This window comes from Leptospira noguchii serovar Panama str. CZ214 (assembly GCF_000306255.2).
In the GTDB taxonomy this organism is placed as follows: Bacteria; Spirochaetota; Leptospiria; order Leptospirales; family Leptospiraceae; genus Leptospira; species Leptospira noguchii.
The window spans coordinates 65,001-109,223 of record NZ_AKWY02000015.1; the positions used below are offsets into that span (position 1 = coordinate 65,001).

Annotated in this window: 36 protein-coding genes, 2 tRNA genes and 5 pseudogenes (1 of these 43 cut by a window edge); 31 read left to right on the plus strand and 12 right to left on the minus strand. The window is 35.0% G+C overall.

Annotated elements, in window-relative coordinates; genetic code table 11:
* On the plus strand, nucleotides 1-114 hold the 3' end of the coding sequence (gene rpsG, locus LEP1GSC059_RS05985) for a 30S ribosomal protein S7 (RefSeq protein WP_002150375.1). 360 nt of this gene lie to the left of the window's left edge; 114 of the gene's 474 nt are visible here — the last part of the coding sequence; its start codon lies off the left edge, out of view; its stop codon occupies nucleotides 112-114.
* A 570-nt stretch (nucleotides 115-684) separates the two neighbouring features.
* Here rpsG and thiL read toward each other — a convergent pair.
* Nucleotides 685-1,608, minus strand: a complete 924-nt coding sequence (gene thiL, locus LEP1GSC059_RS05990; RefSeq protein ID WP_002176332.1) for a thiamine-phosphate kinase — start codon at nucleotides 1,606-1,608, stop codon at nucleotides 685-687.
* Nucleotides 1,609-1,649: 41 nt separating this feature from the next.
* Here thiL and LEP1GSC059_RS05995 point away from each other — a divergent pair, with 41 nt between their 5' ends.
* The gene (locus LEP1GSC059_RS05995) at nucleotides 1,650-2,276 is read left to right on the plus strand and encodes a YceI family protein (protein ID WP_020980462.1); all 627 of its coding nucleotides are present in this window, start codon (nucleotides 1,650-1,652) and stop codon (nucleotides 2,274-2,276) included.
* A gap of 635 nt (nucleotides 2,277-2,911) precedes the next feature.
* Here the strand turns inward: LEP1GSC059_RS05995 and lp30 are convergent.
* Nucleotides 2,912-3,751: a plasminogen-binding receptor Lp30 gene (gene lp30, locus LEP1GSC059_RS06000; RefSeq protein ID WP_017214126.1), complete on the minus strand. Its 840-nt coding sequence runs from the start codon at nucleotides 3,749-3,751 to the stop codon at nucleotides 2,912-2,914.
* Nucleotides 3,752-3,803: 52 nt separating this feature from the next.
* On the opposite strand from lp30, the gene LEP1GSC059_RS06005 reads away from it, so the two are divergent.
* Together LEP1GSC059_RS06005 and LEP1GSC059_RS06010 are read left to right on the plus strand one after the other, a co-directional pair.
* Nucleotides 3,804-4,484 carry a hypothetical protein gene (locus LEP1GSC059_RS06005; protein WP_020980453.1) on the plus strand — a complete coding sequence of 227 codons (681 nt, stop codon included), beginning with the start codon at nucleotides 3,804-3,806 and terminating at the stop codon, nucleotides 4,482-4,484.
* A gap of 115 nt (nucleotides 4,485-4,599) precedes the next feature.
* Nucleotides 4,600-5,034, plus strand: coding sequence for an Imm7 family immunity protein (locus LEP1GSC059_RS06010; protein ID WP_017214127.1), 435 nt, complete (start codon nucleotides 4,600-4,602; stop codon nucleotides 5,032-5,034).
* 80 nt (nucleotides 5,035-5,114) lie between these two features.
* On the opposite strand, the gene LEP1GSC059_RS22865 is transcribed toward LEP1GSC059_RS06010, so the two are convergent.
* Nucleotides 5,115-5,890, minus strand: a protein-coding gene (locus LEP1GSC059_RS22865) for an IS5 family transposase (RefSeq protein WP_238323700.1) whose coding sequence is annotated in 2 segments (ribosomal slippage) — nucleotides 5,115-5,566 and nucleotides 5,566-5,890 — 777 coding nt in all. Because the reading frame shifts where the segments join, the coding sequence is not laid out codon by codon here.
* A 915-nt stretch (nucleotides 5,891-6,805) separates the two neighbouring features.
* Here LEP1GSC059_RS22865 and rplM point away from each other — a divergent pair.
* The 6 genes from rplM to mpl17 all read left to right on the plus strand — a co-directional run bounded on the left by rplM (nucleotide 6,806) and on the right by mpl17 (nucleotide 13,013).
* Nucleotides 6,806-7,255 carry a 50S ribosomal protein L13 gene (rplM, locus tag LEP1GSC059_RS06030; RefSeq protein WP_002176293.1) on the plus strand — a complete coding sequence of 150 codons (450 nt, stop codon included), beginning with the start codon at nucleotides 6,806-6,808 and terminating at the stop codon, nucleotides 7,253-7,255.
* Between the two features lie 10 nt (nucleotides 7,256-7,265).
* Nucleotides 7,266-7,664, plus strand: a complete 399-nt coding sequence (gene rpsI / locus LEP1GSC059_RS06035; protein ID WP_002176243.1) for a 30S ribosomal protein S9 — start codon at nucleotides 7,266-7,268, stop codon at nucleotides 7,662-7,664.
* 83 nt (nucleotides 7,665-7,747) lie between these two features.
* A complete protein-coding gene (gene alaS / locus LEP1GSC059_RS06040; protein WP_017214128.1) occupies nucleotides 7,748-10,600 on the plus strand; it encodes an alanine--tRNA ligase in 2,853 nt (950 codons plus the stop codon).
* Nucleotides 10,597-11,088: a YajQ family cyclic di-GMP-binding protein gene (locus LEP1GSC059_RS06045; RefSeq protein ID WP_017214129.1), complete on the plus strand. Its 492-nt coding sequence runs from the start codon at nucleotides 10,597-10,599 to the stop codon at nucleotides 11,086-11,088. The genes alaS and LEP1GSC059_RS06045 overlap by 4 nt, the downstream gene beginning before the upstream one ends.
* Before the next feature lie 757 nt (nucleotides 11,089-11,845).
* Nucleotides 11,846-12,406, plus strand: coding sequence for a Uma2 family endonuclease (locus tag LEP1GSC059_RS06050; RefSeq protein WP_017214130.1), 561 nt, complete (start codon nucleotides 11,846-11,848; stop codon nucleotides 12,404-12,406).
* 217 nt (nucleotides 12,407-12,623) lie between these two features.
* Nucleotides 12,624-13,013 (plus strand): cell surface protein MPL17, encoded by a 390-nt coding sequence (gene mpl17 / locus LEP1GSC059_RS06055; protein WP_036057195.1) that lies wholly within the window; start codon nucleotides 12,624-12,626, stop codon nucleotides 13,011-13,013.
* Between the two features lie 818 nt (nucleotides 13,014-13,831).
* Here mpl17 and LEP1GSC059_RS06060 read toward each other — a convergent pair.
* On the minus strand, nucleotides 13,832-14,263 hold the full coding sequence (locus tag LEP1GSC059_RS06060; protein WP_017214132.1) for a lipoprotein: 432 nt from the start codon (nucleotides 14,261-14,263) through the stop codon (nucleotides 13,832-13,834).
* Nucleotides 14,260-15,028 (minus strand): annotated as a pseudogene (locus LEP1GSC059_RS06065) (hypothetical protein). The gene LEP1GSC059_RS06060 and the pseudogene LEP1GSC059_RS06065 overlap by 4 nt, the downstream one beginning before the upstream one ends.
* A gap of 28 nt (nucleotides 15,029-15,056) precedes the next feature.
* Here LEP1GSC059_RS06065 and LEP1GSC059_RS06070 point away from each other — a divergent pair.
* The 6 genes from LEP1GSC059_RS06070 to LEP1GSC059_RS06095 all read left to right on the plus strand — a co-directional run bounded on the left by LEP1GSC059_RS06070 (nucleotide 15,057) and on the right by LEP1GSC059_RS06095 (nucleotide 22,244).
* Nucleotides 15,057-16,694 carry a M16 family metallopeptidase gene (locus tag LEP1GSC059_RS06070; RefSeq protein WP_002176381.1) on the plus strand — a complete coding sequence of 546 codons (1,638 nt, stop codon included), beginning with the start codon at nucleotides 15,057-15,059 and terminating at the stop codon, nucleotides 16,692-16,694.
* A gap of 1 nt (nucleotide 16,695) precedes the next feature.
* Entirely contained in the window at nucleotides 16,696-18,369 is a 1,674-nt protein-coding gene (locus tag LEP1GSC059_RS06075; protein WP_017214134.1) for a M16 family metallopeptidase, read from the plus strand.
* Entirely contained in the window at nucleotides 18,369-19,196 is an 828-nt protein-coding gene (locus LEP1GSC059_RS06080; protein WP_002176234.1) for an MBL fold metallo-hydrolase, read from the plus strand. Before LEP1GSC059_RS06075 ends, LEP1GSC059_RS06080 begins: the two co-directional genes overlap by 1 nt.
* On the plus strand, nucleotides 19,193-19,870 hold the full coding sequence (locus LEP1GSC059_RS06085) for an O-methyltransferase (RefSeq protein ID WP_002176253.1): 678 nt from the start codon (nucleotides 19,193-19,195) through the stop codon (nucleotides 19,868-19,870). The genes LEP1GSC059_RS06080 and LEP1GSC059_RS06085 overlap by 4 nt, the downstream gene beginning before the upstream one ends.
* A gap of 203 nt (nucleotides 19,871-20,073) precedes the next feature.
* Nucleotides 20,074-20,844, plus strand: a complete 771-nt coding sequence (locus LEP1GSC059_RS06090) for a hypothetical protein (RefSeq protein WP_002176237.1) — start codon at nucleotides 20,074-20,076, stop codon at nucleotides 20,842-20,844.
* On the plus strand, nucleotides 20,844-22,244 hold the full coding sequence (locus LEP1GSC059_RS06095; RefSeq protein ID WP_020980467.1) for an N-acetylmuramoyl-L-alanine amidase family protein: 1,401 nt from the start codon (nucleotides 20,844-20,846) through the stop codon (nucleotides 22,242-22,244). Before LEP1GSC059_RS06090 ends, LEP1GSC059_RS06095 begins: the two co-directional genes overlap by 1 nt.
* Nucleotides 22,245-22,702: 458 nt before the next feature.
* Here the strand turns inward: LEP1GSC059_RS06095 and LEP1GSC059_RS06100 are convergent.
* Together LEP1GSC059_RS06100 and LEP1GSC059_RS24070 are read right to left on the minus strand one after the other, a co-directional pair.
* Nucleotides 22,703-23,774, minus strand: a pseudogene (locus tag LEP1GSC059_RS06100) (LIC10774 family surface protein).
* 911 nt (nucleotides 23,775-24,685) lie between these two features.
* Nucleotides 24,686-24,889: pseudogene (locus tag LEP1GSC059_RS24070) on the minus strand (hypothetical protein); the annotation flags it as partial.
* Between the two features lie 695 nt (nucleotides 24,890-25,584).
* Between LEP1GSC059_RS24070 and LEP1GSC059_RS06105 the strand changes: the two are divergent.
* The 5 genes from LEP1GSC059_RS06105 (at nucleotide 25,585) to greA (ending at nucleotide 32,948) form a co-directional block, all read left to right on the plus strand.
* Nucleotides 25,585-26,685, plus strand: a complete 1,101-nt coding sequence (locus LEP1GSC059_RS06105; RefSeq protein ID WP_020980459.1) for an LIC10775 family protein — start codon at nucleotides 25,585-25,587, stop codon at nucleotides 26,683-26,685.
* A gap of 3 nt (nucleotides 26,686-26,688) precedes the next feature.
* Nucleotides 26,689-27,519 carry a hypothetical protein gene (locus LEP1GSC059_RS06110; protein ID WP_002176307.1) on the plus strand — a complete coding sequence of 277 codons (831 nt, stop codon included), beginning with the start codon at nucleotides 26,689-26,691 and terminating at the stop codon, nucleotides 27,517-27,519.
* A 767-nt stretch (nucleotides 27,520-28,286) separates the two neighbouring features.
* On the plus strand, nucleotides 28,287-28,997 hold the full coding sequence (gene flaA2 / locus LEP1GSC059_RS06115; protein ID WP_002176328.1) for a flagellar filament outer layer protein FlaA2: 711 nt from the start codon (nucleotides 28,287-28,289) through the stop codon (nucleotides 28,995-28,997).
* A 23-nt stretch (nucleotides 28,998-29,020) separates the two neighbouring features.
* Complete coding sequence (flaA1, locus tag LEP1GSC059_RS06120; protein WP_002176389.1) at nucleotides 29,021-29,971, plus strand: flagellar filament outer layer protein FlaA1; 951 nt, start codon at nucleotides 29,021-29,023, stop codon at nucleotides 29,969-29,971.
* Nucleotides 29,972-30,167: 196 nt separating this feature from the next.
* Complete coding sequence (gene greA, locus LEP1GSC059_RS06125; RefSeq protein ID WP_002176403.1) at nucleotides 30,168-32,948, plus strand: transcription elongation factor GreA; 2,781 nt, start codon at nucleotides 30,168-30,170, stop codon at nucleotides 32,946-32,948.
* A gap of 197 nt (nucleotides 32,949-33,145) precedes the next feature.
* Here the strand turns inward: greA and LEP1GSC059_RS06130 are convergent, their stop codons facing one another.
* A complete protein-coding gene (locus LEP1GSC059_RS06130) occupies nucleotides 33,146-33,397 on the minus strand; it encodes a hypothetical protein (RefSeq protein ID WP_002176198.1) in 252 nt (83 codons plus the stop codon).
* Between the two features lie 804 nt (nucleotides 33,398-34,201).
* Between LEP1GSC059_RS06130 and LEP1GSC059_RS24075 the strand changes: the two are divergent.
* The 10 genes and pseudogenes from LEP1GSC059_RS24075 to LEP1GSC059_RS06185 all read left to right on the plus strand — a co-directional run.
* A pseudogene (locus LEP1GSC059_RS24075) lies at nucleotides 34,202-34,470 on the plus strand (integrase core domain-containing protein); the annotation flags it as partial.
* A 1,171-nt stretch (nucleotides 34,471-35,641) separates the two neighbouring features.
* A complete protein-coding gene (locus LEP1GSC059_RS06145; protein WP_036025069.1) occupies nucleotides 35,642-36,274 on the plus strand; it encodes a Crp/Fnr family transcriptional regulator in 633 nt (210 codons plus the stop codon).
* A complete protein-coding gene (locus LEP1GSC059_RS06150; RefSeq protein WP_017214141.1) occupies nucleotides 36,271-37,443 on the plus strand; it encodes an acyltransferase family protein in 1,173 nt (390 codons plus the stop codon). The genes LEP1GSC059_RS06145 and LEP1GSC059_RS06150 overlap by 4 nt, the downstream gene beginning before the upstream one ends.
* 10 nt (nucleotides 37,444-37,453) lie before the next feature.
* A complete protein-coding gene (locus LEP1GSC059_RS06155; protein ID WP_020980456.1) occupies nucleotides 37,454-38,824 on the plus strand; it encodes a YncE family protein in 1,371 nt (456 codons plus the stop codon).
* Nucleotides 38,825-38,891: 67 nt separating this feature from the next.
* Nucleotides 38,892-38,965 (plus strand) — tRNA-Ile (locus tag LEP1GSC059_RS06160).
* Nucleotides 38,966-38,979: 14 nt separating this feature from the next.
* Nucleotides 38,980-39,052 (plus strand) — tRNA-Ala (locus LEP1GSC059_RS06165).
* Between the two features lie 1,005 nt (nucleotides 39,053-40,057).
* On the plus strand, nucleotides 40,058-40,291 hold the full coding sequence (locus tag LEP1GSC059_RS06170) for a hypothetical protein (RefSeq protein WP_004430990.1): 234 nt from the start codon (nucleotides 40,058-40,060) through the stop codon (nucleotides 40,289-40,291).
* 1 nt (nucleotide 40,292) lies between these two features.
* Complete coding sequence (locus LEP1GSC059_RS06175) at nucleotides 40,293-40,562, plus strand: hypothetical protein (protein WP_017214143.1); 270 nt, start codon at nucleotides 40,293-40,295, stop codon at nucleotides 40,560-40,562.
* Between the two features lies 1 nt (nucleotide 40,563).
* Nucleotides 40,564-40,788: a hypothetical protein gene (locus LEP1GSC059_RS06180; protein WP_020980465.1), complete on the plus strand. Its 225-nt coding sequence runs from the start codon at nucleotides 40,564-40,566 to the stop codon at nucleotides 40,786-40,788.
* Between the two features lie 74 nt (nucleotides 40,789-40,862).
* Complete coding sequence (locus LEP1GSC059_RS06185) at nucleotides 40,863-41,306, plus strand: cupin domain-containing protein (protein ID WP_017214145.1); 444 nt, start codon at nucleotides 40,863-40,865, stop codon at nucleotides 41,304-41,306.
* Nucleotides 41,307-41,387: 81 nt separating this feature from the next.
* Here the strand turns inward: LEP1GSC059_RS06185 and LEP1GSC059_RS06190 are convergent, their stop codons facing one another.
* From LEP1GSC059_RS06190 to LEP1GSC059_RS06210, 4 genes and pseudogenes are all read right to left on the minus strand, one after another.
* Nucleotides 41,388-42,134, minus strand: a complete 747-nt coding sequence (locus LEP1GSC059_RS06190; protein ID WP_017214146.1) for an enoyl-CoA hydratase/isomerase family protein — start codon at nucleotides 42,132-42,134, stop codon at nucleotides 41,388-41,390.
* 496 nt (nucleotides 42,135-42,630) lie between these two features.
* The gene (locus tag LEP1GSC059_RS06200) at nucleotides 42,631-42,852 is read right to left on the minus strand and encodes a hypothetical protein (RefSeq protein ID WP_004440096.1); all 222 of its coding nucleotides are present in this window, start codon (nucleotides 42,850-42,852) and stop codon (nucleotides 42,631-42,633) included.
* Nucleotides 42,853-43,076: 224 nt separating this feature from the next.
* Nucleotides 43,077-43,874 (minus strand): hydroxyethylthiazole kinase, encoded by a 798-nt coding sequence (gene thiM / locus LEP1GSC059_RS06205; protein WP_017214149.1) that lies wholly within the window; start codon nucleotides 43,872-43,874, stop codon nucleotides 43,077-43,079.
* A gap of 148 nt (nucleotides 43,875-44,022) precedes the next feature.
* Nucleotides 44,023-44,223: pseudogene (locus LEP1GSC059_RS06210) on the minus strand (hypothetical protein); the annotation flags it as partial.

The window sequence follows — 44,223 nt, forward strand, 5'->3', positions numbered from 1 at the left end:
TTAGCGGCTGAGTTTATCGAAGCTCAAAAAGGCACCGGTTCGGCTATCAAGAAGAAAGAAGATATTCGGAAAATGGCGGAAGCGAACAAAGCTTTCTCCCACTATCGCTGGTAAGAAAAAGTTTTATAGACTTCGGAGATCGAAGTTAATTTCAGATCGTAAAGGAGAGGTTTTCCTCTCCTTTTTTATTTTTCAAAAGGCAATTAACGTGAGTTCGGCTGTGAAAGAATTTTCTAAAAATATGAGTGTGAGTTCTTACAATTTTAGATTTATCCGTAAAACCGTGATTTGCAGTAGTTCCCACACTTGAATACTACAGATTCAATTGTTATAAACTTTTATTTTTTAACGTGAGTTCGGCGAAGAAATCCACAATTCATTTTTCTGAAAGAAGTTGGATTTGAACTTTATAGATCGATTTCTAAAATGTGAGGGCTCATACAAAAAATAAATGTTTAAAAATTTTACAAACAAATTTTTAAATTGTAGGAGTACATATTTTTAGAAAATTCTTTTTTTATTTTTTTATATCGAACTCAAGTTAATCACTGGAAAAACTTGAAGGTTGATTTTCAATTTTATTTGAAAATTGATTCCTTGGAAAAAAATAAAATTTCCCAAAAAGAATTTTTCTTTCTCTCAATACGATTAAAGAATATTTTAAATTCATATTCAATTGCAGATTCAAAAATGTTCGAATCCAAGATGTTCAAAGATTTTTTCCGAGTTTTCTTGGAAGAACTTCACACCTTTCCAATCCAATGTTGTATTTCCAATTTTTGTGATCGAAGTTTCGCATAATACTTCCGGTAGTTCAACCGGACTTAAAAAGATAAGTTCTAGTTCTTCTCCAGAGGATAGAACTTCACCTAAACTTAAATAGGCGAAAGTGTTAGAAAAAATTGGAATTTTTTCTAAATTGATTTTTAACCCTAGATTTGAAGAAGATGCTAACTTTGGAAGGTCCAATAAAAGTCCGTCGGTCAAATCCATACAACAGGAAACGGGAAAATTTTTTGAAAGTTCTTTTGAAACGCTTAATCTTGCTTTAGGTGTTAGGTGTTTTTCTAAGGCCAGGCTTTGAAGTGGTTCTGGAACATACAGACCTTCGTTTAATATTTTATATCCAAGTAAAGAAAGGCCAACCGAACCTGTGAGATAAAGAAAATCTCCATTTTTTCCTCCGGAACGTTTCCAAGGTTTGGTCGTTACACCGATCAAAGTAAGAGTCAGATTGAGAGAAGAAGAACGATACGTATCTCCGCCACAAAGTTCTATGTTGTAGTAAGATAAGGATTCTTGCAATGAGGTAGAAAAAGGAAGAATCCATTCTTCTTTAGAACACTGAATGCTAATACCGAGGTTTAAAAAAGCTTTGGTAGGAACTCCTCCTCCAGCCGCTATATCGGAGACATTTACTTCTACGAGTTTTTGAGCGATTTCTTTGGGGCCACTCCACTCGGTCCTAAAATGGGTTCCTTCACAGATTGTATCGGTTGTGTAGATCCGACCTTCTTCGTCCAGATAACAGTCGTCAGTCTGAACGATTCCAGACGGATAAAGGATACGGATGACTTCCGATTCTTTCAAAATTAAATTTTCCTTCAAAAACCTTGACTTTCTTCGGTTTCAATTCAGTTTAAGAGACTATGAAACGAATCATTCTATTCTATTGTTTGTTCTTGCTTCCTTTTGTCGCTGGATTTTCTCAAGAGGCCGACAAAAACAAATGCACCTATTCTTATGATCACGGGAATACAAAGTTTGGCTGGAAAGCTTTTAAGTTTACAGAAAAAACCGGAGTTGGCGGATCTTTTGATAAAATCGAAGTGGTCGGAACTACGGCTGGGAATTCTCTCGAAAAGGCTTTTAAAGGAATGAAATTTACGATTGATCCGAATACTGTCAATTCAGGGAACAATGATCGAGATGCAAAGATCAAGTCTGTATTTTTCTATCCAATGAAAAATAACGGAAATATAAAAGGGAAGGTGATTTCTGTAGAATTGAATTCTGACAAAACTTCTGGAAAAGGAATTATAGAACTTACATTAAACGGTGCCACAAAAAAAATCGATTTAAATTTCACTCTACAAAATGGAACTCAATTAGATGCGAAAACAAATTTAAACCTAGGAGATTTTAAAGCTCTTGCTGCAGTGAATTCTCTGAACAAAGTTTGTATGGATCTACATAAAGGTAAAGACGGGATCTCTAAACTTTGGCCAGAAGTTGAACTTACGATTTCCACAAAACTCAAATTAGATTGTAAATAATAGTCTTTTGCAAAGAATTTGTGTTAAAGAGTTTATCCTACTCGAAGCTATATAATGGAATACTTAAGTTTTTATTTATAAACAGAGATTTATATTAGAGCTTATGAATTCTTTATCTATTTATATTTCATGAAAACGGTCTATTAAAACAGTTTTGTTAATCTATACTCATGGAATTTTTTAACGACTCTATTAAGACAATTTGGGCGAATCCGGCTGCCAGACCGGATTCTCAGCTCTGGTAAATAAATTAAATGCAGGAAACATTATATAACAATCTTCTTTAGTTTTAATATAGAACGCGATCCATAGAGAGCGATCTGCTGAGTTTCCTCGCATCCATCCCTTTTGCATTATGTCGAATTCACGTTAAACTATAATTTAGCATTTCAGTATAGTTGTTGAAAAAATTTATATCTACAAATAATTTTATCCATTTGTTTTAATGAAAAAACAAAAGAAAATTAATTCTTCAACAACTCTATTATAAATATAGAAACTATTCTGACTCTAATTATAGAAAATGAAAGTTATCTATTTGCAAGACGATGCTAATTTGTGGGAGCCTACCCGTTTTTGGGCGAATCTTAGGTCTTTTAAAAAAACGCCGCTGTGTTTTTCTTGTCGATTTATTGCTAATCTAATTCAGCTCTCTTTTTTTCAGCGATTGATTTCCAATATCCTTCTGGATAAGCTTTGATTAGATTTTCATAAAATAGTTTTTCTGCGTTCTTGATATTTGCTTCTCCGCCATAGTATAATTTTCTTAAATAGTTTGAATCCATTCCTTTGATATAATCCTCTCCGGATTCTAAATTTATGGATACTTTATTTCCAGAAAAGATTTCACTTAACTCAGGTGTATCATCTATAATTCCATACGGATCATCTTTAGTGGTTTTAGTCACTTTTCCCATTAAGATTCCCCCAAATGTTATTTCTCCCGCTTTTGTTTTAATCGGAAATACATTAAAAGATTTGGCCGGATCAATCGGAAAATTTCGTATTACAGTTCTTCGACATCTCTGTCCACAGCTGATCTGATACGTATAATTTACTCCTGTGATTGCGTATTCTTTTGTTGGATCCAGCGAGAGCAATAAGTAAAACGGCGATACGTATCCTGTCTTTCCTTCAAAGTATTGTGTTGATTCTATTTTCTCCACCATCGCAGGTTCTTCGATTGGATATGGACTTACATTCAAAGTTTTTGTTTTTTCATCCTTTGATATAATTTCGGAAAACTTAACTCCATAGGTTCCGAGTTCGGCAAATACCGTTCCTACATCTTTACTAAATAGATTGATTAAATGTTTGTGATTTTGATTGTACGCATAAAGCCCAAAAGCCACAACCCCGTATGATTTCTTATCCTTTTCAGTTATTGGATTATAGACTCGGATCACTTCTCTTGTACAATTTGATACAGATGCAAAAAATACAATGAATGCTATTCGTATTAAAAAACTTGACATCTTCATTCTCCTTTTCAGCAATAAGAGAAATCTTATTCTATATGCAACCATTTTGAATATAAGAATTCTTTTTGTTTTTCTATACTTTGTTTTAGTTTTACAAGATTGTCTCACTGTTACCGAAAAAGAGATCCCTCCTAAAATCGATCTCGGAAATCATCTTCCCAGATTGCAAGAAACATTAGTGATTATAGAAGAATTTCGAAGTAACCTGAAACCTGAATTGGCAAATCAAGAAAAAATTTCTGGTTTAGGCGAGGATCAACTTCAGAGATTGCGAAATCCAACGTTCGGTACGATGGCTAAAAGGAATTTTGCTGGTGCTTTTGCTCAGTGTCGTTGTTTTCAAAACGTTGTGATTGCTTTTAAAGGTATAGACGACGTGGATCTTCTCCGAAAAAAATACAAAAATGTGATTCGTATTCAATTAGTAGAATATACCGATGATAAAACCTTATTGATTACTACCTTGCTGACTGCTTCTACTTTAGGTCTGATTCCTACTTGGAATTCTTTTGCCAGAAAGGCAGAAATTACAATCGAATCAGATTCACTTACTCAACCGGTTACATTCAATTACGATAGAAGATTTAAATTATTTGCTCATCTTTTTCTTTTTTTTGGTTTATTTAAAGAAAATAGTGTTCTCAATCGTTATACAGAATTTTATGATTTTTTTAAGTTAGTTTCATCAGATATATATTCTCAAAAGTTAATTCCTTTAGATGATTAGTAGAGCTTTTAAAAAAATCATATCTATAAACAATTTTATCCATTCGCGTTATACTATATTACAGAAAATTTTTAATTGTATTATGAAATAAAAACTTTTTTAGGATGTATTTCTTATGTTTGAATTTCATGGCTGGGCCGTATTGTATTATCATACGTATGATAATACTGAAACGTTGGAAGAAGCTGCACTTCAAAAACTTTTACAATGGATTTCTAATTTACGTTGTATTCCCGATAGGAAAGCTCTAGACTTTGTAAACATTCAACGTCAAAACGGACAGATTTGTTTAACTATGCCTGGCCTGTTTAATCATAGATCGGTTTTTGTAATAGATATTTTTAAAGGGATCGCGGTTATTATGCCCGGTTCTTATGGGCTTCTTTATATTCATGATGAAGAAGATGATAAAGGTGAAATTGATTACTCAAATGAATTTGTAGTTTGGAAATTGGCGCGAGGCAATTTGACTCTAGAAAAGGATCCTTTTTTATCTCCATGTATTCCTTTGATGGAAGATCCTTTTAATCGATCAAGAGTGGATATTTAATTTTTTCTATCAAGTTTTGTAGAATGCGTTTTTCTATATATGCTTTATTCAAGTAATATAGCTAAGAGCCGGTCTCAAAACTACCTATCAAAAAAGTTAAAAGCAATGATAGAGCTTGCGAGATAAAGAGATGCAAGATAATTTTCAGATTTTCTTTCCCAACGAATTAGGATAGCCCTGAATCGATTGTGCCAACTGTTAGTTCTTTCAACGACCCAACGTCTAGGTTTTCCTTTATATTTACCGATGAGAGGCTTTTCACCTTTTTTCCGAATATGAGATTGAATGTTTCTTCTTTTGATTAAAACTTCTATATCTTTGAAATCATAACCTTTATCTAAACAAATATGTTTTGGCTTCTTTCTTCTTTTTCCGGAAAATATTAGGATTGAATTCAACGTATCTTTTACACCGTGTTTGTCATGAACGTTAGCTCCAGTCAATGTAATTGCCAAAGGAATTCCATTTCCATCTGTAAGAATATGCCGTTTAACACCTAATTTGGCACGGTCTGTAGGGTTTTTCCCAGTTAAGCTCCCCCTTTGGGAGCTTTAACCATTGCCGAATCCATCGAAGCCCAGTCCCATGCTATTTGATTCTTTACATCATAATATTTTAAAATAGATTTATAAATCTTTTTGAATACTCCTGCTCGTTCCCATTCTTGAAATCTTCTGTGACAAGTTTGGCCTGATCCAAACTCATTCGGAATGGCACGCCACTGACAGCCTGTTTTCATTCGATAGATGATACCTGACATTACTACTCGTGTTGGTACTCGATTGCGACCTCCTTTCGGATTTACATTTTCTTTCGGGATTAATGGGGCTATTTGTTTCCAAAGTGCATCCGGTATCTCTGAATAATATTTGTCCATTTCACATTGATATTATTACCCTTTCTCTCTACAAACAGTTTTGAGACCGGCTCTTAGTTAAAGATAGTTTAATGTAATTTCAGTATAATCAATTTTAAAATCATAATTATGTGAACACCCAGAACAATCCTAGGAGTGTCCAGTGAAAATGCCTACTAAAACTCAGCGCATCGCTCCTATGGTTGTTTTGCGGGGTGATATTTAACGTGAATTCGTCTAGAAAGAATTTTCTAAAAGTATGAGTTCCTACATTAAGATTTGTTCGTAAAATCGGGATTTGTGAAAACTCTCACGTCATTTTACAGAAAAACCTAAGTTTTGTGTGAGTTCCCACACTTGAATGTGACAGATTCAAGTATTATAAATTTCTATTTTTTAAATTGCAGTAGTTCCCACATTTTAAGAATTGATCTGTAAAGTTCAAATTCCGACTTTTTTCAGAAAAATGAATTATGATCGAACTCACGTTTCGTTGCATTGAGTTATTTATTCCCCATGATTTTCTGACACCGAATTCACGTTTGATTAAAGAGTTTATTTTACTCAAAATATAGAATGAAGTTGTTTAAAAATTTCATGCTGGCAATTAACAAAACTACTTCGATCTACCGTTTCCATAAAACAGAAAGATGGAGAATTAATTTTTCAACAACTCTACTGAAATGTTTCAATTTCTATTTATAAATCGAATTTAATCTCTATACAAAGATTTTGGTTTTTCCTTTGTTTATTTTTAGATCAGTTTTTACACAATTTACTTAGCCCGCACAATAGGACGATCCTCAAAATTAGGATCCATACCGTCTGTAAAATTCCTTCTTTCAAGCGCTCTGGTCCTTTTTTCTTGACTTTGAAGGTTAAAACGAAATTCTGGCCTCTACAGGACGATTTTTCATGTCAGTATTATCAAAAGTGCATAAAACTCCTTCTCTTACAAAAGAAAATGCCGTAAAAGGTTGGTTTGTAGTGGATGCAGAAGGAAAAACTTTGGGAAGACTCGCTTCCGGAATTGCCGCAAGACTTCGCGGAAAACACAAAGCGACTTTTACTCCTAACCAAGATTGTGGAGACAATATCATTGTTATTAATGCCTCCAAAGTAAAAGTAACCGGTAATAAAGAAACTCAAAAGAAATACTATCATCACTCTCGTTATCCGGGTGGGATGACCGAAACAATCTTTAAGGATCTGATCGCAAAACAACCGGAAAAAGTGATCTACGAAGCCGTAAAAGGGATGCTTCCTAAAAGCAAACTCGGAGATAAAATGCTCACCCATTGTAAAATATTTTCGGGTGCTGAGCACAATCTACAGGCCCAAAAACCTGTGAAACTGGACATTTAAGGAGATCGGTATGGCACCCGCAAAAGAAATTTGGGCCGTAGGAAGAAGAAAAACCTCTGTGGCGCGCGCAAAAATTAAAGAAGGTTCCGGTAAGATTATCGTAAACCAAAAAGATATTAAAGATTATCTTCAAAACCGGAAGGCAATTATCGAAGAAGCGCTTCGTCCACTTGCTCTTTTAAATGTTCAAGATAAATATGATCTCAATCTGAACGTAACTGGAGGAGGAACTACAGGCCAAGTCGGAGCAATTCGTCACGCGCTTGCAAGAGCGATTTGCAGAATTAAACCGGAGTTCCGTCCAGCGGTTAAAAAAGAAGGATTTTTAACTAGAGATCCAAGAATGGTCGAAAGAAAGAAATACGGTCTGCACAAAGCGAGAAGAGGAACTCAGTTTTCTAAACGCTAAGTTTCTTTTTCATTTCGTTTTTTTAAAATGCCTGAATCTCTTTCGTCCGAGAGCTTCAGGCATTTTTTGATTTTAGAGGTATCATGAAACCAAAATCCGTATCAGAAATCCGGGAAATTTTTTTAAATTATTTCAAAAACAAATCGCATAACGTTGTTCCGTCCTCGTCCCTTCTACCTGCAGGAGATCCGACTTTACTTTTTACCACGGCAGGAATGGTTCAGTTCAAGCCTCTTTTTACGGGCGCAGTAGAACTTCCATATACGAGGGCGACTTCCTGCCAAAAATGTTTACGAACTACCGACTTGGAAGTGGTCGGAAAAACGGAACGTCATTGTACCTTTTTTGAAATGCTCGGAAACTTTAGTTTTGGAGATTATTTTAAAAAAGAAGCGATTGAATACGCTCTGGATTGTTCCGTTAATCATCTGGGTTTTGACAAGGATAAAATTTGGGTCACGGTTTATACTGACGACGATGAAGCCGAAAAAATCTGGCTTGAAAAGGGAATTCCAAAAGAGCGCATAACGCGCCTCGGAAAAAAGGATAATTTTTGGGGGCCTGCGGGAGACAGCGGAGCTTGTGGACCTTGTTCGGAACTTTATCTAGATCGTGGCATTGAAAAAGGCGGACCGGATTGTGCGACCAGCGGAACTTGTCGACCTGGTTGTGACTGCGATCGTTTTTTAGAATTTTGGAATATAGTTTTCAACCAATTCAATCAGGACACAGAAGGAAACCTTCATCCTCTTAAACAAACTGGAATTGACACTGGTTCCGGTTTAGAACGAGTCGCTCTTCTACTACAAGGAGTCGATTCCGTTTACGATACGGATGAACTCCGTAAAATCATTTCCTTTTACGAGGAATTGTCTGGTATTCCCTACGAGGAAAAAGCGTTATCCGAAACCTCAGATAAAAAAAAGAATAACCAACAAGGTTTATCACAAGTCCAAAACGAAACAAAACAAATTCAAGATAGCAGGAAAACCGCGTTTAGGGTGGTGACTGACCATATCCGTTCCGTATTGTTTTCAATTGGAGATGGAATTTATCCAGACAGAACTGGAAGAGGTTACGTTATTCGTCGTTTGATCCGTCGAGCGACTCTTTTTGGCAGAAAATTAAATTTTAGAGAACCGTTTCTTTACAAACTTGTAGACAGAGTGATTGAAATCTATAAGACGCGTTATCCGGAATTGGGAAAAAATGCCTCTGCGATTTCAAAGACAATTCTCGCCGAAGAAGAACTTTTTCTGAAAACTCTTGAACTTGGTTTAGAAAAGATAGAATCTCTCGTGCAAAAAACGAAAACCGGAGGTAAAACGATTTTTTCCGGAGTGGATGCATTTTTACTTTACGGGACTTACGGTTTTCCTGCGGAGATGACCGAAGAAATTGTGGCTGAGCAGGGTTTGGACTTTGATAAGGTAGGATTCCAGGAAGAATTGGAAAAGGACAGACAATTCTCCCGTGAGTCCTGGAAAGTCAATAAGGTTTCCTTAATGACCGGTCTGAGTGTAGATAAAACTGAATTTTTAGGATATTCTTCTATATCAGGAAAAGGGAATATTACACATTTATTTTATGATAGTAAGCCAACCTCCTCTCTAAAAGAAGGTCAGACCGGCGCCATTGTTTTAAATAAAACTCCTTTTTATCCAGAAGGAGGAGGTCAGATAGGGGACACTGGTTTTCTTCGTCAGGGAAAAAACGTATTCAAAGTTTTTGATACTCAAAAAGAGAACGATAGTATTATCCATTTTGGAGAAGTTTTAAGTGGGGAGTTTACCGTTTCTCAAGAACTCGAAGCGGAGGTGGAAACGATTCGTAGAGAAAGACTTAAATTTCATCATTCCGGAACTCATCTTTTAAATGGTGCTCTTCGAACTCTTTTAGGTGATCACGTTTTACAAAAAGGTTCGATCGTTTCTCCCGAATATCTTCGTTTTGATTTTTCTCATCCTTCCGCTTTGACTTCGGAAGAAATTCGTAAAATTGAATCTTGGGTTAACGAATCGATCCGCAAGGATTTTCTCGTTGAAACCAAAGAACTTCCTATCGAAGACGCTAAAAAAATTGGAGCCGTTGCGACCTTCGGAGAAAAATACGGTGAACGAGTTCGAGTCGTTCAGATGGGAGGCGCATCTGTAGAATTTTGTGGTGGAACACACGTTAGTCACACTGGAGAGATCGGATATTTCTTTATTAAAAAAGAATCTTCTCCCGGAGCTGGAAATCGCCGTATTGAAGGAGTTTGTGGGCCCGCGGTGATTGAAACCTTCCAAAATCGTTTTGCGGAACTTACCGAATCCGCTCAAAATCTAAACTTAAAAATTAAATCAGAGTTAGGCGAAGAAGGAACCAAAATTCTGATTACTTCTTCCATACCTGGTCCAGATGAAATCCGAGAAAAACTTGAGAAAGAAGGCGCATCTGCGGTTTCGTTTTTTCGAGATCTTTCCGAAGACATTGCCACAAAGATAGAAGAAAACACTTCTTTATTTTTGAAAATAAAGAAGAATTTGGCCGAAAGAGATTTCGAGAATAACATTTCTGTTATTGATCGTGTTTTTTCTTCTTCCATTGATACCGGAGCCGGTAAAATTGTTTCAGCAATTTTTGAAGATAAAGATCCAAATTCTTTAAAAGGTCTTTCTGATAATTTAAAAGTCAGAGAAAAAAATCTTCTTGTTATCTTAGGAAGTAGAAACTCTGAGAACGCAAGTGTTGTAATTACTTGTTCTTCCGAACTAACTGCAAAAGGTATTCACTGCGGTAATTTAATCAAAACCGCCTGTGATTTGTTAGGTGGAAAAGGTGGCGGTAGGCCGGATATGGCACAAGGCGGAGGTAAGGAAAAACAAAATCTTGAATCCGCAATTACAGGCGTAGTAAACGAAGCAAAACAAATGTTAACCGGAGAAAGAGTATGAGCGATCCTTCCTTTGACGTTGTATCCGAAATTAGTAGACCTGAGTTGACCAATGCGGTGACTCAGGCCCTTGGAGAAATTAAAAATCGTTTTGATTTTAAAGGTTCCAAGTCAGACATTCAATTTGAAGACGAACAACTCGTTTTAACCTCAGATAACGAGGCGAAGTTAGAAAGTGTAATCGATGTTCTCGTTTCTAAAATGGCAAAACGCGGTTTAGGTCTGAAAAATTTTGATTTTAAATCTAAGATTGAACCTGCTACCGGTGGAACCGTTCGGATGAAAGTTAAAATTCGTAAAGGAATGGAAAAAGAGCAAACCAAGGAAGTTACTCGTATCATTAAAGAATCCAAACTGAAAGTAAACGTTACGATTATGGGTGAGTGTGTTCGAATTACCGGTAAGAAAAAGGACGATCTTCAAGAAGTAATTCATCTTTTGAAAAATGCGGATCTTCCTTTTGACGTTCAATTTACGAACTACAAATAACATAAAGATTATGCCTTTGCCTGGGATATATGCTGTGACTTCGATTTCCGTAGCCAAATGAATCCTTGCTACTTTATAAAATAATCAGGAAAGAATATTATATTTTTTGATTAACCTTATATTTAATTTTAGGCGTTTTTCATTTTGAACTTGTCCTAAAAAATTAAAGATTATTCAGATTTGATGATGAACTAGTGGAAGTTCACAAATATTCAAGTATGATGATTTTTGTGAAAATCTCGGCAATTGATTAGAAATTTCTAATGGATCTGAGAAGATAATCGTTCAAATCTAACGCTAAACTAATAGTTTCGAAAGGATCGGATGGAATACGTCCAATCCGTACATTGGATAAAAAAACGTTCCACACAATTCGGAGGTCATTTGGCGATTTTATTAATAGTTGCGTCATTGATGAGTCCAAGAACATATTTCAGTCTACAATTTCTAGAAGTTCTACAATTTGTATCTTTCTTCTTTTGAAGTTTTTAGCAGAGGTTTTCTCGATCCTATCGCTAATGGTCTACTCAGATTTATATAATAAATAACCAATATTTGACGCAGAAACAATGTTTTGCAATAAAACTTAGGATACTCAAATTGGATAGGGATTAATAAAATAACACATATAAAAGGTTGATATTAAAGCAGTTAGAATGGTTCTGAATTTAAGTACCTTCTTCTTGACAGACTTAGAAAGATCTGTCAAACTTTGTTCCATTATAAAAACTGAGTGGTTTGAAAGCCGAGTGAGTATATGTCGATTACTGACGTAAAAACAGAAAAAGATTTTGTCAAACTTTCAGAAGGAACGCTGGCCGAGCTTTTGGAGGGTGAAATATTTATAGTTCCAGCCCCGATTCCGGAGCATCAAAGAGTGGTTCTTAAGTTTTCCAATGTACTTTCCAACTACTTAGAAGGTAACAAACTAGGTGAGGTTTTCTTTTCTCCTATCGACGTATATTTAGATGAGCATAACGTAGTTCAACCTGATCTTCTATTTATTTCTCAAGCTCGTAGTTTTATCATACAAGAAAAAAGAATCGAAGGTGCTCCCGATTGGATTGCAGAAATTCTTTCAGAAGGAAACGCTTATCACGACTTAAAGACTAAAAAGAAGCTCTATGAAAAACACGGAGTTTTAGAATATTGGATCGTAGATCCCATGGAACGTTCAGTAGAAGTTTATCGTAATGGAAAATCTGGATTCACTCTGTTCTCTTCTGCAAGTTCTGGTAAAATCGCATCTGTTCTGTTAGATGGATTTTCGGTAGAGATTGATTCTATCTTTACGAAGGCTAGGAATTCTAATCATTGAAATTTCTCATAAGTACGTTTAAGAATGTCGGAAATTCTTAAATTGATCTTTTTGTTATAAACCTAAATTTGTTGCCGATAGTTATATAATAAGTATCTAGTATTTTGTATTCAAACAAGACTTTATAGTAAAAATTTACGGCCTCAATTTTAGAGGGATCAGTAAAATGAAGAATTCTTTTCATAAACAAAACCACAAGGAATCCTGTCAAAATAGTATGAAAAAGTTATTACTCATTTGTGTTTTAGTATGTTTCGTTGCGGTTTTTGCCGAAGAAGAAAGTCCCGTAAAGTTCAAACTGGAAAAAAGTTTTGGTAACGCGTATCTTTTAAAAATTATTCATCCAGCCAATTTTGGTGTTCAGAAGGACGCCCCTCATAAAATAACTTTAAATCCTAGAAGTGGAGTAAAGGTTGAAAAAGCGGATCTGAAAGTAAAAGGAAAAATTTCAGAAAAGAAGAAAGAATATTTCGCTTCTGTGGACCCGATTTCTCTTATTGTTACCGGTAAAGGAGAATTAGAAATTCAAGGTAAGATCTACTATTGTAACTTCGATAAGAATATATGCATTCCCGGAAAAATTCAGCAAGTGGAAATAATTCAGTAATTTCCAGGAATGTATTTGGGTTTTAAAAGATTTTTGAATTGGAGATAATCGATTCTGATTTGTGCGAAGTATTTTATGTTTTTTAATTTAATAGTTTGGTCTGATTTTCAAAAAAACTATATTTTGAGATCAACTCATATTCTTTGACAGATATTTTAAGATAAATAATGTTTTAGAATATTTTTCATTGTGTGATAGAAGATTGTTTTATTTTTGCGGTTATCTGAATTTTGGAACGTGATTTCGATCATAATTCATTTTTCTGAAAGAAGTCGGAATTTGAACTTCATAGATTAATTCTTAAAATGTGAAAACTACCGCAATCGAAAAAAAAGAAGTTTATAATATTTGAATCTGTTGTATTCAAGTGTGGGAACTCACACAAAACTTAAGCTTTTTTGTAAAATGACGTGGGAACTACCACAAATCACGATTTTACGAACAAATCTTGAATGTAGGAACTCATACTTTTAGAAAATTCTTTCTCAGTCGAACTCACGTTACTTAACACAAAAGGGATCGATGAATGAACTAAAGCAAAACGCTCTCTACGGATCGCGTTTTAAATTGAGACTAAGGACAATATGTTGTATAACGTTTCCTGCATACAATTTATTGACCAGAGCTGAGAGCCCGGTCTGGCTGCTTATGGCAGCCGGATTCGCCCTGATTTTTTACGTCAGGGTTCACGTTAAAATTAGAACAACAAATGAATTACGTTTTTTTGATCGAGAAGATGAAACCGTTGATCGATCTCGAATTTGCTCCACCTTTTTGTATTAAATTTACGTTAAGTGAAATATTCCTCAAAAGAGAGACTAACGTTTTAGACTTGATTTCAAACCGGGAGAACTAATTTGAAATAAGAAGTAGATCTTTCCTTGGATAGGACCGGAAGATTTTACGATCTGTCCTTTGGATTCAACCAGTTCTTTGAGAACCGATTTATCGGAAGGGCGAAACTTATCTCCTTTTTCTGCAATGAGAAGATTGAGTGCCCTTTTACGAGCCAAGTCTTGGGCCTCATCCGCGTTTCCTTCTAAAGAAGAAACTACTACTTGAAACGTATCTGAATTTAAAAAACCCTCGGCGGCTTTGATAAATTCATCTCCTGAACTTTCATTGGATTCTTCCATTACTGTAGTAGTTTTTTTAGGACGTTCGTTTGTCATTTCCGTTGAAGTAGAGGATGAACAATGATAGATGGATAGTAACAACGTTATGATTGAAAACACTTGAATCGGTTTCATGGCGCCTCCGGAACTTCTTCTTTGGAGATTGGTTTTAATCCCTTTCGTATAACGTTCGCATACAAATCTTTTTGAATATTTCTATAAATGAAAGTACAATTCGTGGGGTCTGTATAGTCTTCTCGAAAAAGAAACATAGAGTTTAAAAACCAAGCGAACGCGCCTCTATAAACCAGAATGTCTTGGTTTAATTGTTTTTCTTTGTTTTTTTCAGCCGCTTTTGGGTCTGGAATTGATGTCGTAGTATTTGTAGTCGATGCAGTTTGATTTGTACTTTGATTTGGGTTTGTGGTCGGATTGGTTCCAACTGCGCTACCAGATACGGCGATACTTCCAGGAACGGCTGTAGTAGTCGTAATTTGACCTGGAAGAGCAGGAGGTAAACTGCTCGTTAAATCAGGAGGCAACGGCCCACTAAAGATGAGTTCGTTTCCACGAATTTCTTTCAGTAAAATTGAAACCGCCATCTCATCTCGTTTTGTTTCTGCGATCTTTCTACATTGATCTCTCAGTTCTTTGATTCCCATGTCTTTGGCGGGAAGAGGGACCTTGACTAAGATCTGAAAAAATTCTCTGGAGATAAAGCCAGTGTCTTTTATGTTTTCAAGAACTTTCTGTCTGTATTCCGGGTCTGCGGGAACACAAACTGAATGAAAGGTTAAAATTGAAATCGACAAAAATAAAAAATAAATTCGCCGCATGAGACAAACGTATTTGAATCCTTTGGAAAAGGAAGCAGGATTTTTCCGGGAACTTTCTGGACACCAGGCCTTAAAGAGGAAAGACTGTAGCTATGTGTTTTATACTAGGGATTCTGAAACTCTTCATCGTTTGTTTTAAAGTTCAAACTTTTCATTACAAAAAGGTCAGTAAGGTTCTTACAATTTTAGGAATCTACGTTTGTATTTCAAATGTTTCCGTTTATGCGGACGCTACGATTTTTTCCGGTCTGAAGAAATCTTTAGAAGAAAAGACTAAAACTTTTCAAATGGAAAACGGATTGAAAGTTCTAATGATGAAACGGGAAGATTCTCCCACCATCGCCGTTTATACTAAATTTTTAGTGGGTTCTGCGGACGAAACTCCAGAGATCGCAGGTACGGCACATCTCTTAGAACATATGCTTTTTAAAGGAACTAAAAACATAGGAACCACAAACTATGAAAAAGAAAAACCTTACTTAGAACAGATCGCTGTTTGGGGAAAAAGATTAGATACCTTAAAACTGAAAGAACTGGAAATGAAGGAAAAAGGAGAAGAGCCTTCGGACGAATTTAAAAATCAAATCGAAACTTTAAAAAAAAGATTTTATTCTCTTTTAGAACTACATCGTAAATTCGTAATTTCTAATGAAGACAATTATATCTATTCTAAAAACGGGGGAGTAGGGTTTAACGCATATACTTCGAATGACGTCACGAACTATCAGATTCTTCTTCCTGCAAATCGTTTGGAAATTTGGGCCAAGCTGGAATCGGATCGATTGAAAAATCCTATATTAAGAGAATATTATACAGAAAGGGACGTGGTTTTAGAAGAAAGAAGGATGCGCGTCGAAAACAGAGGTCTTGGGGTTTTAAGAGAAAAATATTTAGACGCCGCGTTTCCGGAAGGACATCCGTATCGAATGCCCGTGATCGGTTATGAAAAGAATTTAGGTTTTTTGGATTTAGAAAAAACGGAAACGTTTTTTAAGAACTACTATGATCCGCAAAGAATGGTGATCGCGGTTGTAGGTTCTTTGGATTTTGATAGGACAGAAAAAATCTTACGTAACTATTTTGGGGATTTAAAAAAAGGAAGTCTTCAACCTTTAAAGAAAACAACTCAGGCGGGATTTGACGGATCTAAGTTCGTTTCCGTGGTTCATCCGAGTACTCCTTCTAAAATTATAGGTTTTCATAAACCTGCTTTTCCTCATCCTGACGACGCAGTTTTTAGTGTGATCGATACTTTGTTTGCCGAAGGAGAATCGGGTAGGCTTTACAAAAAATTAGTTTTAGAAGAACAGATTGCACAAGGTGTGTATTGTTGGAACGGAGATCCCGGAGACAGACTTTCCAATCTATTTTCTATTTACATTACAAACAATCAAAACGCGGATCAGAAAAAAGTGGAGAATCTAGTCCAAGAAGAATTGGATAAGTTAAAAACAGAACTGATTACTTCAGAGGAATTATTTAGAATCAAAAATCAGATCTTAGGCGGATACCTACGCGCCTTGGACGACAACGGAAAACTTGCGGACGTTCTTTCCCTCTATCAGCTGTTATACGGAGATTGGAGAGAACTTTTAAAAGGTTATGAGGAATTGGATACGGTAACTCCGGAAGACGTACAAAGAGTAGCAAAAAAATATTTTGTATCTGAAAACAGAACGATCGCGGAACTAAACCCTCCCGTAAAAGAAACAAAAGGAGCCGGGAACTAAGATGAAATACTTGAAAGACGTTATGGTTTATCGAACGTACAATTTAGAACTATTAGAAAAATATAATTCTATCTTATCTAGATTTTTAAATTGTAAAAACCCATTTCCCAATTTATATTATAGGCTCTACTTTTTATCAGGCGGATCGTATGATTTTTTTTATAAAAGATTCTTACTCAAGAAAAAATCTTTCGATTTGCAGATCGGGTGTAATTTGAAAAAAATTGGTTTAAAGGTAAAGAATTACTATAGTAAAATATTCTATTATTTTGTTTTACTTTTGTTTTTTACAGGCTCTTTTTTAGAGGCCGCTCCGGGAGATTTTGTAAAAGACGTAAAAATTCCTACCCTCACTTTTGAATTTCCGGAAGTAAATGTATTTAGTGCTGGAAAGGGGACAGAAGTTTATTTTTTACCGGGCGAAGAATTCCCTCTTAGAAATTTAGAAATTCATATCTATGCAGGAGTTTTGTACAATCCGAATCTTCCTCCCGAGATTCCTGAACTTTTTGTTCAAGCTTGGAAACACGGAGGGGTTCCTTCTGCGCCCGGAAGTAAATTTATAGAAACTTTAGAAGGTTACGGAGCCAAGATTGACACAGACGTAAATTCCGAAAAAATTATATTCACAATTTCTTATCTTTCTAGATTCGAAAAAGAAGTAGTTCCGTTGGTCCGTGAATTTATCACCTCCCCGTTGTTAAACGAAGAAGGTTTTGCGGTCGCAAAACTCAATTTAGAAGAATCGATTAAAAGAAGAAACGATAAGATTTCCGATATTGCTTATCGTAAAACCGCAGAACTTGTTTATAAAGGAACCGTTTTAGGTAAAAGTGTCGAGTTGGATTCTCTTGCAAGAATCAGTTCGAAGGACATTAAAGAATACTTTGATAAAACCGTTTCTATTTCCAAAAGAATCGTTTTGCTTACGGGGGATTTGCAAAAAGAAGAAGCGGAACCTTTGATCGCTTCCATTTTGCCTTCGAGAGAAAATTTTCGTAACGAAACTTCTGTAAAAATCAATACACAAATTTTAAAGAAAAATTTAGACTCTCTATCCTTTCAAATTTTAGGCGTGGATAAGGATGCGACTCAAAGTGTAGTGATGATGGCCGGAATTCTTCCAGCTCATAGAGATCCTGATTTTTACGCGATTCAATTGGCGAATTATATCATTGGAGGAGGAGGTTTTAGTTCTTATTTAATGCAAAAGATCCGTTCCGATAGAGGACTTGCCTATTCTTCGGGGAGTTCTACTTATTTTGAAAGGGATTATGGAATGGTTTACTTTACTACTCAAACAAAAACTTCCACGACTAAGGAAGTATACGATCTGATGCGTGAAATTCTAAGTGAAGAAACGATTTCTAAAATTTCCGAAAAGGAATTAGAATCCGCTAAACAATCCATCGTCAATCGGTTTATCTTTCAGTTTGTGGATAAAATGGGAATATTGCATAACTTTCTCCGATTTCAAGAACACGGTATGCCAAACGATTATTTAAAGAAATATCGAGACAAGATTCAAGCAGTTACGTTAGACGATCTTAGAAGAGTAGGAAAAAAATATTTCGTAAGTTCTTCTGTTAAAACAATTTTAACCGGACCAAAAAACATTACAAAAGGTTTAAATGAATCCATAAAACACATTACACCGGAAGAAAGGATTCCTTAGTGTACTGTAAGTTTCAACATAAACAGTATCAATTCGAAGGGATTTCGGAGGGAGGTATTCGTACTTCCTTGTATCTTCCTTCTTTGAGTTTGATGTTTGACATCGGGGCTCAGAATCCAAATAGGATTCATTTGGATAACTTGTTATTAACTCATTCTCATCTAGATCATTCCTGCGGATTGCCGTATTACATATCTCAGAGATCTTTGAGGAAATTAAAACCGCCTAAAATTTTTGTTCCAGCTCCTTTAAAAGAGCCGATGCGAAAAATTTTAGATCTTTATTCTGAGATCGAAAATTTTACTTACGCATACGAACTCAGTGCAGTAAGTCCTGGAGATAAGATTGATTTAGATTCAAATCATTTTTTTTCTCCTCATCAAACTTTTCATAGGGTTCCTTCTCAAGGATATACTTTATATCAGAAAAGAAAAAAGTTGAAAAAGGAATTTCAATCCCTTTCTCAAGACGAACTCAACCAAGCTTTAAAGGAAAAAAGAGAGGTTTCTGAGTTGAGCGAAATTCCGGTGATCAGTTTTTCGGGGGACACAAAAATAGAATACGTTTTAGAACACGAAGACGTTGCAAATTCTAGTATTCTATTTATTGAATGTACTTATATAGACGAAGAGCGAAACGTGGCTCAGGCAAGGGAATGGGGACATACTCATCTGGACGAAATTTTGGGGAATCTTTCTGCGTTTAAAAACGAAAAGATTGTACTCATTCACTTTTCGAAACGTTATTCGATTTCTTATATCCGAGAAGTTCTAGACAAAAGAATTCCAAAAGAAGAACGACATAGATTTCATCCGTTTTTGCCGTGAGTAAAGGAAGTCCTCCCGGAAAATACGGGACCTCAATTTTTCTAAACGGTCTGGAAGAGAAGATCGATTCCGATTTGATTCCACGTCCGATTGAAATTTTATTTCAGATGGAAAGAGAAGCCGCCGAGTTAGGCGTTCCGGTTTTAACCCCTGCTTCTGGAGCGGTTCTGCGTTTTCTGGTGGAGAACGAACAACCAAAAGAAATTTTAGAATTAGGAACTGGGTACGGTATTTCCCTTTTTTGGATGGCTTCCGGTTTAAAAGTAAATTCTAAGATTGTGTCTTTGGAAAGAGAGATCAATTATATTGCTCAAGTTCGGTCCTACTTAGAAAAACATTCTTTTGAGAATTTAGATATTCATCTTTTAAAGGTTCATTGTCTTCATTATCTCAAAGAGATTTGCGGCAATCCAAATGCCAATTGGACCGCCAAATTTGTGTTTGTCGATTGTGATAAGGTTTTGTACCCTGAAATTTTTCGAATTCTGAAACGTCTACAACCAGATACTGCTGTGTTCGATAATGTTCTTTGGCACGGTAGAATTTTTGATCCTTCCAGACAAGCTCCTTCGGACAAGGCGGTGAGAGAATTTTGGAACGAGGTTCAAAATTCCAATTTGGCTTATACTCTTTTTCCGGTCGGAGACGGTCTACTTAGGATTCAATTTAGATGACAGTAAGCGGCGAAGACGCTCTCTCCTTTTTTCGGAAAGTAATAGTATTTTCAGTATAATTCTTCAAACTGTATTCTAAATTACGAATATAGATTTGTCTCTGCACGATTTGCTTGTGCAAATCCAAAACATACTGTCTTCTGAACACAAAATACTAGTTGCGTTTTAAAACACTGTGTTATACTTCCGTGCAGGAGATTCGCATGTTATCTAAATATTTTCGATTTTTTATTTTAGTTTCAATTTCGACTTTATTCTTCTTGACGTTGTCCATTTCGGCTCAAACAAACGCATCCAAAGAAGAGGCTAAGGGTAGTGAACTTGCAAATGCGACTAATGATCCTAAATACCAAGGGGATTATCTGGAAGAATTTCATTATGCGAGAACTCTGGATTCTATGAAGGAAAAAGTAAAAAACGATATTCACGCTTTAGCAACTGTGACAAAAAATTTCGGTTCTAACGTTCAAGGTTCAAGCGAGGATTTGAACTCTATCTGGAAACAATACAACGACGCACTTCATTATTATTACAGAAGACAATACGTGGTGGCTGGAAGAAAAATGCGTGAGACTACAGAAAGTATGGATAAACTCTATATTAAGTTTTCAGATCATTACAATAAAAGAACAGATCAACTTCTGGGAGAATGTGCGGATACAATTGTAAGTGTGGAGCAAACTCAGAACGGTTCTACTCAGCCTACTTTGGCTCGGAGTAGAGAAATTTCCGCAAATCATCATAAACTTCAGATTGCTTATTATCAGATGATCCAGGCCGACAGAATGCGCAGGGATTCAAGGTATAAGGATTCTCTAATGCACTTTCGAATTGCAAAGGAATATGGAATTTCTATCTTGAGTAATCTCAAACCGGAAGAGGAAAGTAAAAACATTCGTGAAAAATATAAGATTGATCTAAGCGACAATCGAAATATGATCTATTCCGAACCTTCAGAAGCTCAGAAAAAATAGTGAGGCATTTTCAAAACTTTTTTTCGATTTATAATTTTATCTTTTTAACTTTCCTGTTTTCGGGATCGGTACTTTTGGCCGGTCCTGAAAAGGCGGATTCTAAACCAGTTTCTAAATCTCCAATTAAAACTTTTAAAATAGTGATCGATCCGGGACATGGTGGGGTGGATCTCAAACCCAAAGAAGACCACGGAGACAAATACGATCCAATTTCGGATAAATATCTGGAACTTTACAAGGCTGGGGCTTCTTTTAAGGGAACTAAAGAAAAAATAATCGTATTAGAACTTTCTAAAGAACTAAAGGAGGTTTTAGACCTTACTAAAACCGAGGAAGGATTTAAAATTTTTCGATCTTATATGAAATCGTTTACCAATGAAGATTTACCTTGGATACAAATTGATTCGGTAATGACTCGAAACGAAAACGCCGAAGAAAAAGAATATACCTCCATTGAGGATCCTAACGCTCCGTATCGCCTTTTTGATTATCCGGATAAAAAAAACAAACAGATACAATTTGGAAGGATTTCGTTTATTAATCGTGAAAAACCGAATTTGGTTGTTTCCCTTCATCTCAATCCTAGCTATAAGGAACATCCCGGTGGAATGGCGGCAGTGCTTACTCCTTCTTATAGAACTTTTTACATATTAAAAGGAATTAGTGAAGGCAGATATCAGAAGGAGAAGTTTGAAAATTCTCCTTGGAAAGATTGGATGGTTTTTAAAGAAGGTTGGTCCAAATTAGAAAATGCTGTCGCAGATGCTTGGATTTACTTTTACGGATATTGGCCAAGTCGGAGTGGAAAAAAAGCGGATCTATCCGCGTTCGAAGGTTATCGCCAAAATATGGTTAGCTGGAAATATAAGGATCTTGCCGGATGGGAAGAATTGGCAAAGGTTGGAGGTAAGGGGCAATACTCTAAAACTCATAAACATTTTGTAGCCGAAGGTAAATTTTGGGGAAGAGAAAAGGCGGAACCAGAACTTTGGAGAAGAGAAGACGGCCGAGAAGGTTTTGGCGGAGATAACCACTATGCTTCTGCAGAGTTGATGAGATTTGTTCAGTATGGGCTTCGAAAAATAAAAACCGAGGAAAAATTTCCCGAACCGGGGCCGATCAACAAACCTTATCTTTCTACATACGCGTTACCCACCTTTATCAATGCTATTTCTGCTTATTTAGAAATCGGTTATATAGATAAAGAAAATGATATGGTCTTGATGACAAAACGTAAGAAAGACGTTGCAATTTCACTTGCTGCCGGAATTTATTCTTTGGTTCACGGAATGAAAATCAAAAAACAAAATTATCCTTATATTCCGGTTGGTAAGAAAATCAATTGGAAACGTTACGAAAACGGAAAAGAAGGAAATTATTTTCAAATCGTAAGCGATTGAAAAATTCTTTTCTTACATTCCGCAATCCTCCAAACGCGAAGTTCGCCACTTCTTCTGGAAAGATCTGGACTCTACTGTTTTACAACTCGCTTTCTGTAGATTACTTACTAGAAAAAATGTGATTCGCTGTCTTAAACGTAGCTAACTTAGAATCAAGAACTTCTAATATTTCCTTAAAACATTTGAAACTAGCGTTATGGGCATTTAGTTACTGAAGTATATTTTATTATATGCATATAGAGAAATCTCTTGGACGGAAAAAATTGTTAGAGTTAAAGATGACATCTATTATCAAATAGCTGAAGGAACTTAATCGACTACCAAGTATTCTTTCTTCGTTTTTAACATCTCACTTCTTCATTGAGTAACCGTTATCGTTAAATTTGTGTTTTATAAAACGAAGATATAAAAACGTTTTCGAAAAATCCCCCTTTCTTAAACAAAAGGGGGAAGGTTTTTTACTGACACGCTCCCATTGCAAGGGTATGTCCATTTACGTAAATAGTAACATTATAGTTACTGTTTATGATGTCCACATTTGGTTGTAAGTCCGCTATTGTGGGAGGATAGTGATCCCATTTGTTGTTCACCGCATATAAGATTTTTCCTGGCTCGTTACTTCCAGTATGTAAATCATAACTTAAATTGCAGGAAAGGATATTGTTTCCCACGCTTCCGGTGCTTCCTCCTCCAAGATCCAAACCGTCTGCGTTAGTCAACACTCCGATTAGATTTTGAGAAATAGTGTTATTCTCCACTCTACTGGGTGGTCCTTGTACGGATCCAGGGCCGTCGATTCCTCTTATGGCAGAAGTAATTTTATTTCCAGTAATAACATGACCCCCTTCGCCTTGAACTAGATTGTGAATGTTTACGCTAATTCCAAGGGCCGAAATTGTATTGTTTCGAATTGTTGTTCCAGCATCTTGTAAAAGTACTGCCACACCATTAAGGGGACCTTCCATAGGATGGGAATATGTATTACTGATTTGGAATCCTGCAATCGTTGTTAGGCGTCGGCCTGTTATCGTAGTAAAACGCGTGTCGTTAGTTGATGTAGGAAATCCAGAAATCAAAGTCGGTCCTACTCTAGGAAAGAACCCCGAACCATGATAGCCCGTAGATTGTTCTCCGCCGACCATACCTTTGCCTAATTCGTCTCCAATGAGGTTAACTCCATCAGGTACATAAAGTGGGAATCGTTCTCCAGAAGCGACATCATAGGTTCCGGGTGCGACAAAGATAGAATCTCCAAATTTAACTAACGATAATGCTTTGATGATTGTTTTGAAAGGTTGATTTGAAGTTCCAGGATAAGAATCTCTTCCCCCGGCCGAGTCTACAAAGTAACTAACGTTAGATACAGAAATATAGGAAGAATTTTTTTCACGATCAAGCGTAAGTTTTAATAGTTGATAGTTGTTGATTAAAAACTCCTGAAAGAATTGAGGAAGATTTTCCGGATTCCTGGTTTTCTGTGACACACCCGACCAAGAATATGAGTAATGTAATTGAAAGAATTTGTTTCATTTTTTCTCCTGAATTCGACATTCAGGAGAAAAATTAGTCATAATTCAACAAATAAATAATTAATATGTTAAAAATACATAATATACGCTATATATTAAAAAAGTATGTTTTAAGTATTTAGGTGTAGTAGTCCTTTATACAATGAATTATTTTTTGAATGACGATCGCAAAACAACGATTTCATGAAGGTAATTGATATCTTAAAAAATTTAAGCACAAAGACCAACTGCTTCTATATATTTAACGGATTTAGTAGCTGAACAAAGAAGTAAATATCAGATTAGAGTTCTTGTTATACGATTGTGATTAAAGTTGATCCGGTAATACTATCTTCCGTTCCTGATCAAAAACAAAAAATCTTCAGACTCTCTTTGATTTCTTATCTGAGGACGTTGTTCGATTGAAGATTTAAAATTTTTCTCTTCTTGTTAAGTTCATATTTTATAAATTTGTTTCCGATGAATGTATGCGCTAATGTATTTTTTTGAAGGATATTTTATATTAAGTAAGTTCGACGTAAAAAAATTAGGCCGGACCGGGCTCTCTGCTCTTGTCAATAAATTATATATGAGAATATTTTTTAGTTTTAATATAGAATGCTACCTGTCGAGCGATCCATGGAGAGTGAGGCGCTGAGTTTGAGAGAAACATGGCTTAAAGTTTCCTTGTATCGATCCCTTTTGGGTTAATTTAAAAAAAATTATGATTATGCTCAATTGTAGGAATTGATCAAGCATAATTGTTAAACTCTATGATAATAAAAATTTGACTTTTATATTTTTAAATATTCTAATGTTTTAATATATTTATAACTGATACAGATTCAACGGCTGCCTTTCAAAGTTTATATTTCGTTTAGACTTTAAAGCTTCGTTTTTATGAATTCATTTTTTGCATTTTATAGAAGTGTCTTAAATTAATTCTATAGAATTTGAGAATACCCCTCTCCATTTATTTTTTTCTATTATTTCTTTTACTTTTTCTGAAATAATAATTGGCCGGTTTGCGCTTCCTCCGCTTCCAAACCACTCGTTTGTTCTAACGAAATCAGGCATGTTTGTAAAAATATTTTTTCGGAATTTCATTTTCTGGTTTTGTGGAAAGTTATATTTTTTCTATCAATCTAAATATTATTTTGCCAGTAATTTATTTCTAATAATACATAACGATATTTTAATAATGCACATTAAAACGGTTCACTATTCGGGTGTATCAAAAGAACCCAAAAAATTTAACGGATCAATTTTGTAAAACTACGGAAGTGCTCAAAAAAATACATCTACCATGAATGTTGGTTTTTTTAAAAGAGGTCCTACATTCTGAGTTTTGAAACAAATTCAGCATATAAGTTATTTCAAAAATATCCTAGAATAATCAGAATTGGCATTTTAAGTAAAGATAAAGTATTTCGAGATGGCTTTTAAGTAATGTTTTCATGTGTCGAATAATAAAAAAGATAGTATATTTTTGGTTTTTAGATAGTATGCCTAAAATAAAAGGCTTCAATGATAGGAATTTAATTTTAGTATCCCATAACTTACAAAAAAATATATCAGTATAAAATACTATACTTATATTATCCTAGGGACGGGGGCTTCATAACAAAGAAATTACTTTAGTTTTAAAATTTTTATACTGAATGGATTTTTATTGTATAGAATATGATTTGTTCTTCACAATAGAGTTGTTAAAAAAAATTCATATCTACAACCGATTTTATCTATTTGTTTTAATAAAAAGGCAGAAGAAAATTTATTTTTTAACAACTCTAATATAAATTTTAAAATTAAAATATGGACGGTTGATACAAATGTATCAAAAAATAAGAATATTTAGTTTTTTAAATGTGTTATCTTTTTTACTTTTTTTTCAGCCTATATTGGCGCAAACACAAACTACAGCTCCAGACCCTTTACTCCGAGATAGTTGGTATGAAGATCAAGAACAAGAAGAGGCTGTAATCTATAACAAAGTAATGAAATACTTTCGACCTAATGTCCATTTTGTTTGGAAAACCGATTTACACGGAAGAAATTATAAGTTTTACAAGGACGGAAGAGTGGAGTTTTTAGTGGATCGGAATTTCAGGGAGGTGTTTCCGGATGTTTCTGAGTTGGACGTTCATCTAAGCGAGGCAAAAGCATTAGCAAAACACGGTGAACCATATTCTGCGATTCGTTTATTAAAAGGGATTGGACTTTGTTATCGATTTCAATTTGGAAAACTTGTACCAGAAGGATACAGAACCGCGACGGAAGAACTGAATCGACTGATCAAACACATGGCCCATAAAAAAACGAATTTGGACGATCTTACTGATCCGTATGGTTGCATAAAGGAGAATATTCTAAAAATTGAAAGTGATCAATTTCGATTTTCCTTGGAAACTACAAACGATTGGAAACATTTATTTCCCGAACTGGAAACTCCGGAAAGTGGAACCGAAGGAGATCATGTTTGGAAAGTTCGAAGATTTTATCAATCGATAGGGTATGGTGGATTGGCAAAAAATAAAAACGAAGAAGAATGGGAAAGAATGTATCGTTCCCAAACCGAAAAATTTCTTAACTACAAACCGGATCGAATTCTATTAACGATAGGGCTTTCTTATCATCCGGTTGCGGCGATTTATACTTCTAAAAATTATTTTCAACTCTGGGATCTCAAGCGTGGAATTAATTCTAGAACAATTCGGGAGACAAATTTTAGAAGAAAAAAGGAAGATGATTCTTATACAACTCGTTTTGAAATTTTTCACAGAGACGGAAGAAAGGTTCCTATGATCGTTTTAGAAAAATATTATTTAAGAGAAAATCGTGGTCTTTTGTTTTCCATTTCAGGACCGGAAGCGCAGACGGATCGAATTCGTCAAATCTGGTTGCAATTGAATCAAAAACTAATCGTCGAATGAATTATGATTTTTGCTCTCGTAAAAATTGGAGATCGTCCTTTTCCAATGGAACCGTCTCCACAAAATTTAACCTGGCAGTTATTACTGATTGGATTTGGTCTTGTAAATGGAATGGCACTTTTATTCATACCTCTTGGAATGTATGGTTCCGTTTTTTTCACAATCATTTGGCTTTTATTTCTATTTCTTCCTTTGCTTTTTCTAGTTATCCGTCTCAGTACAAAGTTTGGTAATCTTCTCTACGTCGCATTGTTTTTAAGTCTTTTGTCGGCGGGAGTTTCTTCACTTTATATCAGTCATACCATAGGATTTTTTTTAGGAATTCCTGTCGGAAAAGAGATGGATCTTTCACAAAGTGGGGAGTTCGGAAAAAATCGAATTTTGGTATTTAGAGAAGTAAAAATTCTTCCAGATTATATTTCTTCTAGATCTGCCATTAGCAAGTCAAAGACGGAACCACAACTTACCAAAACGATTTACTTTCATGTCGCCCCGTTGGTTTCATCAAGTTGGAAAGAAGGAGATCCGGTTCATGTTTGGGTAGCTTGTGAGAAAATGGAACTTCCGACCTGCAGTTGGGGGAGTTCCGTCTTTTTTTGGGGCGAAAATTTAAAAAATCATTCTTTATATCCTTATTACAAACTTTCCGTTCAGGATGCAGGAAGAATTTATAAACTTGCCGTTTCAGAATATCCTACAATTTTTAGGCCGATCGCAGACCCGGAAAAGAAACTTGTTCGAGCTGGAATGTACGGACTATCCGGGCTTTTTTTTCTCAATTATTCTTGGTTCATTTGTATCTTTTTAGGTCAGTTTTTTGAAAAAAGAAAGTGAATTTAAGAATTATATTTTTTGAATATAAAGATTTTTTTGTAATAGTTCCCGCAATTTAAAAAATAGATCTGCCAAGTTCAGATTCCAATTTTTTTCAGAAAAATGAATTTCTTACGCTTAACTCACTTTAATTAAAGTTCGTAATGCGACTTAATCTGTGGGAACTCTCGCAAACCTATATTTTACGGTAAAATTAAAGTGCGGGAACTACCACATTTTATCGAAAATTGAAAGGTGATTGATTCTAAGATTTTGCAATTAGTTTCTGTAGAAAAATTAAACGGTGTTTTTTGAATACTGAGTCATAGTGTTGATGTTTTGCCGACCATACTTTTTATCCTTTGGGACGTTGTGTCCAGAGAACGTATTGTTTCCGGCATCTAATTTTTTAGATTTGAGAATTTACTTTTGAGTTTGTCCTAAAATCTCCATAAAATCCTAAAAGAAACAGAATTTTAAAGAAGCCAATAGTTTGGGACGTTCTCTTTATAAAAATTTTCGTTTTTAAAACCCTTTTAAAAAAATTCACGATTTGTTAAAAAACTTTTTCGTTTGCTAATTTTGATCCTTTATCTTCCGATATTTATACAGAGGCGTTAATAGGATCGGATTTCTTAAAATTCTTTTTAAAAGAATTAGAAAAAAGAAACATAGAATCGATTCGGGTCTAAGAGGTTCTTTCACACTTTTTAAGTAGTGGTTTCAAGAGTCGGGACTTGTCTCTAAACGATTTTTTATTTTGTATTTTGTAACCAGGAGAAATTCTCATGAGGAAGAAGATCATCTTACTTGCCGGACTGCTCTGCATTCTTGCAGTACCAGGTGTCTATAGCCAGCAGACCGGAAACAATCAGACTCAGCAAACAGGGGCGACCCCGGATCCTCTTGAAAAACTCATTTTAGAGAATTTCGAAGAGGCGGAAGACTGGAGAGCGAAGTCAACAACTCCTCTCGGAGAAACAAAGGTTCTTAAAATGGTTCAAAGAGGACTGATGAGAGACGTGTTCGACGAAAACACGGTTCCGGATAACGGAGGGGATCAGATCGAAAAGAATCATATCCTGGGAGTAAAAACAAATTATACCGTCAGAGGATTTGACAGAGTGGAAGTATTTCCTCCTCACGAATATGTAGTAAAAGGAAAAGCTCGTCAGTTATCTATCTGGGCTTTGGGAAGAAAGTTTCGTCATACTCTTTTTGCTAAACTAAGAGACTACAGAGGAAATACTCACAACATCCGATTAGGAAGACTGGACTACTTCGGTTGGAGAAAACTAACCGCAACGATTCCGGGTTTTGTGCCTCAAAGTACAAGATTCGCTCTTTTAGATAAGAATCTTCATTTTGTATCTCTATTTGTAGTCAGCGACGTTCACGAAGTGGGAGGACAATTCTACTTTTATGTGGACGATTTGGAAGTTCGTGCCGATAAATCGGATGCGAAGTATCCTGGATCGGAAATTAAAGATAATTGGTAATCTTCGGGAAAAGGAAAGTAAACATGAGAAGATTCATGAACTCGTTCAAAATCACTACGGCTCTAACTACAATTATAGGAGGAGTCATTCTATTAGGAATCGTGAATGGACAAAACATCATTAAAGGCAAACGTGGAATCGATACCGCTACAGGAATCGATGTAAGTGGTCTGGAACTCAGATCTATCACGGTGGAATCTTGGGATAATCCGGCGCCTTCGGCTCCTTATGGCTGGGAAGTTACTACCGATAAGGATACACAACAGCCACAAGGTGGACAACAGCAAACGTATCAAGCGACTGCACAAAACGCTCAAGCTCTAAGAGAAGTAAAACTAATTTCAGGTAAACCTGGAGATATAAAGAACGTAGATGCAGGGACCGCAAAGGTTTTAGGAGTTAAATTTCAATTCACTTATCCAGGTGAGAATGCTGTAACGATTCGCCCTCCTAGAATTCCTGAATACGAAATACTTCGTACTAAGGCATACTTAGATGCAAACAATCAGAAAAAAGTTTCTAAAATCTACGGAGTGGAATTTCCGGGAGTTAGTAAGGCAATGTCTGTTTGGGTTTGTGGAAGAGGAAACGAGTATAATTTAGAAGGTTGGATTGAAGATTGGAAAGGAGACACTCACATTCTTCAATTTGGGTCTTTAGACTTTATCGGATGGAGACCATTGACCGTTTATATTCCTCAAGGAGTTCCTCAGGATGTAAATTCCTACCCACAAGTAAAGACGATCGTTTTCAAACAGTTTAAAGTTCGTTCTCGTCCGGATACGAGCGGAGAAACAGTGTATCTTTTCTTTGATGAGTTAAGAGTATTATCCGATGTATTCGAAGTTCACTTTGACGGAGCGTCTATCGATTTCGATGACGAAGATTGCAGAAGCAAACATAAATTGGATAAGATGCTCAAGACCAAAGTCGAAAAAGAATGTGGTACCGGCGGCGGTGCTGCAGGCAAGTAAAAAGTTTTTAAGGAAAAACGGGATATTCTTAAATCCCGTTTTTCACTTTCTCAGGCTTTCTTCTTCTCTCTAAATTCTGGTTTACGGATAAGCCAACTCGCCTATAATTGATAAATACAGGGCTGTCAGAGAGGAATTTTACCCCAAACGTCCCAATTTTCATCATCAAGCCGAAACTCAATCGGTGGAGTATCCTATGTCTAACGAAATATCAGCAACTACGGAATCCAGACCGGCTAACGATCTGGATAAGCTGACATCTCTTTTTAACGAAGAAATTTACGTTCGCACCGATGCGAATTCCATTCCTGCGTCCAAGTTCAAGATTTTTGATGATCTCATTGAATTTTATAAGTCTGCCGGAAAAATAGACGAAGCAAAACGAAAAATCGAAGAATATCTCTCCGAACACGAAGACAGTATTTCAGCAAGATATTTACTTGGAATTCTTTCTTTGGAAAGAGGAGAAATAAGCGATTCTGGTCTTTTAAAAAATCTATTAGAATCTTTTAAAGTAGCTGGTAAGTGGGCGATCATAGAACACATTACAGATCAAATCCTGAAATATGGAGATCAAAGGCTCGCGCTTAAATACAAAGCAGAGGCTCTTGAAAAATTAAAAAAGAATAAAGAACTTAAAGTTGTATTAGAAAAGCTTGCAAAACACGATCGTAAAAATCCCGAAATTTTAAAAAAATACGCACTTTCTATTTTAGAAGAAAATAAAGAAAAGGCGATTACGTATCTCAAACAAGCGATCGAAACTTTTGCTAAGACAAAGGACTACGTTCAGTTAGAAGAGATCTGGTCGATCATCGTAAACAATAACCACGAGGACCTTCAATTTTTTGAAAGAATTGAAAGAATCATGTTGGGTCATCGCGAAAGAACCAGACTTGTGGGTTATCTTTATCCGATCGTGGAACCTTATAAACAGTTAGAAGACTGGGACAAGGTAATTTATCTTTTAAAGAAGATTTTGGAACACGAATCTTCTTCCAACAAAGCTAGAAACGAACTCATCCGAGCTTATAAAGCGAAGTATACAAATCATTCTCTTTTGGAAGATTTTCTCAAAATGTCTGAGATCGGTAACAATAGAAAACCGATCAAAGTTTGTATCGCAAATTTCGAAAGAAACATCGTATTCGATACCAACAACTACGTTCTTCATAGAAACTGGGGTGTAGGGAAAATTACTTCTATTTCTCCTAACGGAGATTCTATCTTTGTAGACTTTAAAGATAAGAAGGATCATAAACTTTCAATTCAGATGGCGATTACTAGTTTAAAACCTCTGAAAAGAGATCACATATGGGTGAAATATTATGAAAATAAAGACGAGATTACGGAATTATTTAAAAATAATATTCCCGATTTTTTTAAGGAACTTTTAACTTCTTTTAACAACAGAATGTTGACCGCGGATATTAAATCGGAAGTTTCTGGAAAATTTCTTCCGGTTGCAGAATGGTCTAAGTGGTGGAACAAAGCTAAGAATATCATTAAAAAAGAACCCAATATAGGATTTGATCCAAAGAAAAAAGACGAATTAGTATATCGTGAAAAAGCGATTTCTTTGTCGGAAGAATTGTCGGAGAAGTTTGCCCACCAGACGGACGCAAATAAAAAGTTAGATATTGCAATGGAGGCTTTAGATAACCGAGAGGATGCGGAAGGCGCCATTGAAACTTTCAATCATTTTTATTATGAAGAAGAGGAAGCGGCTGATCCGGTTCGTAAGATCGTAGCGTTTTTATATCTGCAAACCGCGTCGGAAGAACTTGGAGACGATGAAATTCCGAGACATCTAAACGAGTCTAAAATTGCGGAACTGATCAAGTCCTTACCGGTCAGTTCTTTGATTGAAGTTTCCACTAAGATCGGAAATGCGGAAATCAAAAAGGGTTATGTAAATTTAGTTCGCAAACACGCTCATAGTCCGGAAGAGGTCTTGACTGGAATTCTTTTTGAAGTTCCGATCAAGGTGAACAAATACGTATTCTCCATCTTGGAAGAAGAAGGTAAGTTTGATCTTCTTAATTCATTTATTAAATCTGCGGGCACAAGAGCAAAAGAAACTCCTGAAGTTTTTATCTGGGTCGCTAAGTCGATCCTTACCAAAATTTGGGAAGGAGAATGGCTTTTGTCTTCTAAACAAGAAGAACGTCTTGAGTTGATCCTTAAGGTTTTCCGTATGTTTAAACCTCTTGCTAAGATAGAGGATAAAGGAACTAAACTTAAGAATGCTTGTAAGGAAATCCTACACGGTAACGACGACGAGATTTTACGCGAGGCGATCCATTCCGGAGATTCTGAATACATCCGTAAGTTATACGCCCTTTATAAAGAAGTTCCATATTTTACCGATCTTGAAAAAGAACGCCTATATTCTTTGATTGTCGAGTTGAAACCTGACGTCGCTTGGGAAGAAGATGAAGACGAGGATGAAGAGGACGATGACATTCTTGCGCGTATTCCTGAAGGTGCTATTTTAGTTACAAGGCGCGCGCTCAACCGGAAGAAAGAAGAATTTGAACACCTTCTTAATGTAGAAATGCCGGAAAATTCCAAAGATATTGGAGAAGCCCAGGAAAGAGGGGATTTACGGGAAAACGCTGAATATAAAGCTGCTATGGAAAAACAGGTTCAATTGCAAGCGGCTATCAAGAGACTGGAAGCGGAAATCAAAAGCGCGATTATTTTGGACCTTACCAATGTCAAAACGGATAAGATCAATATTGGAGTTACCGCAAAACTCAAAAACGAATCCACGGGAGAAGTTGTAGCTTATTCCATTTTAGGCGCTTGGGATGCTGATACAGAAAAACATATTATCAGCTATCAGTCTCCACTGGCTAAATCTTTGCTTGGTAAAAAAACAGGGGATTCCGCCGTTTTAAATCTTACCGGAGCGGAAACCCGTTATACGGTTTTGGATATTAGCAGATTTTCTTTACAAAGCCAAGAAAATTAGAAAAATATTCAGAAAATTGAATATATTAAAAAATCCTGGATCGTTTTCCGATTCAGGATTTTTTTTGTCTATTGAGAAGACAAAAAATAAAGACTGATTAAAAATTCAGTAACGTTTTTAACGCACATTCCTGACGGTAACGTTCACGGACACGTTTTATAGAACGCCTTGTGTTTTAATAAAAACTTCTCTGTTTTTTATGCAGTTTTACTTTTGTAATCTTCTACATTTTTATTTGTATTCATCAAAGTTATTTCGGTCGGAAGAATATGTCGTTGTATGTAAACGAGTAGTTCTTCGGCGTTGAGTTTTTGTATCATTGTTTCCGGAATCCGATTCCAGCACTGATCGAATACCGTTCTTACATTGAGTCCTTTTGATTTTAGTTCTCCTACTTGATCACAGAGGAAGCGTATTTTCACTCGATCTTTTTTGATTATATTTGCCATTTTTTTCTCCTTTTTCGTGATTTTACGTTTGCTTACGGCATTATATTGAAATTTTATAATATATGAATTTTACTTTACGGTTGTGAAAGTAATCTAACATTGAAATCTAAAAGTAATTTGTCTTTTTGAGATCCATTAATCGTTAAACTTGCGTTATTTGGAATCTATATGACTCTTTCAATCGATTATAAATGAACCTACGGACAAAAATCTCATCATACGAGCTTATTTAGACGTTTTTTTTGATAAAAATGTTTCAGGTTTATTTTTTGGGTTCTATAACATAATTGCGGATTTTTGAATATTCTCTTCTCATCTATTTGGTACCAATTTTTTTCTTTGAATTATAATTAAAAAAGGCGCTACTTGGAATTTTATTACAGGTGTTACTGATCTCTATAAAATTGAGTACCGTTAATTTTATCACAAAACACTGATTCCATGCAAAATATTAGGTACTTTATTATATAGTTATGAGTAATATTTTTCATTTAATACTCGGGCGCATAAATAGAATACTTGGGTTAGATTGTTTCAATAATTTGAATGTTTTGGTTCTGCTCCAAAATGCCGAAATCCCGTATTTGCTTTATTTTTTAAATACCGCTATTTTTTTCCCAAATTCGATCGTTAATAAACTTGGTACTATTTTCTTGTGTTCAGTAATAAACAAATAGCTTTGTGATAAAAATTCTAGAGATTCAATAGAGTTGTTGAAAAATTAATTCTTTATCAGTTTGCGTTTCATGGAAACGGTCGATTGAATCAGTTTTGTTGACCTGGACTATGGAATTTTTCAACAACTCTAATTATTACTCGAACGGAATTCGAAAATATTTGCTCAGCAACAAAATTCGAATGAGCAATAGCAGAAAAGGGAATTGTTGGGACAACGCAGCCGCAAGTCCTTCTTTGGTTCTCTGAAGAGAGAAATGGAATATAATTACTTCTATAAAATTCAAGAAGCGGAAGAATTACTTTTTGATCATATAGAGGTTTATTATAATAGACACAGATCTCATTCGTCATTAGACTTTGTAAGTCCTGTACAATTTGAAGTAAATGCTGCGTAAAAATGTGCCCAATAATTCGTCACTAGGTTAGTTAAAACGTTTTTTGTTTTTTGAATTACTACTTGGACATACTAAAAGTTCCAGATCGATTTTACCAAAGATGTGATGTTTTCAATAGATTCTATTAACTTCAATTGATTGGCTTTTTGAAATAGTTCAGCATAAATTATTTTGATTTGCGTCCGAGTAGTAAAAAGGAGCGAAAATGCAGATTTTTTTAAGTGTTCCGACAAAATTAGACCTTTTTACTTGCAAAAAGTATGATTTTCTGATATAGAAAAAAATCTTCCGAACTTTTTCATCTTCACTTTGAGAACTACAATAAAGATGATATGTTATACGTTTCTTATATACAATTTATTGACCAGAGCTGAGAGCCCAGTCCGGTTACCATACAGCCGGATTTGCCCAAATTTTCTAAAAATATAAGTTCCTACATTTCTTAGAATTTATTCGTAAAATCTTGATTTGCAGTAGTTCCTGCGTTTTGGAATCGATCCACAAAGTTTAAATCTCAATTTTTTTCAGAAAAATGAATTCCTTATACCGAATTCACATTAAAATCAATAGTCTAGGATCTAGGAAATTTTTTCTAAAAGTAAGAGTTACCACGTTTTCAAAATGGATTTGTAAAAACCAAACTTATAGTAGTTCCCACATTTTATTTTTTACGGAAAAAATAAGATTAGAGACATCAAATTTATATTAAATTCCCTATTAGATAAGTATTGGAGTTGTTGAAAAATGAATCCTCCATCAGTTTTTGTTTCATGGAAACTGTAGATTAAAGCAGTTTTGTTGATCTGAGCTATAGAATTTTTGAACAACTTTATTAAATCAATTATGACTGTAGTTTCCAGTTCGTTTTAAAATAGAGTGAACTTCTATAAAATTCAAAAATAAGGATTTGAAAATCAAATTTTTACGTAAAATCGTTGTTTTGCGATTATCATCGAATTCAAAATTTATTTTATAGAGGTTTAAGAGTTGCTATAAGATTTTACCTTCGGCCTTGGGTGCAATTTTTATTTCAATATAGGCTTTTTATAATTTGCCTTAGAAGTTTTGCTTCTAGGATTTTAGTTGATCTAAGTTCTGAAACTTTCAATGCTGGTCCAATTTCCAAAAAAATGAATTGATTGTGATATTATAATTAAGGTCCGTTAAAACTATGAAAGTAACCCAATCCATGGTTGAGAAATTAGGGGTCGAATTCAAAGAATCCGATATTATCTTTGAGGAGAATCAAGAAGCGGAAGAAATGTATTTGATCGTTAACGGGAAAGTCGGAATTCACAAAAAAGTAAAAGAAGCCTATAAACTCCTCGTAGAATTAAAAGAGGGAGATATGTTCGGCGAAATGGCACTGATCGATAGAACTCCTCGAAGCGCAAGAGCGGTTGCAAAGACTGACGTTTCACTCATTGCAATCAATGAAAGTGCATTTTTCAATTTGATACGAACCAATCCCGGCTTTTCCATGAAAATTGTTAAAATTCTTACTTCCAGATTAAGAGAAACCAATAAAACGATCACTACTCTTTTAAAAGCGGATAAAAAGAATTTAGTAACTTCGGCTCTGATTAATTTTTCTCAAACATATGGAACACAAGAAGGCAGTGTTTGTAAAATTCCTCTGAACCATTTTATTCGATGGGCGATTCTTAGAGTTGGACTGGAACATAAGGACTTGGTAAGTGCAATCAATCTATTAGTAAAAGATAAAATGGTGGAACAAAAAAAAGAAGATCCTGCGACGTTGATCCTTCGAGATTCTCTTTTTAAATATACGGTGGATGTTTGAACCTTAAGTCGACTTTATCTAAAACTCGAAAAAGACTTCTTTATTTAGATAATCTTCGTTCTTTTGCTCTTTTAATTGGTCTAGTATTTCACGTTGCGATCGTTTACGCTGCCGAAATCAAATATCCCCTAAGGAACGAACAAGGATCGGAGATTTTCGACATATTCGGTGAATGGGTTCACATCTTTAGGATGCCTCTTTTTTTCTTTCTTTCAGGATATTTTACGGAGGCGATTTTTAGAACCAAAACTCTGAAAGAGTTTTTAAGAATGAGAATTTTTAGGATTTTTATTCCGACGCTTGTCGGGATTTTACTTTTTGCACCTATGCAATCCTATGTGTCTCTTTTACAAGCCGGAACTAAAATTTCTTACTTTGATTTCTATTTTAAAATATTCTTAAATTATAATATTCGACCTTCTCATCTCTGGTTTCTTTATTTTCTGATCTTATTTACGATACTTCATCTTCTAACCCGAAAGATTACACTTCCTTTGGCGTTTCTTTTGAATAAAGAATCAAACCAAAAAAGTTTTATACAAGAATTTAAGACGATCCTCGTTTTTACTTTTATTAGTTTTGTAGGTACTTGTATGATCAATTTCTATTTTTTGAAAGATGAATCCTGGTTTGCAATTGAACCAGTAAACTTTGTTTATAATTTTACTTTTTTTCTCTGTGGAAGTTTTTTGATTTCTAAGGAAACTTTTCTTTTGGAACCTCAATCGGATCGTTTTTGGATCTGGGCTCCTCTTGCTTTACTTTCGTTCTGGGGATTTTACGAGATCAGTAGGATAGATCCATTTTGGTCTTACTTTGGTTATACTGGAAATTGGAGAAGGATGTTACATATTTTTTCTAAGTGCGCCGCCGGTTGGTTGATGATCCGGCTTTTGATCGGTCTGTTTCAGAAATTTTTCGATTTTAAAAACGATCGAACTGAATATATGAGGACCGCAAGTCTTCCTATCTATCTTTTGCACCATCCTGTTTCTCTTTTGGCCGGTTATTTTGTGGTTCATTCTTCCTTGGGGATTGCGGAAAAATTTATCCTGCATCTTTTATCGGTTTTTGGAATCACATTCGCAATTTATCATTTTCTAATACGTCCTTTTTACTGGACCAACTTGATTTTAGGAAATCAAACACAAGCTAAAAAGAACATCTAAGGAGTATTTCTTGAATTCAAATCTAAAAAAAAATCATCTAAAACTTATCAAAATAAAATCGGATGTAACTCTGTTAATTCCTATATTTCTATTTTTAGTATGCTGTAAAAGCGGAGATTCTTCTTTATTTTCCTCTCCAATCAATCGAGAAAAAAACGGAACCGAAATTGTTAAGTTTAACATTCATCCTTATAAAGGAACCGTAATACGATCTGGTGAAGAGCTTCTTTCTTTTAAAATTTTAGAAGTGGATAAGAATATTGCTTTGGTTGAAATGGTAGTTCCGGTTTATAAGGACGGAAAAGAAATTGAATTAAAATTTTCTTCTCCTGGTTTTCAAAATTCTTCTTACCGTATCAAAAAGGCGGAAGAGCTGAATGAAAAACTGATAGCTTTGGATAAAGAGGGCATAACGCACCGTTTTATCTCAAGATTTAAAACTGGATTTCAACCTAAAAGTGTTCGATTTATTGACAATACTAGACTTGCAATTCCGCTTTTAGAAGATGAAGGTATGGACGTTTTGGATATAAATACCGGCGAAACCGTCAGACTTTCTCCTCCTGAAAAGTACAAAAAGAAATTGGGTTTTGTGGAAACAATTTCGATTCCGGAGCATAACGAACTCTGGGTCAGCCAAATGCAGGCGAATGCGGTTCACGTGTTCGATTTAAAAACTCTCGCGTATAAAGCGACAGTTGATCTAAACGGTAAGTGGTCTAAAATTCTTCTTTATGATCCGACACGAGATTTAGTCTATTGTTCCAATTGGATCAGTGAGGATATTTCCGTTATCGATAGAAAAACGAAAACGGAAATTCGTAAAACGGATAAGATTGGTCTTCCACGCGGACTTCTTCTTTCGAAAGACGGTAAAGAATTATACATCGCTCAATTCTCCGCGAGTAATCAAGAATCTGGAGGTGGTAGACTTGGAATTTATTCCATGGATAAGGAAAAGCTCATCGATACGATTGGACCTCCGGGAAACAAACGTCATATCGTTTCCGGCAACACTGAAAGTAAGATTTATGTTTCTGATATGTGTTGTAGCAAAATCGAAGTTTATGATTTAAAAGAAAAAAAAGTTCAAAAGTCGATTCCTGTATTCGATAAACCGAATACGATTGCTCTTTCTCCTGACAGAAAATATCTTTATGTTTCTTGTAGAGGTCCTAACCATCCAACTGAAGGTTATCTCAAAAAAGGTTTGGTGCTTGGAAGAGTGTATGTCATTGACACGACTACAGACACGGTTAAGGAATTTTGGGAAGCTGGTAATCAACCTACGGGCCTTGACGTTTCACCCGACAATCGTTACTTAGTAATTTCAGATTTTTTAGATCATCAAATTCGAGTTTATAGAAGGAACGGTTTTTAAGTCTGCAACAGTTTTTTAGTAAAAAACTGTTGCATTTGAGAATTCAACCAAAAACATGTCTCTTACCGGGCCTGTAGCTCAGCTGGTTAGAGCACACGCTTGATAAGCGTGGGGTCATGTGTTCAAATCACATCAGGCCCAGCCGGTATTAACAAGGGGCTTTAGCTCAGCTGGGAGAGCATCTGATTTGCATTCAGAAGGTCGTCGGTTCGATCCCGACAAGCTCCAACCGAATTTCTTACCACATCAATTCGGTTAATATTCCCTTTTTTTAAAATTTGAAAACAAAACTCGGCTTTTAGGTTTATCTAATATATTCTATTTTTTGAATTTAGTTTAACTTATATTTCAGCCTAAATTTTTTAGAGTTTGTTTGTAAAAATTACGCCGAACTTACGTTACATTTAGATTCAAACGCTAAACACAATAGAATAAAAAACTAAATTTCTAATCGTTGTGTGTAAGGATTTTATTGGGTCACTCGTGCTCTTGTTTTCGGCTGAGTTGTTTGAGAACTTAGAATATCGTTCTCTATGATTCTGGTGTTAGATTTCAATTCTATATCAACATGAGTTTGATATAAGAAAATCTGGCTCTCGCTCTGGTTAATCAATTGTATGCAGGAAATAGCATATAACAATCGTCTTTAATTTGAAAGAGTGTTTTGCTGAACTCCCTCCTATCGATCCTTTTTGTATTATACCAAATACACGTTAAGTTAGAGTTGTTGAAAAAATCATACAAACGATTTTACACATTCATTTTAATGAAAAAAACGGAAGGGAACTAATTTTTCAACAATTCTATTATATACTTAAGAATGAGTTTGTTCAATTTTAAATGTGAATTCATTCATAGGTTTTATCTTATAATCTCAAAAATAAGGGAATTTAAAACTGATAAAAAATCTAAGTTTTCAAAAAGATTTTATATAAAAGGAATATTCATTCTTGAAAAATGGATTTTTATGATTCATATAAATTTCCTGATTTATAACGAGGTTCCCTAAAATCTAAAAAATGAGATGAGTATTTTGAGAATATATCTCAAAATACTGTAGGTCGTTTTAACACATTAGAAACGGCTTTTAGTATGATTCTAATGAATATAGAAATATTAATAATTTTTAAAAGAAACGTTTTGATCTATTTTTTAACTCTTTTCTGGTATTTTATTGACTTAAAAAATCAAGTGCGAATTTTGTTTTGAAAAATACTACATTTTGGAGCTTGTATGCGCTTTTTAAAGTTTGGGGCAATTTTATTTCCCCTACTATTTACTGCAAATTGTGTGAAGTATCGAGTCGGATCCGGCGCTTTTGCTGGAGATCGCCTTTATCTAATCGTTCATAAGGATACAGGAAATCCTTATGATCCTAAACGTCTTTCAAGTCAATTGGTTCTATGTAATATCGACGCAAATGATTTACTCGATTGTAAACCTGCTGTGATAAAAGGGTTAAGATAATATGAAAAAAAATATGATTTTATTTTTCTTTTTAGCAATCGTACTATTTACTTTGGTACAATGTTCAACAGTTCATCTTGCGAAAGTAAGCGTCTTCGATAAGGACAAAATCGTTCTTCATAGAAATTTTTGTCCCACACAAAGTTGTGGTGGTTCTTTCGACGATTATATTGACGATTATATTTGTGTTGTCGAAAAAAACGGAGATCTAACTTGCAACGATGTAAATGAAAAGTATAAAAATCCAAGTATTATTAAGGAAGCATATTAAGATGAAAATGTTAACTAGCTTGTTTCTCGTTGTATTTGCTCTTTTTATGGCAAACTGTAAGTCGTCGTCTACTACGGACGTAGTTAAAACATCAAAAGGTTTTTATAGATTTTATGAAACTCGTGATTTTATTTCAATTTCCAGTTCAAAAGTAGAATTTTGCGCTATAGATGCAAAAACAAGTGCGATTACTTGTAAAGACGTAACTGTCAATTACGGGTTTTAGTCTTGTTTTTAGTAGGAAATCGATTTCTTTTGATTTCCTACTAGGGTTTCTATTCTGAGTATTTAAATCTGATCATGAATAAAGTTTTTTTTATAATATTTCTTGGAACTGTTCTAGTATTTACTGATTGTCGCAAAGAAGTTCCTACCTCGTCCCCGCTTAGAAAAATTAATCTACAAACTTTTCTTAATTCCTCAGAAACGAAAAAATTTTCGGTTGAGTTGGCCAATGGTAAGATTGGGGTAAACGTATTCAATATTCCTAAATTACCTAAGAAAATTCATCTTGTTCTTAGAAACGACGATTGTGTTTATTATGTAATTCGTGGAAGTCTTCAGCTTACCTTGCCTGGAGCCGAACCTATAATGTTACAATCAGAAGAGGTTCTTTTTATACCGTCTGGAATTGTACATTCGATTTCGTCTGATCAAGTAAATTCAAAAGTACTAATGATAAAGAGTTCCAATACTTCCGAGGTCGAATACTTACAAGAATCGGAAATTGCACCTCAACTTTAAACAAGATTTTGAGGTTTTATGATTCGGTGAAAAATTCTATAAAAGCTAAATTTCAAATAATGAAATTTTTATAAAGGGTATTCACTGCTGTATCGTTGCCGCGTAGTTTTGAACTTTTTGAAAAAATTTAGGATCTTCTAATACGGAAACAAATTCGTCAAATTCGTTTTTTAAATTTTCGTATAAATTCCCCATAAAATAATTATTCGAGATTCGTTTCAATGTGGATAACATATTCAAATTCCATTGTGAAAGTTTAGAAGCGATTTGGAGCGAGTGTTGTAATATGTTATCGCCTTCGTAGATCTCGTCTATAATTCCCAAATTCAAAGCCTGAGAAGATCGAATCGGATCTCCTTTTAGAGTTAAACTCAAAGATTTAGTAGGTCCAATTTTTCTTGCGAGTGTAGTAATTAGAGGAGGGCCTCCAAATCGAATTTCCGGCCTGAAAAGAATCGCTTTTTTTTCAGAGACGATGTAGTCTCCACAAAGAGCAAGATCAAAACCTCCCGCGGATGCAAATCCTTTTAATATTGTAACCACTGGTTTGGGAAAGCTGTAAAGCGCATAATGATACTCTAATATTCTATGCCGAAATGATTCTAATTTTGTTTGAATTACTTCTTCTAAGTCGTATCCACTTGAAAAGTGTTTGCCTGAAGAATTGAGTAAAATTGCTTTTACGGATTCGTTATTTGCGTTTACATTGAATACGTTTTCAAGTTCGTCTCTAATTTGTACGTTTAGTGAGTTGGATTTTTCGGGTCGATTGAGGGTTACGATTAAAACCTGATTTCTAATTTCGGTAAGTAAAAACTGATATTCCATTTTTTTGATCCTTTTGAACTTGAGTTAAACGCGCCTGATCTTAATTTTGAAGGCGTTCTATGCAAGAAAAATTTATAAAAAATGATTCATTGTTTAATTATACAAACCTTCGATAAAATAAATTTAGAGTTTTATATAAACGTATATTCAGGATTTTTGATTTAGTAAGATTCATTTTTTAAAAATTTTCTAATTTTTCTTTATCAGTTTCATCAATTAAAAAATCAATTCTGCGAAGTCATATTTTTTTGTTTCGGATGCAAGTTTTGGTTTTAAAGTGGAATTGTATCGAATCAATTCTAGAATCGGAATTAGTTGATTTTTAGAATTTTCATAAATTCGCAAAGTTTGGATACTCTTAAGGAAAGTTTCGAAAGATGCGGTTTTTCCATTAGAGTTGTTGATTAATTAATTTTTCACTTAGTTTCTGTTTCATAGAAACGGTTGATTGAAGCAATTTTGTTAATTTTAACTATGGAATTTTTCAACAACTCTATTATATGTAAATGATTTTTTCGTTTTGAATTTGGGGTTCTAATCCCGATTGATACGCTTCTTTAACGATTGATTTTTTAATCGTATCTAAATCAAATGAATATTTTTTTAGTTGTTTTGCTTCAATTTCAATCTGTATACATTTTTCCTGATATTTTTTAATTTCAAAAAATTGAATGTATTTTTCTGCTTTAATGCTATCGATTACGAATTTATCTTCCATTTGACTTTCGTTTAATTTAAAGTGAACATGAATCTTTTTTTGGGGTAGGCATCCGTTGACAAGAAATGCTAACAAAAATAAGATAGACTTGTTTATTTTTATTATGTAGTTCTTACTGATTCCTGTATATTCGAATACCATAATTTTTGAAAGTAATTTCTATTTCGAGAACAGAATTTTAGGGTTCTATACTATATTTCTGAGTAATTAAAATTGATTTATAATCATTTTTCTGTCGAAAGTAGATTCAATTGATCTAAAAAATTGACTGCAAAACTTCCAGGACCTTTTGATATTTTTGCGGATCGTGTTCCTGCAATTGCAAAAATTGCGGACGCGGACGCGGTTGCTCGTAGAGGATCTTTTTGAATTCCTAAAAAAGATGCGATTACACCTCCTAAGGAACAACCGACTCCGGTTACCTGCGTCATGATAGGATCTCCTCCGCTGATCGAAATGGTTTCTTTTCCGTTTGTTACGTAATCTATTTCCCCGCTGATTGCAATTACGGCTCCTGTTTTTTCGGCGAGTATTTTAGCAAAAGGTAAAGCGTCAGAAGAGAGGGCCGTGGAATCAACTCCTTTACCTCCCCCTTCTGTTCCGGCTAACGCTAGTATTTCGGACGCGTTTCCTCGAATTACAGTCGGTTTGAAATTGAGTAATTCTTTTGCTAATTCTGTTCTAAATCCGAGCGCTCCCACGGCTACTGGATCTAATACCCAGGGCGTTTTTGTTTGATGGGCCGCCGCCGCCGCGATTTTCATGGCGATTGAATCTTCTGAAGTGACCGTACCTACATTGATCAATAATGCACTTGCAATTTTTGCAAATTCTCCTGCTTCCTCTTTTGCGATTACCATAGCAGGGGATGAACCTATCGCAAGTAACACGTTAGCAGTCCAATTGGTTACTACTATGTTAGTCATAACATGTGTTAGGGGAGATTGTTTTCTAAGTTCAAATAGATCTTCTACGATTTCTTTTGCTGGCCAGATTCTTTCTATAATTGTAGTTTTTGACACGTTTTGATTTTAGAGACGCAATGAATCTTGTAAAGAACTTTACTTTTTGATGTCCCCACCCACAAGTATACTTCCAGAAACGCATCTAAAACGAGACTGAAAAGTATAAAAAAATACTAAAAAACATTCTTTTAAGAATCTTTTTGGTTCAAAGTTGAGAAGAATTTCTAAGGTTTGTTTCTCTTTCGAAACGAGATTTCATAGATTTAAGAGCTTCAATAAGTGATTGATATTGATGAAAGGAGAGTTTTTCGGAAGGAATTTTGAAGGTTTTTTGAGCCATCGATTCCAAAGAAATCTGATACGGTGCAATTTTTATTCACTTGAGAGAGAAGTATTTTGGTCATTT

Excerpts from the sequence above, each read along its gene's own strand:
- flaA2 (WP_002176328.1), top strand. The coding sequence starts at position 28,287 with ATGAGGAAGAAGATCATCTTACTTGCCGGACTGCTCTGCATTCTTGCA.
- LEP1GSC059_RS06175 (WP_017214143.1), top strand. The coding sequence starts at position 40,293 with ATGAAAAAAAATATGATTTTATTTTTCTTTTTAGCAATCGTACTATTT.
- mpl17 (WP_036057195.1), top strand. The coding sequence starts at position 12,624 with ATGAAAAAGTTATTACTCATTTGTGTTTTAGTATGTTTCGTTGCGGTT.
- greA (WP_002176403.1), top strand. The coding sequence starts at position 30,168 with ATGTCTAACGAAATATCAGCAACTACGGAATCCAGACCGGCTAACGAT.
- LEP1GSC059_RS06145 (WP_036025069.1), top strand. The coding sequence starts at position 35,642 with ATGAAAGTAACCCAATCCATGGTTGAGAAATTAGGGGTCGAATTCAAA.
- LEP1GSC059_RS06110 (WP_002176307.1), top strand. The coding sequence starts at position 26,689 with ATGATTTTTGCTCTCGTAAAAATTGGAGATCGTCCTTTTCCAATGGAA.
- flaA1 (WP_002176389.1), top strand. The coding sequence starts at position 29,021 with ATGAGAAGATTCATGAACTCGTTCAAAATCACTACGGCTCTAACTACA.
- LEP1GSC059_RS06075 (WP_017214134.1), top strand. The coding sequence starts at position 16,696 with ATGAAATACTTGAAAGACGTTATGGTTTATCGAACGTACAATTTAGAA.
- LEP1GSC059_RS06130 (WP_002176198.1), bottom strand. The coding sequence starts at position 33,397 with ATGGCAAATATAATCAAAAAAGATCGAGTGAAAATACGCTTCCTCTGT.
- LEP1GSC059_RS06180 (WP_020980465.1), top strand. The coding sequence starts at position 40,564 with ATGAAAATGTTAACTAGCTTGTTTCTCGTTGTATTTGCTCTTTTTATG.
- alaS (WP_017214128.1), top strand. The coding sequence starts at position 7,748 with ATGAAACCAAAATCCGTATCAGAAATCCGGGAAATTTTTTTAAATTAT.
- LEP1GSC059_RS06200 (WP_004440096.1), bottom strand. The coding sequence starts at position 42,852 with ATGGAAGATAAATTCGTAATCGATAGCATTAAAGCAGAAAAATACATT.
- LEP1GSC059_RS06010 (WP_017214127.1), top strand. The coding sequence starts at position 4,600 with ATGTTTGAATTTCATGGCTGGGCCGTATTGTATTATCATACGTATGAT.
- LEP1GSC059_RS06090 (WP_002176237.1), top strand. The coding sequence starts at position 20,074 with ATGTTATCTAAATATTTTCGATTTTTTATTTTAGTTTCAATTTCGACT.
- LEP1GSC059_RS06105 (WP_020980459.1), top strand. The coding sequence starts at position 25,585 with ATGTATCAAAAAATAAGAATATTTAGTTTTTTAAATGTGTTATCTTTT.
- LEP1GSC059_RS06070 (WP_002176381.1), top strand. The coding sequence starts at position 15,057 with ATGTGTTTTATACTAGGGATTCTGAAACTCTTCATCGTTTGTTTTAAA.
- LEP1GSC059_RS06045 (WP_017214129.1), top strand. The coding sequence starts at position 10,597 with ATGAGCGATCCTTCCTTTGACGTTGTATCCGAAATTAGTAGACCTGAG.
- rplM (WP_002176293.1), top strand. The coding sequence starts at position 6,806 with ATGTCAGTATTATCAAAAGTGCATAAAACTCCTTCTCTTACAAAAGAA.
- LEP1GSC059_RS05995 (WP_020980462.1), top strand. The coding sequence starts at position 1,650 with ATGAAACGAATCATTCTATTCTATTGTTTGTTCTTGCTTCCTTTTGTC.
- LEP1GSC059_RS06190 (WP_017214146.1), bottom strand. The coding sequence starts at position 42,134 with ATGGAATATCAGTTTTTACTTACCGAAATTAGAAATCAGGTTTTAATC.
- rpsI (WP_002176243.1), top strand. The coding sequence starts at position 7,266 with ATGGCACCCGCAAAAGAAATTTGGGCCGTAGGAAGAAGAAAAACCTCT.
- LEP1GSC059_RS06060 (WP_017214132.1), bottom strand. The coding sequence starts at position 14,263 with ATGAAACCGATTCAAGTGTTTTCAATCATAACGTTGTTACTATCCATC.
- LEP1GSC059_RS06170 (WP_004430990.1), top strand. The coding sequence starts at position 40,058 with ATGCGCTTTTTAAAGTTTGGGGCAATTTTATTTCCCCTACTATTTACT.
- lp30 (WP_017214126.1), bottom strand. The coding sequence starts at position 3,751 with ATGTCAAGTTTTTTAATACGAATAGCATTCATTGTATTTTTTGCATCT.
- LEP1GSC059_RS06185 (WP_017214145.1), top strand. The coding sequence starts at position 40,863 with ATGAATAAAGTTTTTTTTATAATATTTCTTGGAACTGTTCTAGTATTT.
- LEP1GSC059_RS06050 (WP_017214130.1), top strand. The coding sequence starts at position 11,846 with ATGTCGATTACTGACGTAAAAACAGAAAAAGATTTTGTCAAACTTTCA.